This window comes from Candidatus Dormiibacterota bacterium (assembly GCA_035532035.1).
Lineage (GTDB): Bacteria > Vulcanimicrobiota > Vulcanimicrobiia > Vulcanimicrobiales > Vulcanimicrobiaceae > Tyrphobacter.
Window position 1 is genome coordinate 1 of the sequence record DATKRS010000032.1, and the last position, 46,663, is coordinate 46,663.

Annotated in this window: 49 protein-coding genes; 31 read left to right on the forward strand and 18 right to left on the reverse strand. The window is 66.0% G+C overall.

All coding sequences use genetic code 11. The features are described from left to right. From VMV82_10045 to VMV82_10055, 3 genes are all read left to right on the forward strand, one after another. Positions 1–585: an isochorismatase family protein gene (locus VMV82_10045; protein HUY41895.1), complete on the forward strand. Its 585-nt coding sequence runs from the start codon at positions 1–3 to the stop codon at positions 583–585. Beyond that, positions 582–1,961, forward strand: a complete 1,380-nt coding sequence (locus VMV82_10050) for a cytosine permease (protein ID HUY41896.1) — start codon at positions 582–584, stop codon at positions 1,959–1,961. Before VMV82_10045 ends, VMV82_10050 begins: the two co-directional genes overlap by 4 nt. 132 nt (positions 1,962–2,093) lie before the next feature. Continuing rightward, a complete protein-coding gene (locus VMV82_10055; protein ID HUY41897.1) occupies positions 2,094–3,551 on the forward strand; it encodes a BTAD domain-containing putative transcriptional regulator in 1,458 nt (485 codons plus the stop codon). A gap of 9 nt (positions 3,552–3,560) precedes the next feature. On the opposite strand, the gene VMV82_10060 is transcribed toward VMV82_10055, so the two are convergent. The 10 genes from VMV82_10060 to VMV82_10105 all read right to left on the reverse strand — a co-directional run bounded on the left by VMV82_10060 (position 3,561) and on the right by VMV82_10105 (position 10,912). Next, complete coding sequence (locus tag VMV82_10060; GenBank protein ID HUY41898.1) at positions 3,561–3,890, reverse strand: DUF192 domain-containing protein; 330 nt, start codon at positions 3,888–3,890, stop codon at positions 3,561–3,563. Positions 3,891–4,051: 161 nt separating this feature from the next. Beyond that, complete coding sequence (locus VMV82_10065) at positions 4,052–4,660, reverse strand: A24 family peptidase (GenBank protein ID HUY41899.1); 609 nt, start codon at positions 4,658–4,660, stop codon at positions 4,052–4,054. Beyond that, the gene (locus VMV82_10070) at positions 4,660–5,505 is read right to left on the reverse strand and encodes a type II secretion system F family protein (GenBank protein ID HUY41900.1); all 846 of its coding nucleotides are present in this window, start codon (positions 5,503–5,505) and stop codon (positions 4,660–4,662) included. Before VMV82_10070 ends, VMV82_10065 begins: the two co-directional genes overlap by 1 nt. Continuing rightward, positions 5,505–6,365 (reverse strand): type II secretion system F family protein, encoded by an 861-nt coding sequence (locus VMV82_10075; GenBank protein HUY41901.1) that lies wholly within the window; start codon positions 6,363–6,365, stop codon positions 5,505–5,507. The genes VMV82_10070 and VMV82_10075 overlap by 1 nt, the downstream gene beginning before the upstream one ends. A gap of 13 nt (positions 6,366–6,378) precedes the next feature. Continuing rightward, on the reverse strand, positions 6,379–7,893 hold the full coding sequence (locus VMV82_10080; GenBank protein ID HUY41902.1) for a CpaF family protein: 1,515 nt from the start codon (positions 7,891–7,893) through the stop codon (positions 6,379–6,381). 569 nt (positions 7,894–8,462) lie between these two features. Beyond that, positions 8,463–9,311 (reverse strand): Flp pilus assembly protein CpaB, encoded by an 849-nt coding sequence (cpaB, locus tag VMV82_10085; protein ID HUY41903.1) that lies wholly within the window; start codon positions 9,309–9,311, stop codon positions 8,463–8,465. After that, positions 9,308–9,859 (reverse strand): prepilin peptidase, encoded by a 552-nt coding sequence (locus VMV82_10090; GenBank protein ID HUY41904.1) that lies wholly within the window; start codon positions 9,857–9,859, stop codon positions 9,308–9,310. The genes cpaB and VMV82_10090 overlap by 4 nt, the downstream gene beginning before the upstream one ends. A 13-nt stretch (positions 9,860–9,872) precedes the next feature. Further along, a complete protein-coding gene (locus VMV82_10095; GenBank protein HUY41905.1) occupies positions 9,873–10,034 on the reverse strand; it encodes a Flp family type IVb pilin in 162 nt (53 codons plus the stop codon). A gap of 58 nt (positions 10,035–10,092) precedes the next feature. Further along, positions 10,093–10,254: a Flp family type IVb pilin gene (locus tag VMV82_10100; GenBank protein ID HUY41906.1), complete on the reverse strand. Its 162-nt coding sequence runs from the start codon at positions 10,252–10,254 to the stop codon at positions 10,093–10,095. Between the two features lie 46 nt (positions 10,255–10,300). Next, positions 10,301–10,912: a hypothetical protein gene (locus VMV82_10105; GenBank protein ID HUY41907.1), complete on the reverse strand. Its 612-nt coding sequence runs from the start codon at positions 10,910–10,912 to the stop codon at positions 10,301–10,303. Between the two features lie 164 nt (positions 10,913–11,076). On the opposite strand from VMV82_10105, the gene VMV82_10110 reads away from it, so the two are divergent. From VMV82_10110 to VMV82_10130, 5 genes are read left to right on the forward strand one after another with little or no spacing between them, the layout of a single operon-like run. Further along, a complete protein-coding gene (locus VMV82_10110) occupies positions 11,077–12,504 on the forward strand; it encodes a pilus assembly protein N-terminal domain-containing protein (protein HUY41908.1) in 1,428 nt (475 codons plus the stop codon). Beyond that, complete coding sequence (locus VMV82_10115; protein HUY41909.1) at positions 12,504–12,692, forward strand: hypothetical protein; 189 nt, start codon at positions 12,504–12,506, stop codon at positions 12,690–12,692. Before VMV82_10110 ends, VMV82_10115 begins: the two co-directional genes overlap by 1 nt. Further along, the gene (locus tag VMV82_10120) at positions 12,689–13,717 is read left to right on the forward strand and encodes a TadE family protein (protein HUY41910.1); all 1,029 of its coding nucleotides are present in this window, start codon (positions 12,689–12,691) and stop codon (positions 13,715–13,717) included. The genes VMV82_10115 and VMV82_10120 overlap by 4 nt, the downstream gene beginning before the upstream one ends. Continuing rightward, positions 13,714–14,778 carry a pilus assembly protein TadG-related protein gene (locus tag VMV82_10125; protein ID HUY41911.1) on the forward strand — a complete coding sequence of 355 codons (1,065 nt, stop codon included), beginning with the start codon at positions 13,714–13,716 and terminating at the stop codon, positions 14,776–14,778. Before VMV82_10120 ends, VMV82_10125 begins: the two co-directional genes overlap by 4 nt. Beyond that, on the forward strand, positions 14,769–15,452 hold the full coding sequence (locus VMV82_10130; protein ID HUY41912.1) for a TadE family protein: 684 nt from the start codon (positions 14,769–14,771) through the stop codon (positions 15,450–15,452). The genes VMV82_10125 and VMV82_10130 overlap by 10 nt, the downstream gene beginning before the upstream one ends. Here the strand turns inward: VMV82_10130 and VMV82_10135 are convergent. Then, positions 15,449–17,194, reverse strand: a complete 1,746-nt coding sequence (locus tag VMV82_10135) for a hypothetical protein (GenBank protein HUY41913.1) — start codon at positions 17,192–17,194, stop codon at positions 15,449–15,451. The two genes, VMV82_10130 and VMV82_10135, sit on opposite strands and share 4 nt — an antisense overlap. Before the next feature lie 179 nt (positions 17,195–17,373). On the opposite strand from VMV82_10135, the gene rsmI reads away from it, so the two are divergent. Genes rsmI through VMV82_10150 form a run of 3 tightly spaced genes read left to right on the forward strand, consistent with a single transcriptional unit; the run spans position 17,374 to position 20,512 of the window. After that, a complete protein-coding gene (gene rsmI / locus VMV82_10140) occupies positions 17,374–18,213 on the forward strand; it encodes a 16S rRNA (cytidine(1402)-2'-O)-methyltransferase (GenBank protein HUY41914.1) in 840 nt (279 codons plus the stop codon). A 20-nt stretch (positions 18,214–18,233) separates the two neighbouring features. Beyond that, on the forward strand, positions 18,234–19,751 hold the full coding sequence (gene metG / locus VMV82_10145; GenBank protein ID HUY41915.1) for a methionine--tRNA ligase: 1,518 nt from the start codon (positions 18,234–18,236) through the stop codon (positions 19,749–19,751). After that, positions 19,748–20,512 carry a TatD family hydrolase gene (locus VMV82_10150; protein HUY41916.1) on the forward strand — a complete coding sequence of 255 codons (765 nt, stop codon included), beginning with the start codon at positions 19,748–19,750 and terminating at the stop codon, positions 20,510–20,512. The genes metG and VMV82_10150 overlap by 4 nt, the downstream gene beginning before the upstream one ends. Here the strand turns inward: VMV82_10150 and VMV82_10155 are convergent. Continuing rightward, positions 20,502–21,362 carry a phospholipase D-like domain-containing protein gene (locus tag VMV82_10155; GenBank protein ID HUY41917.1) on the reverse strand — a complete coding sequence of 287 codons (861 nt, stop codon included), beginning with the start codon at positions 21,360–21,362 and terminating at the stop codon, positions 20,502–20,504. The genes VMV82_10150 and VMV82_10155 overlap by 11 nt on opposite strands. A 58-nt stretch (positions 21,363–21,420) precedes the next feature. On the opposite strand from VMV82_10155, the gene ubiE reads away from it, so the two are divergent. The 8 genes from ubiE (at position 21,421) to VMV82_10195 (ending at position 28,785) form a co-directional block, all read left to right on the forward strand. Beyond that, positions 21,421–22,146, forward strand: coding sequence for a bifunctional demethylmenaquinone methyltransferase/2-methoxy-6-polyprenyl-1,4-benzoquinol methylase UbiE (gene ubiE / locus VMV82_10160; GenBank protein HUY41918.1), 726 nt, complete (start codon positions 21,421–21,423; stop codon positions 22,144–22,146). Next, positions 22,143–23,111: a polyprenyl synthetase family protein gene (locus VMV82_10165; GenBank protein HUY41919.1), complete on the forward strand. Its 969-nt coding sequence runs from the start codon at positions 22,143–22,145 to the stop codon at positions 23,109–23,111. Before ubiE ends, VMV82_10165 begins: the two co-directional genes overlap by 4 nt. A gap of 11 nt (positions 23,112–23,122) precedes the next feature. Continuing rightward, entirely contained in the window at positions 23,123–23,422 is a 300-nt protein-coding gene (locus VMV82_10170) for a twin-arginine translocase TatA/TatE family subunit (GenBank protein ID HUY41920.1), read from the forward strand. Between the two features lie 11 nt (positions 23,423–23,433). Beyond that, positions 23,434–24,219 (forward strand): twin-arginine translocase subunit TatC, encoded by a 786-nt coding sequence (gene tatC / locus VMV82_10175; GenBank protein ID HUY41921.1) that lies wholly within the window; start codon positions 23,434–23,436, stop codon positions 24,217–24,219. Beyond that, a complete protein-coding gene (locus tag VMV82_10180; GenBank protein HUY41922.1) occupies positions 24,216–25,541 on the forward strand; it encodes a cytochrome c biogenesis protein ResB in 1,326 nt (441 codons plus the stop codon). The genes tatC and VMV82_10180 overlap by 4 nt, the downstream gene beginning before the upstream one ends. Before the next feature lie 24 nt (positions 25,542–25,565). Then, positions 25,566–26,546: a c-type cytochrome biogenesis protein CcsB gene (ccsB, locus tag VMV82_10185; GenBank protein ID HUY41923.1), complete on the forward strand. Its 981-nt coding sequence runs from the start codon at positions 25,566–25,568 to the stop codon at positions 26,544–26,546. An 85-nt stretch (positions 26,547–26,631) separates the two neighbouring features. After that, positions 26,632–27,282: a ubiquinol-cytochrome c reductase iron-sulfur subunit gene (locus VMV82_10190; GenBank protein ID HUY41924.1), complete on the forward strand. Its 651-nt coding sequence runs from the start codon at positions 26,632–26,634 to the stop codon at positions 27,280–27,282. 18 nt (positions 27,283–27,300) lie between these two features. Continuing rightward, on the forward strand, positions 27,301–28,785 hold the full coding sequence (locus VMV82_10195; GenBank protein HUY41925.1) for a cytochrome b N-terminal domain-containing protein: 1,485 nt from the start codon (positions 27,301–27,303) through the stop codon (positions 28,783–28,785). A 134-nt stretch (positions 28,786–28,919) separates the two neighbouring features. Here the strand turns inward: VMV82_10195 and VMV82_10200 are convergent, their stop codons facing one another. Continuing rightward, positions 28,920–30,569: a glycosyltransferase family 39 protein gene (locus tag VMV82_10200; GenBank protein ID HUY41926.1), complete on the reverse strand. Its 1,650-nt coding sequence runs from the start codon at positions 30,567–30,569 to the stop codon at positions 28,920–28,922. 47 nt (positions 30,570–30,616) lie between these two features. Here VMV82_10200 and hemC point away from each other — a divergent pair, with 47 nt between their 5' ends. From hemC to VMV82_10235, 7 genes are read left to right on the forward strand one after another with little or no spacing between them, the layout of a single operon-like run. Next, on the forward strand, positions 30,617–32,110 hold the full coding sequence (gene hemC / locus VMV82_10205; protein HUY41927.1) for a hydroxymethylbilane synthase: 1,494 nt from the start codon (positions 30,617–30,619) through the stop codon (positions 32,108–32,110). Between the two features lie 5 nt (positions 32,111–32,115). Then, complete coding sequence (gene hemB / locus VMV82_10210; protein HUY41928.1) at positions 32,116–33,072, forward strand: porphobilinogen synthase; 957 nt, start codon at positions 32,116–32,118, stop codon at positions 33,070–33,072. Beyond that, positions 33,069–34,370: a glutamate-1-semialdehyde 2,1-aminomutase gene (gene hemL / locus VMV82_10215; protein HUY41929.1), complete on the forward strand. Its 1,302-nt coding sequence runs from the start codon at positions 33,069–33,071 to the stop codon at positions 34,368–34,370. Before hemB ends, hemL begins: the two co-directional genes overlap by 4 nt. Then, positions 34,367–35,032, forward strand: a complete 666-nt coding sequence (locus VMV82_10220; protein ID HUY41930.1) for a redox-sensing transcriptional repressor Rex — start codon at positions 34,367–34,369, stop codon at positions 35,030–35,032. The genes hemL and VMV82_10220 overlap by 4 nt, the downstream gene beginning before the upstream one ends. Before the next feature lie 10 nt (positions 35,033–35,042). Continuing rightward, positions 35,043–36,356 carry a glutamyl-tRNA reductase gene (hemA, locus tag VMV82_10225; GenBank protein ID HUY41931.1) on the forward strand — a complete coding sequence of 438 codons (1,314 nt, stop codon included), beginning with the start codon at positions 35,043–35,045 and terminating at the stop codon, positions 36,354–36,356. Continuing rightward, a complete protein-coding gene (gene cobA / locus VMV82_10230) occupies positions 36,353–37,867 on the forward strand; it encodes a uroporphyrinogen-III C-methyltransferase (protein HUY41932.1) in 1,515 nt (504 codons plus the stop codon). Before hemA ends, cobA begins: the two co-directional genes overlap by 4 nt. Beyond that, positions 37,864–38,646 carry a DUF92 domain-containing protein gene (locus tag VMV82_10235; GenBank protein HUY41933.1) on the forward strand — a complete coding sequence of 261 codons (783 nt, stop codon included), beginning with the start codon at positions 37,864–37,866 and terminating at the stop codon, positions 38,644–38,646. Before cobA ends, VMV82_10235 begins: the two co-directional genes overlap by 4 nt. Here the strand turns inward: VMV82_10235 and VMV82_10240 are convergent. Genes VMV82_10240 through VMV82_10260 form a run of 5 tightly spaced genes read right to left on the reverse strand, consistent with a single transcriptional unit; the run spans position 38,638 to position 41,330 of the window. Further along, the gene (locus VMV82_10240; GenBank protein HUY41934.1) at positions 38,638–39,309 is read right to left on the reverse strand and encodes an MT-A70 family methyltransferase; all 672 of its coding nucleotides are present in this window, start codon (positions 39,307–39,309) and stop codon (positions 38,638–38,640) included. The genes VMV82_10235 and VMV82_10240 overlap by 9 nt on opposite strands. Before the next feature lie 20 nt (positions 39,310–39,329). Then, positions 39,330–39,770 (reverse strand): DUF4870 domain-containing protein, encoded by a 441-nt coding sequence (locus VMV82_10245; GenBank protein ID HUY41935.1) that lies wholly within the window; start codon positions 39,768–39,770, stop codon positions 39,330–39,332. Continuing rightward, complete coding sequence (locus VMV82_10250; GenBank protein ID HUY41936.1) at positions 39,767–40,015, reverse strand: glutathione S-transferase N-terminal domain-containing protein; 249 nt, start codon at positions 40,013–40,015, stop codon at positions 39,767–39,769. Before VMV82_10250 ends, VMV82_10245 begins: the two co-directional genes overlap by 4 nt. Next, positions 40,012–40,878, reverse strand: coding sequence for an arginase (gene rocF, locus VMV82_10255; GenBank protein ID HUY41937.1), 867 nt, complete (start codon positions 40,876–40,878; stop codon positions 40,012–40,014). Before rocF ends, VMV82_10250 begins: the two co-directional genes overlap by 4 nt. Next, complete coding sequence (locus VMV82_10260; protein ID HUY41938.1) at positions 40,875–41,330, reverse strand: DUF5069 domain-containing protein; 456 nt, start codon at positions 41,328–41,330, stop codon at positions 40,875–40,877. Before VMV82_10260 ends, rocF begins: the two co-directional genes overlap by 4 nt. A gap of 87 nt (positions 41,331–41,417) precedes the next feature. Here VMV82_10260 and VMV82_10265 point away from each other — a divergent pair, with 87 nt between their 5' ends. The 5 genes from VMV82_10265 to VMV82_10285 form a co-directional block, all read left to right on the forward strand. Continuing rightward, positions 41,418–42,428: a BMP family ABC transporter substrate-binding protein gene (locus VMV82_10265; protein HUY41939.1), complete on the forward strand. Its 1,011-nt coding sequence runs from the start codon at positions 41,418–41,420 to the stop codon at positions 42,426–42,428. Continuing rightward, the gene (locus VMV82_10270) at positions 42,425–43,861 is read left to right on the forward strand and encodes an ATP-binding cassette domain-containing protein (protein ID HUY41940.1); all 1,437 of its coding nucleotides are present in this window, start codon (positions 42,425–42,427) and stop codon (positions 43,859–43,861) included. Before VMV82_10265 ends, VMV82_10270 begins: the two co-directional genes overlap by 4 nt. Continuing rightward, positions 43,858–44,898 carry an ABC transporter permease gene (locus tag VMV82_10275; protein ID HUY41941.1) on the forward strand — a complete coding sequence of 347 codons (1,041 nt, stop codon included), beginning with the start codon at positions 43,858–43,860 and terminating at the stop codon, positions 44,896–44,898. Before VMV82_10270 ends, VMV82_10275 begins: the two co-directional genes overlap by 4 nt. Continuing rightward, complete coding sequence (locus VMV82_10280; GenBank protein HUY41942.1) at positions 44,895–45,785, forward strand: ABC transporter permease; 891 nt, start codon at positions 44,895–44,897, stop codon at positions 45,783–45,785. Before VMV82_10275 ends, VMV82_10280 begins: the two co-directional genes overlap by 4 nt. A gap of 72 nt (positions 45,786–45,857) precedes the next feature. After that, on the forward strand, positions 45,858–46,663 hold an 806-nt coding region (locus VMV82_10285; GenBank protein ID HUY41943.1), incomplete at its 3' end, for a serine hydrolase.

The following is a 46,663-nucleotide window of genomic DNA, read 5'->3' on the forward strand; positions in this document are numbered from 1 at the left end:
ATGTATCGCATCCAGGACAGCGACGCATTGCTGGTGGTCGATCCACAGAACGACTTCCTACCGGGCGGCAGTTTGGCCGTACCCGACGGCAATCGCATCTTCGAGCCGATCAACCGGCTGATGCCGCTCTTCAGCTACGTCGTCGCGTCGCGCGACTGGCATCCGCGCGATCACGCGTTCTTCCAGGCGTACGGCGGCCCGTGGCCCTTCCATTGCCTAGCCGGAACCTCGGGCGCCCAGTTCTCGCCGCTGCTGCACGCAGACGAGGTCGACGAAATCGTCAGCAAGGGCACCGACCCGAAGACCGACGGCTACAGCGCCTTCGCCGGAACCGCGCTGACCGATCGTCTCCACGCGCACGGGATACGGCGCCTCTTTATCGCAGGCATCGCCACCGATTACTGCGTGCGGTGTACGACCCTGGACGCGCGCGCGGCCGGCTTCGACATCGTCGTCATCAGCGACGCGATCGCCGCCATCAACGCACGCCCGGGCGATGAAGAGCGCGCAATCGCGGAGATGCGCGCGTGCGGCGCCGGTTTCACGGACTCGCATCACGTCGTCGCGGGTGACCAAGCGCGATGAGCGAGGCACGCGTATACAGGGATCAAGTCCTCGAGGTCGAGCCGACCGGCATCGAGCATGTACGCGACGATCAGCGCCACGGCAGTCCGCGCCATCTCTTCGGCGTGTGGTTTTCCGCAAACGCCGAGATCGCGACCTGGATGGTCGGCCTCATCATCGCCGCGTCGTACGGCACCGATTTGCGCAGCGCCGCAGCCGGAATTCTGATCGGGAATCTCGCCGGGTTCGCCGTCCTCGGCGCACTCGCAACGATGGGGCCGCGCTACGGCGTGCCGCAAATGGTGGCGGGGCGGCTTGCCTTCGGGCGCAGCGGAAACGTCGCGCCCGCAACGCTCAGTTTCCTCGCCGGCGTCGGATGGTTCGCAATCAACACGGTCTTCGGCGCGTACGCGTTGCAAACGATCGCGGGATGGCCGTACCCCGCGGCGCTCGGCGTCATGCTCGCATTGCAAATCCTGATCGCGGTGTACGGCTACAACTTCATTCACCTCTTCGAGCGCGCGAGCGTCGTGCTGCTCGCGTTCGGCTTCCTGATCCTCGGCGTCGTGACGTTCTCACACGTACAATGGAACGCACCGTTCAATCCGCTCGCGCCGGCCGCCGGAGGAGGCCCGCTCGCAGGGTTCGTTTTCGCAACCGCACTCGCGTTCTCGTATGCGCTCGGATGGGTACCGTGTGCTTCGGACTACTCGCGCTACCTGCCCAGCACGACGAGCGCGCGCGCGGTGTGGTGGTACTCGTTCCTCGGCTGCGTCGTCTCGTGCGTCGTGCTCGAGATCATGGGCGCGGCCACGGTCACCGCCGTGTCGCACGGCTCCGCGCTTACGAACATGCTTCCGACGCAGGCGGTCTCCGTGCTCTTGCGCTCGGGGTGGGTTGCCAAGCTCGTGCTCTTTGCCGTCGTGCTGGGGACGCTGACGGCCAACTGCATGAACCTCTACTCCGGAGCCCTCGCGGCGCTCGTGGCGTTCAACATTCGCGTGAAGCGCGCGGCAGCCGCGCTCGCTGTCGGCGTGCTCGGAGCGCTGCTCGCGACCGGCGGCGCCGTGTGGAGCGATATGGCGACGTACTATACCAACTTCTTGTTGCTGCTCTCGTACTGGGCGTCGCCCTGGGCCGCCGTCGTGCTCGTCGATCTCTGGCTGCGCGGCCGCTCACAGGCCGACCCCGAGCGCGCGCCCCGTTGGCGGACGGGCATCGTTGCGTGGATCGCAGGATTGCTCGCCTCGACGCCTTTTTGGAACCAAGCCTGGTTTGTCGGACCTGTCGCGCACGCGTATCCGCAGCTCGGGGACGTTTCCTATTACGTCGGGTTTGTCGTCGCCGGTGCGCTCACGGCGCTCCTCCGCCGAGCCGAGAGCGTCAAGTTTGCGTAAAGCACGCGTTTGGATTGCTCCTCGGCTAAAGCTCGGCTAAGCGGCAGACGATGCTGTAAGCACGGACGCCTGCGAAGCGGGCGCCAACCGGTGGAGGTCAGGATGCCGACGGGGGTCGCGATCCCAGCGCGAATGCCCAGGAAGCCGACGTACGTTCTTCGACGCGAGCGCCTTCTGGCATGGCTCGAGCGCTACGCGCAAACGCCGTTGCGGGCAATCGTTGCTCCCGCGGGCTTCGGTAAGAGCGTCTTGTTGTCCGAGTATGCTGCGGCACGGCCTGCGTGTTTTTATATTGCGATCGGACCGTTGCGCCGGCTGACCGACCGGCCCGCAATGGTGCTGTGCGAGCGCCTGGGCATGTCGCCCGAATGCGGCCTATCCGTCGAATCGGCGGTCGCGGCGTTCGAGGCGCTTCCTCCGTGCGAGATCGCGATCGACGAGATCGACGCGCTGCGCCGCGACGATCGGGAAGCGCTCGCGCAGATCGTCGCGCAGATGCCCGAGCACGTTCGCGTCATCCTTGCCGGGCGCTCGCGCGAGAGCGTCGCCGATCCCCGCCGTCTGCTCGACGGCGGTACCGCTCTCCTCGACGCATCGAGCTTGGCATTCACCGCCGGCGAAATCGGCGAGCTTGCCGCGCTCGCAGCCGTGGAAGCGCAGAGCGCGCAGGTGACGCAGCTCGCGCGCGAGAGCGAAGGCTGGCCGCTCGTCGTCGCCGGCGCGATTCGCGCAGCAGCCGACGCCGGCCGGACGCTCGCCGACGCGATGCGCCTGTGGAATGCCGAGCGGGGCGTCTCGCTGCGCGAAATGATCTTGGCGGATGCCGCGGCCTCCGATCTCGGCCCCGCGCTCGTGCGCCTCTGTTCGAGCGAAGGACTCGTCGCCGCCGACGACCTCGGCGCGCTCGAGCGTGCCGGCCTCTACGTCGTGCGCTCCGAGTACGGGTACGCGCTGCTTCGCGCGGTTGCGAGCGCCTTCAATCCGCATGGCGAAACGCTCGATCTCGCTGCGCTCCCCGACGCAAGCCCCATGTTTGTTCGCCTCCTCGGCGAGTTCGAGGTGCGCATCGGCGGGCGCCGTATCGAATGGATTCGGCGCAAGGACGCGGCGCTCTTCAAGCATCTGCTCCTCGCGCCGCTCGGTCGCGCCTCTCGCAGCGAGCTTTGCGAGCTCTTCTGGCCAACGCACGACCGCCAACAGGCCGGCCAGAACCTGCGCACGACGTGCAGCAACATCCGCGCCGCGCTTCGCCGGTGCTTGCCCGAGTCGCGCGTCGATCTCTACTTCCGCTGCGAGGGCGGCGACGTCGTCCTTCGCACCGATCTCGCTGCCACCGATCTCGCTGCTTTCACCGCGCACGTGGCGGCGGCTCGCGAGGCGATGACCGCTCAGCATCTCGATCGCGCCGCCGAAGATTATGAAGCCGCGCGCGCGCTCTACCGCGGGCCGCTGATCCTCGAGCCGCCGACGGAGGCTAATGCCGCGGTCGCCCGCGACGTCGACGAGAGCTTCAACGAGATCCAGCGCCATGTGACCGCGTTGCGCCGGCTGCGCGCCGACGTGGTTCCTCTGCGCTCGGTCGTCGCCTAAGGGAAACTCTCAGGAGGCAACGGTCGGCGTCACGAGGTCGCCGGCCCGGATCCCGCGGCGCTCGATCGAGCCCGCAGCGAGTTCCACGACGCGCGACGCCCCGACGCAGCCGACGAACGGGCGCCACGGCCGGACGTTTGCGACCGCACGCACCACCCGGTCGCCGGCATCGAGGAAGACGACGTCGATCGGTACGCGCATGAAGAACGTGTGAATCGACGAGCACCGGTCGAAGAGCATGCCTTCGTCCTCTCCTACCTGCGTGCGCCCGATCAGCCCCAACGTGCGCTGTACGAACGAGCGCGCGGGCGTAGCGCGGATACTGTGCGAGGTTGCCACTGCATTCTCGATTTTGCCAATCGGACGGATTCAGACCTTCCACGAGGCATCCGGCCCAACGGCTTCGAGCCCCTGCGGGGCGATCGCGGGGGCGCCACAGCATTCGGATCAACAAGCAATGCCGGGATTCACTCCGTCTTAGCCGGAGTGGTTACGCATGGTCAGCTATGGACGCTGAACCCGAACGCGAGGAGCATCGCCACCACGATGTACGGAGCGAACGCAATCGGCTGCGTGCCCTTGTTCCGTATTACCGAAACCACGGTTGCGGCAAAGCACGCCACCGCAAGAGCCAGCAGCGACGTCTGCAAGCCGAGCGCTGCGCCGGTCAGCATCGCGAGCTTCGCGTCGCCCCACCCCATCCCGCGGCCGCGTGAGAACGTTGCTGCGAGCGCGAAGGCGGCGAAGACGACCACCGCTGAGATCGCAATCCACCACGTGTGATGGAGCAGAACGCCGAGCGCGATGATGCCGAGCGGAGCGAGCGTGAACGCGTCCGGCACGATGCCGGTACGCGCGTCGCTATACCACGCGCCGACGAGCGGAACGCCGAGCAGAGCGATCGTGCCGAGCTGCGCGAGGTTTCCTCCGCGCGCGGCGACGACGATACCGAGGAGCGCAAAGAGCACGATCGGCACGGCAGGATGCAGCCACATGGGCGCCGGACCATCGTCGTGGCGCTGAGTGCGCGCACAGACGAAATCGGCCGCGATGATGCCGCACGTCGCCGCGCACGCATAGATGAACGCCCAGGCGAGTATGCCGACCATCAGTGGTAAATATACCTCGCGAGAACTCCGCCGAAGATCATGATGAAGAGCGACGGCAGCATGAAGAGCGCCATGGGAAAGATCAACTTATTCGAAAGCGCTGCCGCCAGCTCTTCCGCGCGCATGATGCGCCGGTCGCGCGAGTCGGCTGCAAGTTCTTCGATGACGTGCGTTATCGATGCTCCGACGCGCTCGGATTGCACGAGTGCCGTGATGACGGTCGTCAGATCCGGCTCGCGCACGCGCGATGCCATCGCGGTCAGCGCCTCGGCGCGCGAGCGCCCCAGCCGTACGTCCTGCAACGCCGTGCGCATCTCGTCACCTAGCGCTCCGTGCAAGCCCTCCGCAGCAACCGAGATGGCAGCGTTCAGCGCGACGCCCGCCTCGACCGTGCTCGACAGCAGGTCGAGAAAGTCGGGCAGCGCGCGGCGGATTTCGGTCTTCCGCCGGTTGATCGTGCCCGCGAGCTCGCCAAAGGGACGATAGAAGCCGAATCCTGCAAGCGCCGCTACGAGCAGCAGCATCGCCGTCGACGTTTGGTGCAGCAGGAGCATGGCTAGGAACCCGATGCCGGTGCCGACCGCGCAATAGACGCCGGCGCGTGCGAAGAGCTTTGCCGGCGTGACGTCGTACCAGCCCGCCTCTTGCAGGCGCACCTCGAGTCGATCGCGCCGCTGATCGTTGAGCAGGCGCTGAAAGATCGTTCCGGATTCGTCGGCGCCTCCCATTCCTGCCGAGACGTTGATCGCGGCAAGCTGCGCCTTCACATCGCTGTTCGAGCTCGTCATCGCGTACACGATGACGCCCACGGCGCCGACCACGAGAAGAATCAACAGCACGACCATCAGATGTCGAGCCTCGAGAGCTTGCCGAAGACGATCCATCCCAGGGTGATCAAACCTACGACGACGCCCAAGCAGAGCCGGCCGAGCAGCGTGTAGAGCAAGCCCGCGCGCATGTCAGGCTCGAAGGTCAGGATAAAGATGCCGACGCCGATGGGGAGCGCCGAGATGATGTACTTCGTAAAGCGAGCCTCGGAGGTCAGCGCGGCGATCTTACGATTCAGTTTGCGGCGCTGCTTGATCGTCTCCGCCAAGTTCTCCAGCACTTTGCCGAGGTTGCCGCCCGTCTGACTCTGGATCCGAATCGAGCGCGTCATCATCGCAAGCTCGCTCGAAGGCATGCGGTCGGCGAGCTGGTCGAGGGCGTCGTAGATGCTGACGCCGATTTGGGTCTGGCTCAGCACCCGCGAGAACTCGATCCGCGACGGATCCGGCATGTCGCTCACGACGGTGACGAGTGCTTGCCGCAAGCCGAGCCCAACCCGCAGAGCGCCCGTGATCAAACGCAGTACGATCTCCAGCTGATTATTGAAATGATTGAGGCGCCGTAGCACCTTGAGATTGACGTACCCCTTGACGCCCACGTATGCGATCCACGACGTGCCGGCGAGCAAGAGGAGACCGACGATTGGCGACGGCTTGAGGAGAAACGCCAGAACGCCCCACGGAATGATCGCCGCTGCGATCACCATGAGCGCAAGCTCTTCGGCCTTGATCGGAATCGCCGCGCGCTCGAGCAACCTGCGGTACGGCTCCAGCCGCAGCGCGACCCACGCGACGAGCCGGTCCCAGAACGCGACGCAGCCGATCGCGACTGCGCCCGCGACGCCGAAGAAGACGATGAACGGTGCGACCGAGGTCATTCCGGGATCTCCGCTACCACGCGGCGACGGCGAGCTGCATCTGGCTCAGCCGCTCGATCTGGAAGCTGACGCCGTACTCTTCGAGGCGGCGCAGGAAGTTCGGCTGGACGCCCGTGTAGACGAAGCTTCCGACGAGCTTGCCTTCTTTGTCGAGGCCGTGTTGGTCGAAGCGCAGGATCTCTTGCGTCGAAATGATGTCGCCCTCCATGCCGACGACTTCGGTGACGGACGTGACCTTGCGGCTTCCGTCGCGCAAGCGCGACGTCTGCACGATCACGTCGACGGCTCCCGAGACCTGCTCGCGAATCGCGCGCACCGGGATGTCGAAGCCCGCCATCAGCACCATCGTCTCGATGCGCGACAGGCAGTCACGCGGCGTGTTCGCGTGCACGGTAGTCAGCGATCCGTCGTGACCGGTGTTCATTGCCTGGAGCATGTCCAGCGCTTCACCGCCACGGCACTCGCCGACGACGATGCGGTCCGGACGCATGCGCAGCGAGTTGCGTACGAGCTCGCGAATCGGGATCGCGCCCCGCCCTTCGACGTTGGCCGGACGCGCCTCCATCCGAACCACGTGATCCTGATGGAGCTGCAGTTCCGCCGCGTCTTCGATCGTGATGATGCGCTCGTTGACGGGAATGAACCCCGAGAGGACGTTCAGCAGCGTCGTCTTGCCGGAGCCGGTGCCGCCGCTGATGACGATGTTCAAGCGTGCCTCGACGGCCGCTCGCAATAGGTCGGCCATCTCCGGCGTCAGCGAGCCTTTGGAGACGAGGTCGTCGGCCTTGAGCCGGTCCTTCGCGAAGCGCCGAATGGTGATCGTCGGATAATCGATCGAGAGGGGCTCGACCGTCGCGTTGACGCGCGAGCCGTCGGGAAGGCGTGCGTCGACCATCGGAACCGCTTCGTCGATGTGTCGCCCGATCGGCGAGATGATGCGTTCGATGACCAAGCGCACCTGGTGTTGGTCGTTGAAGCGCATGCCCGAAAGCTCGATGCGGCCGCGACGCTCTACGTAGATACGATCCGGGCCGTTGACCATGATTTCAGTGACCTCGGGGTCGCTCATGAGATCTTCGAGCGGGCCTAGGCCGAGACTCTCGTGGATGATGTCTTGCCGCAGACGGGCGATCTCCTCGGCCGATCCGAGCCCCGGATGACGCGCTACGGCCTCGGTGACGGTGCTCTCGACCTCGGCGCGAAGCTCCTCCAAGCGCAGCGGGTCTGCGTTGGAGCCGATCGCAGCGAAGTCGATGCGGCGCGAGAGCTCGCGATGAATCTCCGCCTTCAGCGCCGACCATTTGTTCTTGTGCTGGTCCGATGCGGTATCCGCGGCGCGCTTCTGGACGCCGTTGTTCGACACATCGACTTTCGTGCGATCGACCATGCGCCGCTCGCCGATCGGCGTGCTCGTCGATGGTTGCAGGACGAGCAGGTCCGCGGGCTGCGGGCCGCTCTTGAGCCGATCCACGACGGCGGCGACCGCCTTTTCGAACTTCTTGTCATCGAGCGGGGGAATCTCGCCCATTATCTTGAGCTTCAGCGCGCGCTCGATCTCCGCGGTGGGAACGCGATTGTGCGGGTCGCGCGTGACGACGACCGCGCTTAAGCGCGACTCCGGCACGCCGAACTTCATCAACTCGAGCTGCATCACCCGCGCGCCGGTAACGCCGAGCATGGACGGCTCGACGACGAGCAAGAACTGCGCTGCGCGAACCGCGAACGGGCGCACGGCTGCAGCGAACGGCTGCGCCGCGTCGACGATGGCAAACTTCGTCGCAGCGGAGATCGAGCGCAGAAGCTGCTCGACCTTGTCCGGTTTGATCGTGAACCCGTCGTGGATCGATCCTGCCAGCTCGAAGAGCGTGAGATTCGGCCCGACCTCCGCCAGCGCGAAATCGTCTTGCGCGCGCCGCGCGTCGACCTTCGCGATCGCGTTGAACAGCACGGCACCGGCGCGCCGCCCGGACAGATCGCCGTCGACGAGCAGCGTCGGTCCGCCGTCCTTCGCGAACGTCGTCGCCACGTGGGTCGCGAAGGTCGTCGCACCGACTCCGCCTTTGGAGCCGATGACGAAGAAAATCTCAGGCATCTCCTTTATCTCGTCGAGCTGCCCGAGGTGTCCGGGGCGCCGATCTGATCGCCTTCGATGATCTCGACCGATGAATACGGCAGCGCGCGGCGCGGGCCGGGAGCGGGTCCGCTCGAGGTAACCGGCGGCGGGGGAGCCGCAAAGGTCTGCGATGCGAACACGAGGTCCTGACTCGAGCCGCTGGGATCGCCCTTCGGACGCAGCGCCAATCGCAGCGTCGTGTTGAGATCGGCCATCGCGAGCAAGTCCGCCTGATTCGGCGTGACCTCGAGCGTCACCGAGCGCGGAACGTTGGGAACGGGCTGCGATCCCGGGGTGGGCGTCGAGGGCGCCGAGGGCGCGAGCTCGCCGCCGACGGCGAAGACCGTGACGTCGTGCAGAATGATCGAGGCCGTCGGCTGGGCGGCTCCGACGCGCGGGGGCACGGCGATCACGTCGACCTTGTCGCCCGGCTCTACGAGACCCGAAACGTCACGCACCTCGTCGACGGGAATCGAGATCGCTCGATAGCCGCGCATGAGGTGCAGGCCGCGTACCGGCGCCTCGTCTTTGCTCGTATTCGAGGACGTAATGGCCGCGCCGGCCGGAATCGGGCCCAGCGCGACGTCGCCGGAGATGTCGCTCGGGGACGAGAGCGCGTTGGAGTCGACGTCGCTGCTCGGACGCATGACCACGTTCACCATCGAGCTCGTGACCGGCGTGTGCGCGGGAATGTCCGCGATCGCGACGAGCACCGGTCTTGGCGGCGCCGACGCGACGTTTCTATTCGACGACGACAGATAGTTGAAGGTCAAGAGTCCGGCGCCGGCGGCGAGCACGGCCGCCACGATGAGCAGCGTATTGCGTTTGTTCATTGAACGATCCTCAGGAAGGGGAAGACGGTGAGACCTGCGACCGCGACGGCGAATCCTGCGCCGATCGCGACCGCGTACGGAATGCGCGTGCCGCGCGCCCCGATCGCTGCGGCACCGAGAGCGAGACTACGGCCGGCGAGAGTCGTCGTGATGCCGATGCGCACCCGGCTGACGACCGCGCCGACTTCGCCTCGCACCGCTGCGACGCTGACGGCGAGCACGCCGCCCCAGAGAGCGCAGTAGAGCGCGACGTCGACGCACGCGGGAAACCCCGCAAGCGCGGTGACGCCTGCGAGCAGCTTGACGTCGCCGCCTCCGAGCACGCCGGCAGCGTGCACGAACGTCCCGAGGACGAGCATGACGGCGACGATGGATGCCGCGGCGAGCGCGGCTTGCACGCCGTCGAAGGCTGCGAGCACCGGCGCGGCGGCGATGAGCGGCAGCGTGAGCGCGTTCGGAACGCGCCGTGAGGCGAGGTCCGTACACGCCGCGATCGCGCATGCAGCGCCTGCGACGGCAAAGGCAATGGTGTGCGGTGTTGAAATCATCAATGGTTCTCTTTTAGATCGCGCTCGCGTCGCTCGAGAACATGGAGCTGATGTCCGCGCCGAACACCGTCATCGCTGCAATAGCGGCGAGGGCGACGAGCGTGATCAGCAGTCCATATTCGACCAGGCTTGCGCCGTGATCGTCTCGGACGAGATTGCGAAATGCAATGATCATGAGTGAAAAAAGGCGGGCTACACGCGGACGCGCGTAGCCCGCTCTTCGATCGTTGGGTTTAGAGGTCGTTGCCTGCGTTGGTGAACAGGCTCGAGATCTTGCCGCCGAGCGTGGTCATGGCGGTGATCGCCGCGAGGGCGACGAGTGCGAGCAACAGGCCATACTCGACCAGCGTCGCACCGCTATCGTCCTTCACGAGGGTCTTGACTGCGGAAAACATATTGAAGGTTTCTCCTCACTTAGGGTGTTTGGGGTACGAGATTCGTCTACGGTCCGCGGTCGTTATCCACGTCAGTAGACGTGATCGGTGGCCCGCTCGATGGAGGGCCGACCGTGAGACTCACGGTTGCCGGATTCGTACCCGGCGCTTCCGCTTGAATCATGATTTCGGTGCCCTGGATGAAGTCGGGGGCGATCGGAAGTATTACCGAGAAGGCGCCGGACGAGTCCGCAACCGCCGTCAAGCGATTGAGGAAGACGACCGGCAAGTCGATCGAGATCTTGGCTCTAGCCGTGATCTCGACTGACGTCCCTGGCGGAGCGGTCCCGGTAACGTCGATCGCCTCCGCGCCATCGTGACGACGAGCGGAGAGTGCGATCGCTCCGGCTTGCGGCGCTTGGCTCAGAACCACCGGCGCCGAGCTGGCGGCGGGAGTCGTAGACCCCGCGCCGCCCGCGTCGAACGACGGTCGCTCCGAAGCCGAGAACCCATAGCTCGGATAGACCGATGAAACGACAGCTGCGCCGGCGTTCGCACCTACCCAGTCGTGCTGTGCCTGCGAAAGCGTCGACCCGGGGACGCCGGCCGAAGCCGAACCTCCCGAGGCCATGATGAGCGACGCAACGATCGCAGACGACGTGAACGCTTGATGCAACATGCCGTTCTCCTTTCCGTGAACGTGGGACGATCATAATCGAGGTTCGGCTTTCTGCAAACGCTGTGCGCACAAGCTTTACAGAAAGCAAACGCTGCGTTTATGCCCTTAGGGTAGGGGGTCGTGGCATAATGAGTTCCGATGCCGTGGCTCACGGAAGGAACTACATGACAATAGTACATGTGCGCGCGCTCTGCGCGGCACTCGCGATGACGCTCGTGGTTGCGATTCCGGTCGCGCCGGCGCAAGCCCATCCCGATGTGATCTCGCTCAAAGCCGGTCACTCCACGATCATTTCCGCTCCGGGACTCACGCGCGTCGCGATCGGAGACGGTCACATCGCCGGCGTCGTTCCCATTGGAACGAGCCAGCTGATCGTCAACGGTAAAGCGCCGGGAACGACGTCGCTCTTCGTATGGTCCGGGTCAGGCCGCCGTACGTATACGGTAAGCGTGACGGACGAGCTGTTCGACAACTTCGCACAGATGCTGTCGTCCGCGATCAACAACCCTGGGATTCGCGTCAGGAGCTACGGCACGAACGTCATCGTCAGCGGTACCGTTCCCGACATGGCGCAGTGGGTAAACCAGAACAACATCGTCTCGAGCTTCACGGCGATCGCGCGAGAAGACAAGTACCACATCGTCGACGTCGTCGGCGTTACGCACAACATGGACACGCTGCAGTCGGAGTTCGCGGCCTCGCCGACCGCGCACGAGCTCAGCATGGAACCCGACGGTAAAGGAAACATCATCGTCAGCGGATACGTGCGCGATCAAGTCGAGGAAGAGCAGGTGATCAACCGCGCTCGGGTCCTCGCTGGCACGTACCTCGCCGCAGACGGCAAGGTGATCGACCGTCTCTCCGTCGCGCACATCAGTCAGATAAGCATCAAGGTCTACGTCCTCGAGATCGATCGGACCGGTCTGGGCGATCTCGGGCTCCAGCTCCAGTCCGGCATTCCGAACCCGAACAATCCCAACGAAATCAATCTCGCGCCGCCGGTATTCCCAATCTTCGAGGGCGGAGCCGCCGGCCTGCTCGGCAAAGCGCTGAACCTCGCGCCGTTCTTCCGCACCGTGCGCCTCGTACCGACGCTCAACCTCGTGCTCACGAGCGGCCACGGGCGCATTCTCTCGGCGCCGAACCTCGTGACGACCCCCGGAAACCTCGCCACGTTCCTCGTCGGCGGGCAGATCCCGTACGTCTACTCGACCGGCATCGGCCAGACGTCGGTCGATTGGAAGAACTACGGCGTCCAGTTGAACGTGACGCCGACGCTGCTCCCTAACGGCAGCGTCGAGAGCAACATCACGCCCGACATCTCGAATCTCGACTATCAGAACGCCGTCCAGCTCAACGGGTTCTACATTCCCGCGCTCAAGGAGAGCAGGCTCTCGACCGACATCATCACGGCGCCCGGCCAGTCGATCATCATGGGCGGCTTGATCCAGCACGTGAGCCAGCGGACGGTCAGCAAGATTCCGATTCTTTCGGCGATCCCGATCCTCGGAAAGCTCTTCCAGTCGGTCAACTACCAGAACTCGGAGTCCGACGTGGTCTTCATCCTCACGCCGGAGATCGTCTCGCAGTAATGCGCGCTCTGCGCTCGCTGCTCGCCGACGAGGCAGGAGTCGCACTCCCGGAGTACGCGCTGGCGCTTGCGCTGATCGCACTCGGTGCGATGACGGCGCTCGCCGGCGTCGCGGTTGCGTGCTCCACGGCGTGGAGCAACTCGAGCACGGCGCTGCAGACGTATACCACAGGGACGCCACCGCCATGAGAGGAGCATCCTATCGCGTTCGGGGCGCCGCGCTGGCTGAGACGGCCATCGTCCTGAGCTTCACGCTGCTCGTCATCTTCGGCGCGATTCAGATCGCGCTGATTGGTTTCTTCCAGACGCAGCTCGACGGCGCGACCTTTATGTACTCGCATGCCGCCGCGCTCGGCTCAAGCAACTACACCGCCATCGACGCATCGCTCGGGCCGATCTTCCCGAGCGTCCCAATGACGACGTGGGGCGTCTCGAACATAACCGATGCGAATCCGCTTTCGACGAACACGACGACGATGCCGAACTGGACGCAGTGGGGAAGCCTGACCCAACGATTCGGCGGCTCGGCGATCCTTCGCTCGCAGCTCGTCCAGACGAAGGGCACGATGACCGTCAACGGGCTCTCGGTTCTCGGCAACTCGATCACGCTCTCCGCCGGCAACGTCGAGGGAATGACGATGGTCGGCAACCACGACGACGACGCGCAAGGCGCGGGATACAACTCGCCCACGGTCTACAGCTCGCTCGTGAACCCGATCACGCAAGACGACCAGAACGTTCCGCCCTACTATTTCACGTTCGCGTACATGAGCTATTGCACGCTGTCGCAGTTCAGCTCGAATGGATCGTCGTGCTCGAGCTGGTATTCGGGCGGCGGGCTGCGTTCGCTCGGGCTCGCCGAGTACCTCAAGGACGACCAGACCGGGAACGCCGGCAACTACACGACGAGCGCCGACGGCATCGGCACCAATGGAACCTTTCAGACGATGGCGTGCCATCAGCGGATCTTCGCCGATTTGGCGACGGCGTTTCCCAGCGTGATGCCGGCGCCTTCGCCGATTCCGGGCAGCAACTACGACGAGACGTCGAGCGGGCCGGCAACCGTGGCCGCATGGAACGGCGCCTCGTTCCGCATGGTCTACACGTGGGACGTGCAGGGCACGCACGGCGAGTATCCCGGAAGCAAGGCGTTTGCGAACGGCTACCCGTTGAATCCGACCTACGGATGCACCGATGGAGGCCCCGGCTCGTGAACGGCATTCGCTGGAGCTCCCATGCCCAACGCGGCCAAACGTTTCCGATCTGGGCGTTCGGGACGCTCACCGTGCTCACCATGCTCGCGCTCGCGATGAGCTACGGCCAGATGGTAGCATGGCAGATGCGCGCGATGAACGCAGCCGACGCAGCCGCCCGCGGCATGCTCTCGGTCCAAACGACGCAATGGAACGAGACCGAGGCCGCGCTGCACGCTGCGGCCGTCGAAGAGTATCGCCTGCGCGTCACGATGAATGACTTGCTCGAGGTGATCCACGGCGACGGCGGCTGCAAGGGCAGCACGCCGAGCTGCGCGACGCTCTACGCCAACCTGCGCCAGAACTACTTGGATTCGCTCAGCCGGTACACGAACGACGTCGCGATCGTCGGGCGCGTCTCGACGCCAACGTGGTCGAACCAAGTCTCGTTGATCCAGTCTGCGCTCTCGCAGTATCAGACGAACTGCGGTACCGCGAGCGGCGGTGACTGCGCCTTCAATTACACGCTCGTCGAGGCGACGCCTCGGCCCTCCACCTACACCGAAGACGTCTACGCAGACTGCTGTAACATGGTCGTCGGCGGCGGTACGAGCGGACATCCGAAGCTCGACCTGACGCCGATGCAGATCGAGATCGTAGCCTGCGCACGCGTGACGCCGTGGATGCCGACGTTCTGGAACTGGAACGGGAGCGCCGTCAACGTCGTCGGGCGCGCGGCGGCGACATCCATCCAAGACACGCAAGAGTTCATGTGGGTCGGCTCCATGGTCGATCCGGCGAGCTCGTCGAGCGCGGTGTTTCAGCCCTCCGAGTATCCGGAGAGCTCGGACGATCAAACGGCCGGATTCTCGAACAACGACCGGTACTACCGCGTCGACTACGGCGGAAACCCCAACAACACGTACAACCCCGGTGATCCGTCGACGTCCGACGGCAGCGGCGGCTTCACGTACAGCGCGAGCCATCCGGGACTCTACGTCGCGGACGGGTGGTGGAGCACCATGGCGATCAAGCCGTTCGCCGGAGCGCTCAGCGCGGGATCGAGCTTCACGTGCAAGTGAGCCTGCGCCGGCGCCGCCACGGAGAGCGCGGCCAAGCGACGATCGAGACGGCGATCTTTCTGCCGGCATTCCTGCTCGTGCTCTTCGGCGTGATCTGGACCGTGCAGTCCTCGGTGATCAGCGAGCGCGCGCAAATCGCAGTGCGCTTCAGCGGCCTCGTCTCCGACGAGGCCAACCCGTATCAGCAGTACAGCCTCGGCGCGCTCTACGACGGGCTTCCCGGCATCGCCCCCACCGAGATCTACACGTGCGCCACGCCGGGGCCGGATGCCCTGACGAACGACCCCACCAACGGCACGTTCCCGGGGCCGAGATCGCCCTCGTTCTTCCAACCGACCGGCGTCGTGAGCGGCACATGCACGCCGGGCCCGACGCATCTCTCCGGCGGCACGATGGCATCGCCGATGCTCTTCGTGCACACGCAGTCGACCGTCACGACGGCCGTATCGGTACCGTCGTACCTGCAAAGCGCGCTCGGGGCAAACCAAAACTTGAGCGCGACGCAGAACTTCTTCGACGGCCCGGACGTACAGACGATCTTGACGTGTTACGCGGAGCTGGGTACCGCGGTCGAGCAGTCTCTCCAGCACACGGCGCTCAACGTCTCGAGCCCCGCAACGCCGCTGCCGGATTCACCGAATACCGCCGCGCTGACGCTCTCGGGATCCTGCTAACGCGCGTAGACCGTCAGCGGCTCCAGGACGAGCTGATCGGCAGTGCCCCGCGTAAACGACGCCACGATGACATAGCGACGGCCGGCCGTTGCCGGCGGCGCCAGAAACTCCACTGCCGCTGCATTGAGCGGGATCGAGCGCTGCGCAAAGGACGTTCCATCTCGACCTTCTAGCGTCAGGCGCAAGTTCGCGGGATGCGCGAGCACGACCACGGAGAAGCGGTGCGCCGCAACGACGCGGCCCGGTACGCGCATCAGCTGCGCGGCATCGAACATCGGTGGAACGACAGCCGGCGTCATCGGTGCGGGAAGCGTCTGCGGAATGACGAGTACGCCGACCGACGCGCGCGCCATCGAACGGCCACGAGCGATCCGCAGCAGCACTTGATACTGCGTCGGAGCGACGACGCGTGGCGCGGTGAGCACCGCGACGCCGCTCGCGCTGTACGGTACGGCCACAACGGCGATCTGCGCGGCATCGACGAGCGCGATGCTTCCGCCCTGCGCGTGAGCAACGTAGTGGACGGTGATCGGCGCCCCTGACGCCGCAACGCCCGGATCGACCTCGAGTGCGTCGACGGAGGCGCGCGTCGCCGCCACGTGGCCGAGCGCTCTCAGCACGAGCGACGATTGCGTACTGCCGAACGGCCCGGTCGCGAGCAGGGCGACGCGATACGTTCCACGCGGGCCGCGCGTAGGAAACGTAAACGAGCCGCGCCCGATCCGCACGGTACCGCTTGCGACACGAACGCGGCCGCGCGATACGACGTAGCGCGCGGCACCGATACCCGAGAGGGCGTAGTTTGCGGTTACCGTGTCACCGGCGAGCACCTGCGCCGGCACGGCAAACGCCTGGATCGTCGGTCTGAGCACGCGGTACGCGACCGCGGCAATTGCAAGCGCGACGACGAGCGCTGCCAGCGCGACGGCAAGACGAACGGCGAGGGGAACGGGAACGTCTGCTTGCGCGGACGCGCGCAAGGACGAGTTTTCCATGAGCAGCTGCAGGTTTCGCAGACGCCACGGGAAGCGCAACGGGGCCAAGACGGCGACCGCGACCGCCGATTGCGGATGAATCCAAAAGGAACCCGGCGAGGTGGGGACGGTCGCATCGCGCGTCCGGCCCGTCACCGTACAGAGAAGCGGCTCGTGCGCCTGATTGACGACTTTTGCGACGAAATCGGTCGAGAAGAAGCGGCGCTGCGTGCACTCGAGCGTTCCCATGACGACGCGCCGCTCGTCGAGCACCGCGGCGAAGCCGTGCGTCTCGATGCCGCGCACCGGCTCGGACGCGCGCGGTGGCCGCGGGGCTACGGGCAGTATCGGCGCGGGAGCCGGCTCCGGCGCAGGAGCGGGATGCGGCGCAGGAGCGGGTGCTGCATCCACCGGCTTTGCTCGCGGTTTCGGGCGCTTTCGGCGTTCGTATACGACGACGCCGGCAAGCAACGCGACGAAGAGGGCTGCGACGGCAAGCGAGATCGCGGCCGCGCGCACGCCGTCGTCGTCGAGCGGCGCCTCGAAGGCGCAAGCAAAGGATGTTCCGCAGATGCGTACGAACGCGGCGCGCTCCGAACGGCCGAATCGCGACACTGCAAAGAGAAAGCCGAGCTCCGCATGCGGCTCGCACGTCAGATCGAGATCGGTGTGCAGCAGGGCGCTAGAGTCCAGCTTGGTGCCGGGAGTACACCGCACGGGCTCCTCGGTATCGTTGACGACATGCACGCGAAGAACGATGCGGCTCAACTCTTTTCGAAGAACCGAGATCGTGCAGCGAATTGCCGAGGCGGGTGAGGTATCGACGCACTCGCCCGAGGCTGCAGTGCGGAGAGAAGAGACGTCCAGCCTCGCGGCGGCCCTCACCGCTAGTGACGCTACGGGGCAACGCGGTGGAGGACCTGCGCGATGCGGCGAATCCGCGCACGATGCCGCTGATCGTCGTTCCCACGCCGCTCGGCAACCTCGCAGACGTCACCCTCCGTGCGATCCAGGTCCTGCGCGAGTGCGATCTGCTCGTGGCCGAGGACTCGCGCGTCGCGCGCACGCTCCTGGCCGGGCTAAAACTGCCCGGCAGAGAGATCTGGAGCTATCACGCACACAACGCGGCCGCTGCGACACCGAAGATACTCGAGCGAGCGCGCCACGAGAGCGTCGCGCTGACGACCGACGCCGGCACGCCGGGCATCTCGGATCCCGGCAACGAGCTCATCGCCGCGGCGCGCGCCGCGGGCATCGCCGTCGAGGTGCTTCCCGGGCCGAGCGCGCTCGTCGGCGCAGCGGTGCTCTCGGGCTTCTCGTTGCGGCGCTTTCTCTTCGAAGGCTTCCCCGCGCGCTCAAGCCGCGCACGACGCGAGCAGTTCGCGCGCGCGCTCGCCTCGGAAGCGACGAGCGTGTGGTTCGAGTCGCCGAAGCGCATTCGCGCCACGCTCGCCGACCTCGCCGCCATCGCTCCCGATGCACGGGTCTTCCTCCTGCGCGAGTACACGAAACTGCACGAGCAGCAACTTCTCGGCTCGGCGGCAGACGTTGCCGCACGACTCCCGGAGCCCGTGCGCGGCGAGATCGCGCTGGTCGTCGAAGGCGCCGCAACCGTGCAGGCGGCACCGGACGCGGCGACGCTGGACGCCGCGATCGACGCGTTGCTCGCGCAAGGCGCCCCGGTGTCGGCGATCGCCAAAGATCTCGCCGGACGCGGTTACGGCGTGCGGCGTCACCTCTACGCGCGCGCGACTGAGCGCAAGCGCGACCAGAAGGGCCTTTCATAAGAGGCCGTAACGAGAGAGGGGTGGAGCAGCGCGCGTACTACGTCACGACGCCGATCTACTACATCAGCGGCAATCCGCACATCGGTCACGTCTACACGACGGTCGTGGCCGACGTCCTCGCGCGCACGGCACGAACCGCCGGACCGGCGTTCTTTCTCACGGGGACCGACGAACACGGGCAGAAGGTCGCGAACGCCGCGACCGCGGCCGGCAAGACGCCGCAGCAATGGTGCGACGATCTCGTTCCGCGCTGGCAGTCGCTCTTCGCCGCGTACCACGTCGCCTACGACGATTTCATTCGCACGACGCAACCGCGGCACGAGCGGGTGGTGCAGCGCGTCTTCGAGACGCTGCGCGAGCGCGGCGACGTGTACCTCGGAAAGTACGAAGGATGGTACTGCGTCTTCGATGAGACGTTTTGGCTCGAGTCGAAGCTCGCCGACGGGAAATGCCCGACCTGCGGGCGCGAGGTACAGTGGCTCTCGGAAGACGATTGGTTCTTTCGGCTCTCAAAATACGGACCGCGTCTGCTCGAGCACTTTCGCGCGCATCCCGATTGGGTGCGTCCGAAGAGCGTCTACAACGAGATGATGGCGTTGCTCGAGGAAGGCGTCGAAGACTTCAGCATCTCTCGCAGCACCTTCGATTGGGGCATCCCGATTCCGGAGGGCGGCGGCGTCATCTACGTCTGGTTCGACGCGCTGCTCAACTACATTTCGGCCATCGGCTGGTCCGTCGACGATGCCCGCTTTCGCACGTACTGGCCTGCGGCCGTGCAGCTCGTCGGCAAAGAGATCGCGCGCTTTCATACGATAATCTGGCCTGCCGTGCTGTGGGCGATCGGCGAGTCGGCCCCGGAGCTCGTCTTCGCGCACGGTTGGATCACGGTCGAAGGGCAAAAGATGGGGAAGAGCCTCGGCAACGCGGTGGATCCCTTTGCGCTCGCCGATCGTTTCGGCGCCGACTCATTGCGCTATTTTCTTCTGCGCGAAGCGCCTTTCGGCAGCGACTTCTCCTACTCCGAAGAGAAGATCGCGCAGCGTCATAACAACGACCTCGGCAACGATCTCGGAAATCTCGCGCACCGTACGCTCTCGATGCTGCAGCGTTACCGCGAAGGGAGCGTTCCCGCTCCGGGAGCCGCCCCCGTGCTCGCGCAGTTCGCAGATCTGCAGCAGCACATGCGCACGGCAATTCTCGACCTGCGCTTTCGCGACGCGCTCGAATCGGCGTGGGAGCTCGTCACGACGCTCAATCGCGCAGTTGAAGAGCGCAAGCCGTGGGCACTCTATAAGGAAGGACGCGCGCAGGAGCTCGACGCCTTCCTCTACGAGCTCTGTGAAGGGCTGCGGCGTCTGGCAATGCTGCTCCACCCCTTCATGCCCGAGCGCATGGAGGAGTTGTGGCGCAGGCTCGGCATCGGAGAGGCCCAGATCGACGACGCTTGGGATGCTGCATTCGAACGCCGCATCGCTCCGGGGACGCGAACGATCCTCGGCGACCCGCTCTTCCCTCGACTCGACCTGCTCGAGCAGTGATCGACAGCCACGCGCACGTCCACGATCGGGCGTTCGACGCAGATCGCGGCGCCGTGATCCGCCGCGCCCGCGACGCGGGAGTTGCCGGTGTCCTGACCGTCGGGTGCGATCTCGAGGACAGCGAGCGCGCGGTGGCGACGGCGCGGGAGTTCGGTATCGTTGCCTCGATCGGTATCCATCCGCACGAGGCCAAGAGCGCACCCGACGACGTTGCCGCTGCGTTTGCCCCGTTGCTCGAGTCGCCGGACGTCGTCGCGATCGGCGAGACCGGCTTGGATTTCTACTACGACCACAGCCCCCGCGACATGCAGGAGCGCGTCCTCCGCGCCCAGATCGCCATCGCCAGGGAACGCAATCTCCCGCTCGTGTTTCACGTCCGCGACGCGCACGACCGCATGATCGAAATCTTGCGTGAAGAGCGCAGCCCTGGGATGCGCGGCGTCATCCATTGCTTCACCGGGAACGAGGAACAGGCGCGCGCGTACACCGGCGAGTTCGCCTTGCATCTCGGCATCGGCGGCGTGCTGACGTTCGCGACGGCTGCGAATCTGCGCCAGGCGGTAAGGGCCGTCGGCATCGAGCCGCTGCTCATGGAGACCGATGCTCCGTATCTGGCGCCCGTTCCGATGCGCGGCAAACGCAACGAGCCCGCCTTCGTTACCTATACCGCCGAGCAGCTTGCGCAGACGCTCGGCATCTCGCCCTCTACGGTTGCGGAGGTCACGACGCGAAACGCCGGGCACCTCGGGTTCATGCGCTGAGCGCGCGAGCGCTTTGCCACCGCGCTTCGAAATGCGCGCGCAGCTCGTCGACGATGGCAGGGTTGGGCGTGCGTACGCCCCAGTCGAGCTGACGCGGCGTAAGATACGCCGACGTAGCGTTCGCGGAGCCGACCCACGCGCGGCTCCCGGCGAGCGCGAACTTTTCGTTCGAGCTGCAGACGCGCACGCTAACGCCGCCGGCTCGCAATCGCCCGAGCAGGGAGCGCTCCTTCGCGGAGAGCGCTTCGCGCGAGACGAGCAGACGCGGTGCACATCCCGCTGCGCCGAGGCGTTCCAACGCCGAGTAGACCGCATTACCGCTGCCGATGGACTCGCTCTCCACGGCGACGGGAGCGTGCCCGCCTGCCGCACCGAGAAGGCCGGCCTCGAGCGCGAGCGCATCGTTCTTGCGCAACGCGAAGCCGTCGCGCGGCGGATCGGAGCGTCCTTCAATCGCATCGCGTAACGCGCGCGCGTCGGGTCGCGCGTCGTCGCGAACGATGGTGCCTTCCCCGCCGCGCGCAAAGTTGACGTCGTCGAGGTACAGCCGGCCGTCGACGAGCGCCGCTTTGGCGTGCACCGGAGCGCTGCCGTCGCCATCGACGAGACGGGCGTCGACGCCGTTTGCGGCCAGATCGTCGGCCACCGATCGATTCAAGCGCCGTATGCCGCCGCGTGCGTCGTAGTACGGGCGGCCCTCGAGTCGCACGACGACGCGCGCGCCACGCCGTGCCGCTGCTGCAAGCGCTGCGAACGTCGGACCGCGTGGTAGGAGGTAGGCGACGAGCGTCACGTCGTGCGCGCGCTCGATGGCCAAGACGAGCTTCGCCTGCGAGCTGAGGTAAACCATCGTTCTTCACATCCCGACGAAGGGCGGCTCCGGCAAGGGTTGGAAGGGTAGCCCGCTCATGCACTCTTCCCACGCGACGCGCTCCAGCGCCAAGTCGGTCCACGTCCGCGAGATGTTCGCGCGCATCGCCCCGCGCTACGATGTTGCGAACCGCGTCCTCACGGCCGGGCTCGACGAAGCCTGGCGCCGCCGCGCGATCGCTCTGCTCGCGCCCCCTCAGGGCGGACGCGTGCTCGATCTCTGCTGCGGCACGGGCGACGTCGTCTTCCACCTGCTGCGCACCGATCCGACGCTGCGCGTCACCGGCATCGACTTCTGCACGCCGATGCTCGACGGCGCCCGCGCGCGCGCCGCGCGTGAAGCTCGCGGTGCGCCCGATTTCGTAGAGGCCGACGTCACCGAGCTTCCCTTCGCCGACGACACGTTCGACGGCGCCACCATGGCGTTCAGCCTGCGCAACGTCGTGGACATCGACGAGGTGCTGCGCGAGGTGCTGCGCGTATTGCGGCCCGGCGCGCGCTTCGTCAATCTCGACGTCAGCAAGCCCCGCAATCGTCTTTGGCGGCGTCTCTTCGGGTTCTACTTCTACGGCGTCGTGCCGGTCCTCGGCGGCCTGGTCGGGGGATCCCGGCAAGCCTATGCGTATCTTCCAAGCTCGCTCACGCATCATCCCGACGCGCCGCATCTGCGGGAGCACTTCGAGCGCGCCGGCTTCGAGCAGGCGCGGTACGTGCCGCTCATGGGTGGCGCCATCGCGGTGCACATGGGGGCCAAGCCGGTATGATGCACGACGTGCGCGACGCACCGGACCCGATGGAAGAGTCGGCATTGCACGATCTCGTGGAGCACTACTTCCGGGCGAGCTTCACGACGGAGAACCCGATCATCACGGAGGCCGTGAAGCGTATGCTCTCGGCGGGCGGCAAACGCTTGCGCCCACGCATCACCCTGCTCGCCGTCCAAGCCTGCGGCGGCGATGCGGTGAGCGCGTTGCATCTCGCCGCGTACATGGAGCTGATTCACGTTGCGACGCTCATCCACGACGACGTCGTCGATCGCGCCGCGACCCGGCGCGGCGTGAACGCCACCGCGATCGATTTCGGTAACCGCACGAGCGTGCTCGCCGGCGATTATCTCTTCGCGTGGATCTTCAAGAACGTCACCGCAAACTACCCGCCGCCGATTCCGCAAGTGCTTTCCACCACGCTCGCGGAGATCTGCGACGGCGAGGTCCTGCAACTGCACGCGCTCGGCGATCTCACGACGACGCTCGACGACTACCTTGCGATCGCGCGAAGGAAGACCGCCTCGCTCTTTGCCGCGGCTGCCGAATGCGGCGCTCTCGTCGGCGGAGGCAGCCCGGAGCAGGTTGCGGCGTTGCGCGGCTTCGGTGAAGCATACGGCGTCGCATTCCAGATGCTCGACGACTTGCTCGATCTCACCGGGGAGAGTGCGGCGCTCGGGAAGCCGGTCGGGAACGACCTCGCCGAGAAAAAGATGACCGTTCCATTGATCTTGGCACTCGCCCGCGGTGACTCCGCCTTTCGCAGCGCGGTACGCTCGTTCTTCACCGACGCAAGCGTACCGGTCGAGCGGATCATCGAAGCGATCGAGCGACAGGGGGGCGTCGACGCAACCCGAGACGAGATCGCACGCCACCTCGCTCTGGCCAAGGTTGCATTGCAGCCGTTACCGCCGAGCACGGCGAAGCAACGGCTGAGCGGTCTCGCCGACGCGCTCCTCGAATAAAGGAAGTTGCCATGTTCATTCACCCCGCCTTTGCCCTCATCGACGCACCGATCATCATCGGCATCGTCGTCATAGCCGCGCTGCTTTTCGGCGCCGACAAGCTGCCGAAGCTCGCCCGTAGCGCCGGGCAAGCGAAGAAGGAGTTCATGATGGGCCAAGCAGAGGCCGACGAAGCCGTCCTTCGCGCACGCGAAGAGGCGCGCCGCAAGGCCGAGGCCCAGAAGGCAGACATCATGGAAGGCGTCGAGGCCGGCTCGATAAGCGGCGAAGCCGTTCCTCCCCCCTCCGACAAGGGGACGCTCAGCTCGTAAGACCGGCGATCGTGCCGCTTTCATCCATGCCGATACTCGACGAGCCCGCAAGCGATACGCAGTGGGATCAAAAAGAGATGCCCTTCACCGAGCATCTGCGGGAGCTGCGCGCGCGTCTCCTGATCTCGCTCGCGACCGTCGGCGGCATCGCCGTGCTGCTCTTCATCCCTTCGAAAGACGTGATCATATGGATGGTTCACACGTACTTCGCCGGCATCACCCTGCACGCATTCGGCCCAGCCGACGTCATCTTCACCGAGTTCAAGTTCTCCGTCATCGGCGGCATCGTCGTCGGCTTGCCCGTGTTGATCTATCAGTTGTGGATGTTTGTCGTCCCAGCCATTCATCCGCGCACGCGCCGCATGGTCTACGGCTTCATCGCGCCGTCGATGCTGCTCGCCTTCGCCGGGCTGGCATTCGCACACTTCCTCGTGATTCCGCGCGTCGTCCATGCGCTGCTCGGCATCACCGACGCGGTCGCCACGCCGACGTTCGGCGTCGCACCCACGATCAACTTCGTGCTGATCCTGCTCGGCATCTTCGCAATCATCTTTCAGATGCCGATCGTGTTGATCGGCTTGGCCCGCCTAGGCATCGTCGGCTCGACCTCGCTGCGGCACTATCGCCGGCACGCGTTCTTCGCATTCTTCGTGATAGGCGGCATCGCGGCTCCGGATGGTAATCCGATGACGATGGCGCTCATCGCGCTGCCGATGTACGCGCTCTACGAGATCTCGATCTGGCTCATTCTCGTGCTCGAGCGCTCGTGGCACCGGCGCAGCCTTCCCACCACGTGACGCGCGCGCTGACCCGGACCCTCGGCAACGTCACCGTCGGCGTCGCATTGCTCGCGCTCTGGGGAGTCCTCACGCTCGTGGGCGTCGTCGTCGAACAAGGAAAGGACGCCGCCACGTACTTCGCGTCCTATCCGGCACCGATCGCGCGCGCGATCATGCGGCTGAACTTCGACGACATCTACCATAGCGGATGGTACTTGGCGAGCGTCGGTCTCGTCCTCGCCTCGATGACGGTCGCGACCTTCACGAAGGTCATTCCACGCCGTCTTCCCCCTCGCAGGGCGGTCACGATCGACGCGATTCCGCTCCACGCGCACGTCACCGTTCCGGGCAACGAAGCGTCGGTCCGGGAACGCGTCGAGCGTTTTTTCTCGACCCGCGGCTGGAAGATCGTACGGCACGACATCGAGGGTACGCAGTGGTCGTTCGCCGACCGCCATAACTGGGCGCGCATCGGCGTGCTCGTCAACCACACCGCGATTCTCGTCATCGCCGCCGGCACAATTCTCTACTGGGCGCGCGGCTTTGCCGGCGAGACGGCGATTCTGACCGGTCAGACCGCGCAGATCCCGCAGACGCACGCGCTGATCCGGTTGGACCGCTTCGCCTACACGATCGCGCCGGTGCTGACCAAGGGTGGCATGGTCTATCAACCGATCGATTACGTCTCACACGTGACCGTCGTCGGTCGCAACGGCCTCCCTACCCCGATGGTCGTACGCGTCAATCACCCGATCGACGTCGACGGGACGCTCGTATACCAAGCCAGCTATGGTTTCGGTATGCGCGTCACCGTGACGCACGACGGGAGGCCGGTACCCGCGCTGTCGCGCCACACGCTCGTCGAGGGCGATGCGCTCTCGATTCCCGGAACGACGCGCAGCGTCGTGTACGAGCGATTCGTCCCGACGGTCGACCGCCAAACGCACATGCCGTCGTCCGATCCACGCGTCACCAACCCCGCGGTCATTCTCTCGCTTCAAGAAGACGGCACGCCGCTCGGCGCCGTGCTCGATCCCCTTCGCTCGCCGGTCGATCTCGGAAACGGATGGCGCATCGTGCCGCAGCGAGCCGTGCTGTACAGCGGCTTTCAGTACCGCTACGATCCCGGCGTTCCCCTCGTCGCGGCGGGCGCGGTACTGCTGCTGATCGGGCTCGTGATCTCGTTCTACTTCTTACCGGCTCGGCTGCACGTCCGCGTGGACCCGGCGGGCAAGGATGCGTCCACGGTGGGGCTCGCGGCCACGACCGTCAAAGGCTACGATATCTTCGAAACGCAGTTTCAAGAGCTCGTCGACGAGCTACGCAAGCACGTCGACTAATCGAATAAAAGGAAGGTTGCCCACATGCACGCGATGGCACTCGACGCCGTGCTCATGGTTCTCGCTCTGAGCTCCTACGCCGTTGGGGCGCTCGCTCTCGTCGTCTACTTCTTTTCGCGGGAAGGGTGGCTGCGCAACTTCGGTGCGACGCTTGCCGTGACCGGGTGCGCGGCGCAGTTCGCGCAGCTCGGGGCGCGCTACGCCGAGACGCACATCTGGCCGTTGCTCAACCTGTACGGATCGCTCTCGCTCTTCTCGGCGATGTCCGTCGCGATCTTCATCGCCTTCGCGTTTCGCTACCGGCTCTGGTTCGCGGGCGGCTTCGTTCTCGCGCTCGCTGCCATCTTTTTGGCGTACGGCGTCACGTGGAACGAGGGCGTGATGCCGGCCGTTCCCTCGCTGCAGTCGTACTGGGCGAAGATCCACGTGCCGCTCGTCGTCTCGTCCTATGCCGCCTTCCTCGTCTCGTTCGTCTTCTCGATCCTCTACCTCGTGAAGTACTACGCGAACCGGCACTACGCCCGGCGCAGCACCACCTTCGCGGCGGCGGCCGCTGGCGGCGGCGCGGCACTGTTGACGTCGTTCGCGGTCGATACTCCGGCAGCCACGCTCAGCCCGGCGCTGCGCGACACGCCCGCGCTCGCGGCCGCCGCCGAGCACGGGGATACCGTCGCGGAGTGGTTCAGTACGCTGCCGTCGCTCGCGCAGCTCGACGTGCTCGTCTATCGAGCGGTTGCGGTCGGCTTGCCGCTCTTGACGCTGGGCGTCATCACCGGCGCTGCCTGGGCGCACGAAGCGTGGGGCGCATACTGGCAGTGGGACCCGAAGGAGACGGCCGCGCTCGCCTCGTGGATCCTGTATGCGGCGTACATGCATCTGCACACCCGCCATGCGTGGCGAGGCCTGCGGTGCAGCTGGTGGAGCGTCATTGGCTTCGCCTCGATCATTTTCTGCTATCTCGGCGTGAACATCTGGATAAGCGGTCTGCACAGCTACAAGATGTAGCCGAGGGCGCTTCCCGGTCGCATTTGTGCAAAAGTCGCAACGCCCGGTAAAAGGGCGGACGTAAAATTACGAGTAATGGCGGGGTATGTCGACTCATAGCGCGCAGGGCGCCCAAGAGCAGCCGGAGACGCCGGACGAGATTTCGCGGCGTTCCTTCATGGTCAAAGCCGTCGTCACCATGAGCGGTGTCATCGGCGTGGGTCTCGCGATTCCCATCATCGGCGGGCTAATCCCCGAAGCAGGCTCGGGGGCCGGCAGTTGGTCGCCGCTCACGCACGCCGAGTTGTCCGAGCTCGAAGCGGCGACGCGCAAGCCGGTGAAGCTGAGCTTCACGATGACGACGAAGGATGCATATCTTCCCGAGCAGACGCTCGAGGATTACGTCTGGGGCATCAAAGTCGACCCCGCGCGATTTCGGGCGGCTCGTCCCGACATCTTCAACGGGCCAGGCGGTAAGCCCGACGTGCCGTACGACGTCGCCAACATGACCTTCGTCGTCTTCAGCCCGCTCTGCCCGCACCTGGGCTGCCGCTACGCTTGGGATGCGAGCGCGAACAAGTTTCTCTGCCCGTGCCACGGCTCGGTCTACAACTTCGACGGCGCGCATCTCGCGGGGCCCGCTCCGCGCGGGCTCGACCCGTTGCCGCTCCGCGAAAAGAGCGGCATCGCGCAAGTTATGTGGATTCGATACCAGTCGACGACGCCCGACCGCATCGTCATCTCATATCAAGCGTAGGCCGTAGGAGCAACAACGATGCTGAACTGGATCGAACAGCGCACCGGCTTCCTCTCGATGGCGAAGGACTTCCTCACCGAGGACGTCCCCGGCGGCGCGAGCTATTGGTACGTCTTCGGGAGCGCGACGCTCTTCGCGATGATCGTGCAGATAACGACGGGCATCTTCCTGACGTTTTGGTATGCGCCGTCTGCTGCAACTGCGTGGGAATCCACCCGCGCGATCTACCTGAATCCATTCGAGCATTTCGTCCTCTCAGTACACTATTGGGGCGCGACCGCGATGATCGCGCTTGTCTTCCTGCACTTGCTGCAAGTTGCCATCTTCGGCGCGTACAAAGCGCCGCGAGAGCTGCAGTGGGTCGTCGGCGTGCTTCTCCTGCTCGTGACGCTCGCGCTTGGTCTCACCGGCTATCTCTTGCCGTGGGATATGAACGCCTACTTTGCCTCGCAGGTCTCGCTGAACATCACGGGGACCGCGCCGATCGCCGGCCCCCTGATTCAGAGCATCGCACAGGGCGGCGGCGTGATGGGCACGGAGACGATCAACCGGTTCTTCGGCTTACACGTCTGGCTGATGCCCGCGCTGCTGCTGCTCCTCGTCGGCGCGCACTTAGCGATCTTCCGCCACAACGGCTCCGCGGGCCCCGTTACCGATGACCGCCGTGGCCTGAAAGTCGGGCGCTTCTGGCCCGATCAGCTGTTCATGGATACGGTCGTCTCGTTCTCCGTCTTTCTGTTGATCCTGATCCTCGCATTCGTCGCGCCGCCGTTTCTCGATCAGAAGGCCGATCCGTCGAGCGCCGCATTCCAACCGTATCCGGCGTGGTATTTTCTCGCACTCTTTGGAATGCTGAATCTCTTTCCACCGCAGCTCGACACCGTTGCGACGATCTACCTCCCGACGCTCTTCTTGCTCGTAGTTTTGCTCGTTCCGTGGATCGACCGTAGCTATACGCGCTCCTTCGGAACGCGCCGCGGTATCCTCGCGGGCGTCGTGCTCGTGGTCGCCGTCATAGTGGGCCTCTCGATACAGAGCCAGCTGCACATCATGGCACTGCAGGCTGCCGGACCGCCCTCGCTCGGCGAGGCGCAGATCCTTGCGGCACCCGTTGCGGCCGCTACGCCGGGGGTTGCGTCGGCCGCAGCCGCATCCACGGGCGCTTCCGGTGCGGCCACCTCCGCCTCCGCGGTGCACGGCGCGTCGGTCTTCTCGCAGAACTGTGCGAGCTGCCACGGAGCGCAAGGGCAGGGAATGCCCGGCGTCTTCCCCCCGCTTGCAAACAATCCGTTCGTCACCGGCGACCCGAGCAAAGTAATCGATGTCGTCGAGAACGGGCTGCACGGCGCGGTCGCCGTCGCCGGAAAGACGTACAACGGCCAAATGCCGGCGTGGAAGAGCCAGCTCTCCACGCAAGACGTTGCCGACGTGATCACCTACATTCGCACGAAGCTCGGCAATAACAATGCGTCGCCGGTCAGCGCGACGCAGGTCCCGAAATAGCGTAGCGAAGTTGACGCCGCGTTTAGCGGCGGAAGCGCAGCGCAGCGCCAAGCGGCGCGCAACGTGCGCCGCTATTAGTGGGGGCCCACGCGGCGTAGTCCGCGTGGGGGCGCGTAGCGAAGTTGACGCCGCGTTTAGCGGCGGAAGCGTAGCGCAGCGCCAAGCGGCGCGCAACGTGCGCCGCTATAGAGAAACAACGCGGTCTTCGCAGCCGCCGCGACCTCGCGGCGGCTGCGCCCGTACGTGGGGTCGAATACCGGACGCGCTCGCGGAGCGACGACCCAAACGCGCGACGCTCCGCAGATCACCCGCCGGGGTTCGCGCGCTCCCCGCAGGCGCGGAGCGCCCGGTGACGCGAGCATCACGACACCCGGCTGCGTGTAGAAGACCAGCGCGTTCGACCCGGAGACGTCTTGGATCGCCACCACGTCGCCCGGTCTGCGCTCGCGGTCGATCACCGCGGCGAGGCGCGGAACCGGTTTGAAGGCTTCCGCGTGTGGAAGCACCGCGACCGCGAGCACGTCGATTGCGGCGAGCGTGGCTGCGGCCAGCGCGTAGGGCGCCGCCGATATGGTGCTGCGCCGTACGAGGAGCACCGCCGTCACAAGCGATCCGAGAAAGATCGCCGCAGCCGCCCCGACCAGCGGCGGAACCGCAGAAGCGACCGCCGACGTCAAGCGGTTCTCGTGCGAGAAGAGGCGGATCGCAATCGCGAACAGCCCGATCGTCACCGGAACGACGGCGGCAGCGACGACCGCCCAACGCGTCGCACCTCGTCGCGCCACGGCGTCGAAGTAGAGCGCCGTCACGATAGCGAGGCCGGGCAGCTCGAGGGCGACGTAGTTCGGAAGCTTCGTCTGCGCGAAGCTAAAGAAGAGCAGTGGCACGACGATCCATACGAAGCTCAAGCGCCACAAGCGATTTCGACGAGCCTCTCCGGTTCCGTAGGCAATGGCGGGTGCTAAGAACGCAATCCACGGGAAGAATCCGAGGATGAGCACGGGGACGTAGTACCAGACCGGTCCGGACTGATTCTCGATGACGCCGGCATATCTCCCGAACGTGTAATGTCCGATCAGCACGAGCACGCTTGCGCCGCCGGCTCGGCACGCGAGCGCAACGAACCACGGAGCGACGATCGCGAGGAAGGCAGCGACGCACAGAACCCACGCGCGCGCGCGCGGAACGCGCACGTCGGCGCGGCTCCAGTACGCATACGGCAAAATGACGAGCAGCGCAACCACCGGCGCGACCGGCCCCTTTGCAAGAAAACCGAGAGCTGCAGCGACGGTACCGTAGAGATAGTAGCGGTCTTTACCGGTCTCGAGGCCACGGAACCACATGAGCAAAGCCGTCATGACTGCGAGATCGAGCACCGCATCCATGATGGCGAGCCTGCCGATGACCGCTTGCATCAGCGCCGACGACAGGATGATCCCGCCGAGGATGCCGGCGCGCTCGCCTGCCTCCCGTGCCAAGACGTAGGCAATCACGCCGGCCATCGCGACGCTCGCGAGCGCCGACGGAAGTCGCAGCGCAAAGGCCGTCGCACCAAAGACGTGCGCAAAGGCTGCGGCAATCCAAAAGTAGAGCGGGGGCTGAACGAACCACGGCTGGCCGTTCAGGTGCATGACGATCCAGTCGTGACGAAGGAGAATCTCGCGTGCTACTTCTCCATAGGCCGTCTCGCTGTTGTCCCACAGCGTCCCGGCACCGAGCCCGGGAAGCGTGGCGAGCGCGCCGACGGCCGCACCGATAAACGCCGCGCGCACGGGCTTCTCCATAGGTGCTAAACGGTGTTTGCCGGGCGTTTGGGGAACTCTTCCCTGCCGTGTCTTCGACCGTCCTTCCCATCGCGCTGCGCGCGGGCGCGCGTCAGGCGCTCGTCGTCGGCGGCGGAAACGTAGCGCTGCGCAAAGCGCGCGTTCTCGTTGCGTCGGGCTTTCGGATTCGCGTCGTTGCGCCGCGCGTCGATGAGGGCTTGCGGGAGCTCGCCGGCGTGTCGCTGCTCGAGCGCCCATACGAAGAACGCGACGTACGCGATGTCGCACTTGCCGTCGCAGCGACGGGCGACGAGGGCGTGGACGCGCGCGTCGTCATCGACGCGCGCGCGCACGGCGTGCTCGTCTGCGACGCGACGATGCCCGAGCGCGGCGACTTCACGATGCTTGCAACGTTGCGCCTCGGCGACCTCACGATTGCCGTCGAGTCGGGAGGTTCCTCGCCTTCGTTCTCGCGACGCATCCTCGACGAGATCGACGCGTGCTTCGGTAGCGCGTACGCCGATGCGGCGCGCACGCTCGCGCGCATCCGTAAAGAAATCCGGACGACGCTTCCGCGCGACGATCGGATTGCGCTGATGCGGCGCCTGAGCGCGTTGCCCGTCGAAGAGCTGGCGGCAATGCACGAGCATCCGCGCCTCGTCTGCGCGTCGCGCGCGAGCGCCCTTGCGACGGTTCAGGCGCGCAGCGTCGCGGCGCTCGTGGCCCTGCGCACGATCGCAACCGAGATCCTCGACGTGACGACCGCAGGTGACCGCGACCGCCGGCGGGCCCTGCACGATCTTGGCGACGCGAACGTCTTCGTCAAAGAGCTCGAAACGGCGCTGCGAGACGGCCGCGCCGATTACGCCGTGCACTCGTGCAAGGATCTTCCGAGCGAGCTGCCCGCCGACATGGCGATTGCAGCGATCTCAGCTCGCGAAGATCCACGCGATGCGTTTTGCAGCGAGCGCTACGCGGGCTTCGACGCCCTGCCGGCGGGTGCGGTCGTAGGAACGTCGAGCCTGCGCCGGCGATTCCAACTCGAAGCGATGCGGCCCGATCTGCGCTATGAGAATTTGCGCGGCAACGTGGACACGCGCCTGCGAAAGCTTCGCGAAGGACAGTACGACGCGATCGTTCTGGCGATGGCCGGTCTCGCACGCCTGGGAGTGCGCGCGACACACACCGTGCCGTGGGACGTCGACGTGCTCGTCCCGGCAGCCGGGCAGGGCGCGCTAGCCGTCGAGATCAGGCGAAGCAGCGAACTCCTCGCCTACGAGCTGCGCGCCGCCGTCAACGACGCCGAAGCCGAACGCTGCGTGCTCTGCGAGCGCGCGGCGCTGCGTGCGCTGCGTGCGGGCTGCAGCGCTCCGGTCGGCGTACACGCGCGTGCGCGCGGCGACGTCGTGCTCGCCGAGCTCGTCTACTCCACCCCGGTCGGCGTTCTCCGCGAACGGGGGGAACGACGCGCGCAAACCCCGGCCGAGGCCGAGGAGCTCGGCCGCATGCTCGCGGAATCGATCGCGCAGCGGCTTACCCTTCCAGCGGGAGCACGCTCGTGAGCATTATGCGCTTGCGCCGTTTGCGGCGTACGCCGGCGCTGCGAAGCCTCGTGCGCGAGCATCGCCTACATGTCGAGCAGCTCGTCCAGCCCCTCTTCGTCGTCGAGCGCGACGCCGATGCCGGACCGATCGGTGCGATGCCCGGCATCGACCGGCTGACGCTGTCCGGCGCCGTGCGGGAGGCTCGGGAGCTCGCGTCCCTCGGCGTTCCCGCCGTGCTGCTCTTCGGAATCCCGGCACACAAAGATGCGGCCGGTTCGAGCAACGCCGATCCGGACGGCATCGTGCAGCGCACGATCCGTGCCATCAAGGACGCGCTCCCGGAGACGATCGTCATCGCCGATCTCTGCAACTGCGAGTACACGGACCACGGGCACTGCGGCGTGCTCGACGATCGGGGGAACGTGGACAACGACGCGACCGTCGCGCTCTTGGCGCGAGTCGCGCTCACGTATGCCGGCAGCGGCGTCGACGTGATCGCTCCGTCCGACATGATGGACGGGCGCGTCGAAGCGATCCGCAGCACGCTCGACGCGCACGGCTTCTGCGACACCGCCATCCTCGCATACAGCGCGAAGTACGCCTCGGCGTTCTACGGACCGTTTCGCGAAGCTGCCGAATCGACACCGCAGTTCGGCGATCGCCGCAGCTACCAGATGGATCCCCCGAACGTACGCGAGGCGCTGCGCGAGATCGCTCTCGACATCGAGGAGGGCGCCGATGCGATCATGATCAAGCCCGGCCTGCCGTATCTCGACGTGCTCCGCGCCGCGCGCGACGCCTTCGACGTTCCAATCGCCGCGTACAACGTAAGCGGCGAATACGCGATGCTCGTGGCCGCCATCGCAAACGGCTGGATCGAAGAGCGCGCGATCGACGAGACGTTGACGGCCTTCGTCCGAGCGGGTGCCGACTTCGTCATCACCTATTTCGCCAAAGCGTGGGCATCGCGCAACCGATGACGATCGAGCGTTCCATCGCGTCATTCGCGCGCGCTCGCAACGTCATCGCCGGCGGGGTGAACTCGTCCGTGCGCGCGTTCAAAGCCGTCGGCGGCTCGCCGATTTTCATGAAGAGCGGGACGGGTGCGATCGTGTGCGACGTCGACGGTCACACCTACATCGACTACGTGCTTTCGTGGGGGCCCTTGCTGCTCGGGCACGCGCACCCCGCAGTGACGAAGGCAGTCACCGCCGCGGTTGCGCGCGGTAGCACCTTCGGCGCGCCGACCGAGGCAGAGACGGAGCTCGCCGAGCTGATTTGCTCGATGATGCCGGGGATCGAACGCGTGCGCCTTACGTCGAGCGGCACCGAAGCGGCGATGAGCGCGGTGCGCCTTGCGCGCGGATACACGCGGCGCGAAAAGATCATAAAGTTCGCCGGCTGCTATCACGGTGCCGCGGATGCATTTCTCATCGCGGCGGGCTCGAGCGCGTTGACGCTCGGCGTTCCGAGCTCTCCGGGCGTTCCACGCGGAACCGCGGCGGACACGATCGTCGTTCCCTACAATGACGCCGACGCCGTCGATGCGGCATTCGCAGCGAACCCGGGCGCAATCGCGGCGGTGATCGTCGAGCCGTACGCTGGGAACATGGGGCTCGTCCTTCCGAAACCCGGCTTTCTCGAACGCGTCCAGGCCGCGTGCGAGCGAACGCGCACCGTGCTGATCTTCGACGAGGTGATGACCGGTTTTCGCGTTGCGCGCGGCGGCGCGCAAGAGCGCCTCGGCGTGCGGCCCGATCTGACCGTGCTCGGAAAGGTCATCGGCGGAGGTCTTCCCGTCGGCGCGTTCGGCGGCCGGCAAGAGATCATGGCGTATTTGAGCCCCGACGGTCCCGTCTTTCACGCCGGCACCCTCTCGGGCAATCCGCTTGCAATGGCGGCCGGCATTGCAACCTTGAAGGTGGTTCGCGACGATCCGTCGCTTTTCGACAAACTCGAAGTGATGACGGGGCTTTTGACCGAAGGGCTCTCCGAGATCATGCGCAAGCACGGCGCCCCTCACCGCACGGCACATGCCGGCTCCATGTTCGGGCTCTTCTTTACGCGCGAGCCCGTGGTCGACCTCGCGTCGGCGATGACGTCCGACACGGCCCTGTACGCGAAGTATTTCCACGCCATGCTCGAGCGCGGCGTCTTGCTCGCGCCATCACAGTACGAAGCCGCATTCGTGTCGACGGCGCACACGACGCGCGACGTGGAGCGCACGCTGGCTGCGGCGGACGAAGCGCTCGGCGCGATCGCGGCGGCCGCACCGTGATCGAGCCAGGCTTCGGCGTCTCGATCCCGCGCCTGTACGCCTACCATCGCGCGTTGCGTCAGGCGGAGGCGGCCGGAAAGACGACGATCACGTCGCACGATCTGGCAGCACTTCTCGGCCACACGATCGCGTCCACGCAGATTCGCAAGGATCTCTGCGCGCTCGGCGCGCTCGGCCGCCGGGGGCACGGATACGCGATAGCGCCGCTGACGGCGCAGCTCGCCTGGGTGCTGGGGCTCGAGAACGATTGGCGCATCGCGATCGTCGGCTTCGGCTACCTCGGTCATGCGTTCGCAACCTTCATCTCCGCGCGCGAGAAGCGTTTCCACGTCGTCGCCGTCTTCGATACCTCTGCAAACGTCATCGGTCAGGTATGGCAGGGGGTGCTCGTTCACGATATCGCCGAGGCGCCGCGCGTTCTGCGCTCCTGCGGCTGCGAGATCGGCGTGATCGCCGTCCCGGCGGAGGCGGCGGAGGAAGTCGCCGAATGCCTTGCAGCGCTCGGCGTTCGCGCGATCCTCAACTTCGCTCCGACGACCCTGCACCTCCCCGCGAGCGAGCGCGCGCCCGTTATCGTCCGCAACATCGATCTTGCGGGCGAACTCTCTATTCTCACCCATCGCCTGACGATCGGAACTCTGCCGACCGTCGAAGAAGCATGATCCCTGCACGATGCCGCTGATCTGCCTTGGCCTCTCTCATCGAACGGCGCCTCTCGAGGTGCGAGAGCGCCATGCCTTCCCGCCCTCACGTATGGCGGAGACGCTCGCCGCGCTTCGCGATTACGGCACGATCCGCGAAGCGGCGATGCTGCAGACTTGCGGGCGGCTCGAGTTCTATGCCGACGTCGACGACTACGAATCGGGCGCAGCACAGCTGAAGTCGTTTCTCCAACATTTTCGGCATGCCGATCTCGAGTACGATCTCGAATCGTATCTCTACACGCTGCTCGGGGCCGAGGCGGCGGAGCATCTGCTGCGCGTCGCGACCGGCTTGGATTCGATGTTGATCGGAGAAGCGGAGATTCTCGGCCAAGTGAAGGACGCGTACGTGCAGGCGCAGCGCGCCGAGGCGATCGGCACGACGCTGCACCGGCTCTTCCGCGAAGCATTGCGCGCGGGGAAGATGGCGCGCTCCACGACGCGCATCGGCGGCGAATCACTGTCGCTGGCAACGGCTGCGATCGAGGCCGCGCGCGCGCACCGGGGAACGTTGGCGGGAGCCTCCGTCGTGATCGCCGGCGCCGGAAAGATGGGGCGTACGGCGCTGCGGCGTCTGCGCGCCGAGGGTGTTGCGCGCGTCGTCGTCGTAAATCGCACTCTGTCGCATGCTCGCGAGCTCGTGGAGGAGATTGCGTTCGGCGAAGCGCTCGAAATGCCGGAGCTCCTGAAGGCGTTGGCGCATGCCGATATCCTCTTTACCTCCACCGGTGCATCGCACTTCATACTGACGAAGGACGAGCTCGAGCGCGAAACGGTGGGAGAGCGAAGATTGCTCGTCATCGATCTTGCCGTACCGCGCGACGTGGATCCCGAGGTTGCGACGCTTGCGGGCGTCCGCCTCATCGACGTCGATGGCCTACGGCCGGTGATCGAGGAGCGGCTCGAGATTCGCAGGGATGCCATCCCCGACGTGGAGCGCCTGATCGCGCGTTACCTGGAGCGTTTTCTGCGCTGGTACCGCTCGCGCGTTGCGCTGCCGGCGATCGCTTCGCTGACGCAAAAAGCCGAGTCGATCCGCGTGGCGGAGCTCGATCGTCTGTTCCTGCGCTGCCCGGAGCTGAGCGAGCGCGAGCGCGCGCTCGTCACCGGCATGTCGATGACGATCGTTTCGAAGCTGCTCCACTCCGCCATTTCCAATATCCGCGAGAAGGCGACCGCAAATGACGCCGAGGTGCTCTCGCACGTTCGCGTCCTCGACGAGCTATTCGAGTTGAACCTGGCGGAAAGCATCGCGGAGCTCGGAGAGACGAAGCTCCCGCGGTGAGCGGACGCGTCGCGCTCGTCGGCGCGGGGCCCGGCGATCCGGAGCTATTGACGCTCGGAGCGGTGCACGCGCTGCGCGCGGCCGACGTCGTCCTCTACGACGCACTCGTCTCCGATGCGGTCCTCGCGTTTGCGCCTCCCACGTGCGAGCGCATCTACGTCGGAAAACGCGGCGGCGATCATGCGGTGAGCCAGAACGAGATCGAGACGCTCATGGCGCGCAAGGCACGCGAGGGGAAGGTCGTCGTGCGGCTCAAGGGCGGAGATCCGTTCGTCTTCGGACGCGGAGCGGAAGAGGCGGAGAGCCTGCGCGACGCCGGCATCGCGTTTGCGATCGTACCGGGGGTCACGTCGGCGATTGCCGTACCGGCGTACGCGGGAATTCCCGTGACGCGCCGCGGCCTGGCGTCGTCGTTTGTCGTCGCAACGGGGCATGAGGACCCGCAGAAGGACGAGTCCGCGATCGACTGGACGCGCCTCGCCGGCGCGAGCGACACGCTCGTCTTTCTCATGGGTCTCGATACCCTCGAGAGCATTGCCGCGCGGCTTCAGGCAGCGGGCCTCGACCCCGCGACACCCGCGGCGGTGATTGCCAACGGGACGCGCCCGACGCAGCGCAGCGTCGTCGCGACCCTGGAGATGATTGCGCAGAGGGCGCGCGACGCGGGGCTGCGCGCCCCGGCCGTCCTCGTTGTCGGCAAGGTCGTCGCTCTGCGCGAGCGGCTGCAATGGTACGATCGAGGCGCGCTCTTCGGCAAGCGCGTGCTGATCACGCGCCCCGGTCGCGAAGCCTCGCACTCTGCGCGGCTTCTTCTTTCAGCGGGAATGGAGCCGATCGTCGCACCCACGATCGAGATCGGCCCGCCCGACGACGTGCAGCCCGCGCTTCGCGCGGTCGAAGAGGCCGCGCAGTACGCGTGGATCGTCTTTCTCTCCCGCTACGGAGCGGAGGCATTCTTCGACCGGCTTCGCGAGCGCGGAAAAGACGTGCGCGCGCTGGCTCGGGCAAAAGTGGCGGCGATCGGTGCAAAGACCGCACATCGATTGCACGAGCTCGGTTTGATCGCCGATCTGACGTCCGAGCACTCGACGAGCGAGGACGTCGCGCGCGATCTCCTCGCACGAACCGCTCCCGGCGACCGCGTCCTCATCTATGCCGCGCAGGAAGGGCGTGACGTGGTGCGCAGCGTCCTCGAGGAGAACGGCCGCCTTCCCGTCGCCGTCGCTGCCTACAAGACGGCGTTCGTCAACGATCCGGAGTTTGCGTCGAAGGTCGCGCGCGCCGACGTGCTCACCTTCACGAGCCCAAGCACGGTGCGCGGATTCGCGGCTCTCCTCGGCGGTAGCGCGGCGGCCGCCGAGGCCGCACGCGACAAGATCGTAGCGTGTATCGGACCCGTTACCGCGGACGAAGCGCGCGGCATCGGCTTGCACGTCGACGCAACCCCGCACGCGTTTAGCGCCGAGGACATGCTCGCTGCGATCGCGTCTCGCCTCACGACGCCGGCATGACGCAAATCGCTCTCGCCGCGGTCGCTTCGTTCGCGATCGCCTCCCTCGCCTACGCCTTTCGCGCGCTCTCTCCGAGCGGCGCCGTCGCCGCGTTCGCGATAGGAACGATCGTCTTTGCCATCGGCGGATGGCCGGCAGCAGCAGTGCTGCTCGCGTTTTTCATCAGCGCGTCACTGCTCTCGCGCATCGGCGTGCGCCGTAAACGCGGGCTCGTCGACTGGGGCAAACAGGGGGCGCGCGACGCGCGGCAGGTCCTCGCGAACGGAGGCGTCGCCGCAGCGTGCCTGGCGCTCTCGCCGTTCCTCGCCGCGCCATTGCTTCTCGCCTTCGCCGCCGCACTTGCGGCAGCAACCGCGGATACGTGGGCGACGGAGATCGGAACGCTCGCGCGGCGAGCGCGCAGCGTGCTGACGTTTCGGCCGATCTCGAGCGGAATCTCAGGAGGCGTCTCCGTTCCGGGAACGATCGCGCAGCTCGGCGGCGCCGCCTTCGTCGCATATGTCGGATACGCGGTACACCTCACACCCTTCTGGCCGGTCGCGATCGCGGGCGTGGTGGGAAGCCTCTTCGACTCGGTCCTCGGCGGGAGCGTACAGGCGTTACGGTGGTGCCCGGCGTGCGCGCGCCCGTGCGAAACGAACCCGCACGTGTGCGGAACGCCGACGACGATGTTTCGTGGCTTGTCTTGGGTCGACAATGACGCGGTGAACTTCCTCTCGACGCTCGTCGGAGCCGGCGTCGCGGTGCTCGTCGCGCGGCATTGGCCGAGCCTATGGTAAGCCGAACTTGCCGATTTCCGGCCCCCAGCAGTCCCAACCCGGAGAGACCTCGCGCGCGAAAAGTTCTATCCGGGTGCGGTCACCACAGAGTTGCCCGATGAGGCTCCGGAAGACAGCGGGCTTCCGGCTATGCTCCGCCCGCGGTTCGAGGACGACTTGCCCCTGGCGAAGATCGAGGAGTGGAAAGGGGCGACCGGCAGGCATGGTTGTCGCAGCCAGTACGAACTCCGTCGTCGGTTTCGTAAAAGTTGGCGGAATGCCCTGACCGCGTATGATCTTCCCCTGCCGGTTTGCCTTGACCCACACGTAGGCAACGCCACGATAGTGGAGTCCCCAACGCGCGATAAGATCGACGGCAAAGTTCAATCGCGGTCCGGTCGCCCACAGAAATAGCGCGGCTCTTTTCGACATGATCGATCGAAGAGGCAGCGCGGCCAATGCCTCTTGCGTCATAAGAGGGTAGTGCTTTGCCGCGGCGGCATCTTTTATCTGGCTGCCGTAGTAAAACCACGGCGGATCCGCATAGACGATGTCATACGTGCGGTCCGGGAAGGGCGGAAGCTTGTCATGGGATTCGGCAACGTTCCGCTTCGCCAATCTCGTGAGATGCTTCCGATTCTTGTTAGGCGGCGCGCACGCAGCGCCATCCTTCTTGCGCGCCATCCTGCTACGTCCGAGGTCGCTCAGCTTACAAAACGAATCGCCGGGTAGTGGAAAGCGCGCCCGTTCGATGCGGCGATCGCTCCGAGCACGCAGGCAATAACGTTGGCGACCACAGCGACGAGCAGCACCGCGATCCATGCGAAGAGCCAGAACAAGAACGCGAAGGGAGGGCCGGCGCTTTCGATACGATTTCCTTCCGCGACGAGCGCGATGACCGCTCCGCCGCATGACGCGAAGGCCAGCACGATGCCGAGGATCATGCCCAGCGTAAACGTGATCTGAAAATTCAGCGATGCGCGGGCGTGCTGTAACGCGAACGGCCAATGCTGGTCTCTGGCTTTGAGATACACGAGCAGGGGCGCGACGATGTTAGCGAACGGGATGTGTGAAAGCAAGAAGAGGCCGGCGAGGTTCGCGAACATCGCCCAGTTCCGTTCGTCGGCCGTCAATGCATCGCTCAACGCACGTACTTCTTGTGCACGTAGCCGATGATCGCATCGTCGTCGTCGGCGATCTTCACGTCGCCGTCGACCATCGATGGAATCCCGGTCGTGCCGAAGGTCTCTTGCAGGAGCGTGCGCTCGGAGTGATCGCGCGGAACGTTCACGATCGTGTAGTCGAGCAAGAGATCGGTCATGGCCGATCGCACGCGCGCGCAGTAGGGGCACCATTCGGCTTGATAGAGCACGATATCCGTTTTCGTCATAGGATGGATTTCCCCAGTCCCGAGCAGACGAGGCCCACGGCGAGCGACGCCGTCTGGTTCGATCGGTCGAGGATGGGGTTGATCTCGACCATTTCCATGGAGCCCAGACGGCCGGTCTCTGCGAGCATCTCCATCGCCAAGTGACCTTCGCGATAACTCAGGCCGCCTTTGACGGGCGTGCCGGTTCCGGGCGCCTCGCTCGGATCGATGCCGTCCAAATCGAACGAAACGTGCATGGGACGGTCATCCGCGCCCGCGATGCGCAACGCCTCCTCCATGACGCGCGCCATTCCGAAGCGATCGACCTCGGTCATGGAGAACGCGCGAATGCCGCGCTCGCGCAGGATGCGCTTCTCCGCTTCGTCGACGTCCCGCAAGCCGATGAGCACCGTTTGCTCGGCACGCGCGTCACCGCGCTCCAGCGCGAACCAGAGCGGCATTCCGTGCACGTTTCCGGTGCGAGAGCTATCCGGGCTGTTGATGTCCGCGTGCGCGTCGATCCAGATGAGCCCGGCAGGGCGCTCGTAGGCCGCGCGCAGACCGGCAAGCGTCCCCATCGCGATCGAATGATCTCCCCCGAGCACCACCGGCAGGCCTCCGTCGCGCACGACGCGCTCGACGACCCCGGCAAGGCGCCCGCACACCTCGTCGATGACGTCGTAATACCGCACCTGCTGATCGCCGCTCTGCATCGCCTCGCGGATCGGCACGTAGAGGTTGCCGTGGTCCACGACGCGCTGTATTCCAAGCGCGGTGAGCCGGTCGTGAAGGCGCGCGTAGCGAACGGCGGACGGCCCCATATCGACGCCGCGCCTGCTCGCTCCGAGATCCATCGGCACGCCGACGACGTCGACGCGATTCACAATCCGTCGACCGCTCGCGACGGCCACAGCACTTTGATCGCCCGTGCAAAGGCGGCCGAGCCCCAGCGCAGCGGCACGCGTACGGGCATCCAGCGGCGGCCGAGATACCCGTCGTCGAGGTCGATGACGAAGAGAAAGGGCGCCTGCCGGCGCACGAGCGCGTCGCTCCAGATGCGCGCGGCGCGAACGCCTTCGGGCGAGCGCGCCTGCAGAGCCGCGAGAACGTCGCCGTCGGCCGGCGCGTTCGAGACGATTCGTGCGAACTCGCGATGCCCTATCCGGAGCTCTCGCAACAGCGCGCGATCCATCGGGCTCTGGCCGTAGAAGTAGTCGCCCAGCTTGCCGTCGATCGCCGCCCGCGCCTTGTCGATGAGCCTTGGCAGCCAGCGAATCTGACCGAGCGACTCACTCCAGCGGCGCGGCGGGCCGCGGCGCAGATCTGGCACGCTCATGCAACGCGGTTACTCTCCCCTGCCCCATTCTCCCGCAGGCGTCGGGCGCATTGCGGACGTACTTCGGCGGGAATGCCTCCGTCGCGGTTGCTGTTTGCAGCCCTCGCCGCCGCTCTCGTTCTTCCGAGTTGCGCCTGGCATCATCGCGGCCCGAGGCCCGGACAACTCACGCTCGGTATGGTCACCGACGTGGGAGGCCTCGGCGACCGATCCTTCAACGACTCCGCGTACCGCGGGTTGCTCGCGTCGCAGGCACGGCTCGGTGCGTACATCCAGGTTCTGCAGTCGCGCTCCGCCGCCGATTACCAACCGAACTTGAGCGCGCTTTCGAACCTGCATTTCGACATGATCTACGCAATCGGATTTCTCATGAGCCGCGATCTGGACGAAGTCGCGCAAGCCAATCCGTCGCAGCACTATGCGATCATCGATGCGGTGGTTCCAGATCCGAACGTCGTCTCCGTGACGTTCAAAGAGGAGGACGGATCGTTCCTCGCGGGAGCGCTCGCGGCCATGGTGTCGCGAACCCATCACATCGCGTTTCTCGGCGGCCAAGACATTCCGCTGCTGGAGAAATTCGAGGCTGGGTTCGTCGCGGGCGCGCACGAGGTCGATCCGCGCACGCGCGTCGACGTCAAGTACGTCGGCAGCTTCGACGACGTCGCAGCCGGCAAAGAGCTGACGGATCTTCTCTTCGACGACGGCGCCGACATCGTCTATGCGGCCGCCGGCAAGGCGACGCTCGGTGCCATCGATTCGGTGAAGCAGCGCACCGGCGACTACGTCATCGGCGTCGACTCGGACCAAGACGGGCTCGCACCGGGAAAAATTCTCACGTCGATGGTCAAGAAAGTGAACGTCGCGGTCTTCGACGTCGCCAAAGCCATTCAAAGCGGACATCCGTTAACCGGCCATCTCGTGCTCGGCCTCAAGCAACACGCGATCGGTCTCACGGATTTTCGATACACGAAGGCAGCCATCGGTCCTACGCGACTCGCCCGTCTCGCGCGCATCGAGCGCGCCATCGAAGACGGCAGGATATCGCCGCCGTACACGCGCGCAGGCGAAGCCACGTTCCGCCGGGTGCCGCTGCCATGACGGCGCCGGTACTGCGGCTGCGGGGCATTCGCAAAGCCTTTCCGGGCGTCGTCGCCGTCGACGGCGTCGACCTGGATCTCTTCGCGGGCGAGATACACGCGCTCGTCGGCGAGAACGGCGCGGGAAAGTCGACGCTCGCCGCCATCGCGTTCGGCGAGCTGCGGCAGGACGCCGGAACGGTCGAAGCGCACGGCAGCGTCGGGCTCGTTCACCAGCACTTCGAGCTCGTCGGCAGGCTGCGCGTCTGGCAGAACGTCTTGCTCGGTCGCGAGCCGCGCCGCGGCTGGCGCGTCGATGCTGCTGCGGCGCGCGCGCGCGTCCGCGACCTCGCCGCGGCAAACAACTTGATCGTCGACCCGGACGCGTTCGTCGACCAGCTGCCCATCGGCGTTCAGCAGCGGGTAGAGCTGCTGCGCGAGCTGGAGCGCGAACCCACGGTACTACTGCTCGACGAGCCGACGGCGGCGCTCGCTCCGGCGGAGATCGAGGGGTTCTTTGCGACCATCGTCGCGCTCGCGCGGCGCGGCACGTCGGTTTTGATCGTCACGCACAAACTCCAGGAGGTTATCTCGTACAGCGCGCGCGTCAGCGTGATGCGCCACGGGAAGATCGTCGCGGCGATGCAAACCGAAGGCACGAGCATCGACGAGATCGCGCAAGCGATGGTGGGCGGAGAACTTCCGAAGGTCGCCCAGCGAAAGCAGACGACGCTCGAACCGTGTCTCTGCGTTGAAGGGCTGCGTGCCGGTACGGCAGTCGGCGGCGCAAGCGATATCTCACTCGACGTTCGCGCGGGAGAGATCGTGGGGATCGCCGGGGTCGAGGGCAACGGGCAGACTGCGCTCGCCGACGCCATCGCCGGAATGATTCCGTATCGCGGTACCGTGCGGCTCGCATCCCGCACTCCGGCAAAGACGCGGGCAGCGATGGGGGTCATTCCGCAGGACCGGCACGTCGAAGGCCTGATCTTGAACTTCACGGTCGTCGAGAACGCGATTCTCGGACGTCAAAACCGCCCCGGCGTTCGCCACGGGGCCTTCCTCGACAAGGCGCGCGCGCGAAGCGACGCGCGCGCAATCGTCGAACGCTTCGACGTTCGCGCCGCGTCGCTCGACGTGAAAGTGCGCACTCTCTCCGGCGGAAACCAGCAGAAGCTGCTCGTCGGGCGCGCGCTCATCGACGGGCCGCCGTTCGTGCTGGCCTACAACCCGACGCGAGGCATCGACGTGGGCGCCGCCGCACTCGTTCAGTCGCGGCTCATCGAAGCGCGTAACGCCGGTACGGCGGTGCTGCTCATCTCCTTCGACCTGGACGAGATCCTCGCGCTGGCCGACCGCGTGATCGTTATGTATCGCGGAGAGATCGCCGGTGAGTTCGACCGCGCGAGCGTCGACCGCGGCGTCATCGGTCGCCTCATGGCGGGGTCTCGATGAAGCGCGCTATCGCATTCCTGTCCGGCCCGTTCGGCGCCGTCGCGCTCGTCGTCGTGCTGATGTCGATCGCAATGATGATTGCCGGCACGAGCCCGATCGACGGCTTTCGCGCGCTGATTCTCGGCTCTCTCGGCGGGCGCAGTCAGCTCGGCGAAACGCTCGTCGCCACGACCGCACTGCTCTTCCCGTCGCTCGGCGTTGCATTCGCGTTCCGCGCCGGGCTGTTCAACATCGGAGCCGAAGGACAACTGCTCGTAGGCGGGATGCTGGCCGGCGCCGCAGGCGCGGCATTCGTCATGCCGCCGTTCGCGGCCATCGTCGTCATGCTCGCGCTGGGCGCGGTCGGCGGCGGGCTCTGGGGCGCGATCGCAGGGTGGATGAAGGCGAAGCTGCATGCAAGCGAGATTATCTCGACGCTGATGCTCAACTTCGTTGCGCAGTACGTCACGCTCTATCTCGTTAGCGGTCCGCTCAAGGGGCCCGCGGCGACGGGTGCCGAGACGGCGTGGCTGCCGGCGAGCTATTGGCTGCCGACGCTGCTCCCACACACGCGCCTGTCGATCGCATTGCTTCTCGCCGCCGCGATCGCCGTCGCTCTGCAGTTCCTCTTCGCGCGCACGGTGTTCGGGTACGATTTGCGCGCCGCCGGTGAAGCGCCGGAAGCGGCGCGCCGCAACGGCGTGAACCTGCCGCGCTTGACGTGGCTCGCGCTCGCGATCTCGGGTGCGATCGCCGGCGTCGGCGGCGCGACGATCGTCACGGGCGAGCTGCACCGCTTCAACACGCAGCTCTCGCCGGGGTACGGCTTCATCGCAATCGCCGTCGCGCTCGTCGGCGATCTCGATCCGATAAAAGTGTGCTTTGCCTCGTTTCTCTTCGGCATTCTCGAAGCCGGAGGCCTCGCGATGCAGGCGAGCGCGCAGGTCCCCAAGGACGCGATCCACGTCATCGAAGGGCTGATCATCCTCGTGCTGGCGGCGCGCCGCTACGTCGCGCAACGCAGCGAGCGGGTTGCGGAGGCTGCGGCGAGCGTATGACGGAGCTGCTATTGACGCTCTTGCTGCTGACGCTGGTGAAGTCGGCGCCGATCATCTACGCCGCACTCGGCGGCGTGATTTCGGAACGCTCGGGCGTCATCAACATCGGCCTAGAGGGCATGATGGCCGCCGGCGCGTTCGCCGCAGTCGTCGCGTCGTATTTTGCAAACGACGGCGTCGTGGGACTGGTCGCCGGCGTTGCCGCAGGCGCCTTCGTCGGTCTCGTGCTGGCAATCGCGGCGACGAAATTCAAAGTCGATCAAATCGTCGCCGGCACCGGCATCAACCTCATCTGCGCGGGAGGCGCTGCGTACGGGCTCGTGCTCATCTTCAATCAGCCGGGCGCATCGAGGACGGTGCCGCCGCTCGGTGGCATCAACATTCCCCATCTGAACATGAACCTCGGCGAAGCAATCCTGATCGCCTTGGCGTTTGCGCTTGCGATCGCGCTGCATTGGGTACTCTACCGCACGCCGTGGGGCTTGCGCGTGCGCGCGACCGGCGAAAACCCGCTCGCCGTCAAATCCGCGGGACTCGATCCGTTGCGCTTTCGCCTGCTGGCCGTAACCGCGAGCGGCGCGCTCGCGGGACTCGGCGGCGCGTTCCTATCCATCGGCGAGCTTTCGATCTACTCAGACGGCATGACCGCCGGTCGCGGCTTCATAGCGCTTGCAGCGGTGATCTTCGGCCGCTGGACGCCGCTCGGGGCAATGGGCGCCGCAATCGTCTTCGGCTTCTTCGAAGCCCTTCAGGACGTACTGCAGGGCCGCTTCGCGTGGCTGCCCGCCGACGCGCTCTCCGCGCTTCCGTACGTCGCAGCGCTCGTCGCGCTCGCGGGCATCACGGGCCGCGTGCGCGCTCCCGCCTCGGACGGCGTGCCGTATTGACCCAATCCGAACGTGGGTTGGGGCGCTTGACTCTAGTCCGCCGTTGCGACGGTGTGCTACAATCCGAGCATCGTGGCGTCCGGTCGGCGTAGCAGCGCCTTTCGCTTTGCCATTGTCGCGATCTGCGCGATCGTGCTGATGCCGCTTGCAGCGAGCGCCGCACCAGAGCCCTTACGCCAGATGCGCGCCGAGATCCGGCACCTTGCTTCGCATCTTCCCGCAGAGACGGCGTTCGAGGTAATGGACCTCTCGAGCGGTTTGGTTGCCGGTTACAACGCCGGCGCCTCGATGCCGGCCGCGTCGACGATCAAAGTTGCGGTCATGGTCGAGGTGTTCAAGCAGCTCGAGCGCGGCGACTTCTCGCTCGAGCATCGCGTCGTGTTACGAGCGAGCGACAAAGATAACGGCTCCGGAGATCTCTGCGACGAGCCGGCCGGTAGCGCGTACTCCGTCGCCGCCTTGCTCTCGCGGATGATCGACGTCAGCGACAACACCGCCGCGAACATGCTCATTCGCCTCGTCGGTAGGCAGCACATCAATCGCGACATGCGCCGGCTCGGCCTGCATCATACGTATCTCACGAACTACATCCGCACGGACGGCTGGGCGATTCGCAGCCAGCTGCGCAGCTCGCCCGCAGATATGGTACATCTGCTCGCGCTGATGGCGGAGCGCAAACTCGTCGACGCCTGGTCGTCGAACGAGATGGTCTCGATTCTCGAGGACGACGAGATCAACACGCTCCTGCCGCAACCGCTGCCCGACGACGTGCTCGTCGCGCACAAGACCGGCAGTCTCTTCGACACGCTCGACGACGTCGGCATCGTGTACGCCGACGGCGCCCCGTACGTCATCGCCGTCATGACCACAGCGCTTCC

Excerpts from the sequence above, each read along its gene's own strand:
- VMV82_10045 (HUY41895.1), top strand. The coding sequence starts at position 1 with ATGTATCGCATCCAGGACAGCGACGCATTGCTGGTGGTCGATCCACAG.
- VMV82_10050 (HUY41896.1), top strand. The coding sequence starts at position 582 with ATGAGCGAGGCACGCGTATACAGGGATCAAGTCCTCGAGGTCGAGCCG.
- VMV82_10055 (HUY41897.1), top strand. The coding sequence starts at position 2,094 with ATGCCCAGGAAGCCGACGTACGTTCTTCGACGCGAGCGCCTTCTGGCA.
- VMV82_10065 (HUY41899.1), bottom strand. The coding sequence starts at position 4,660 with ATGGTCGGCATACTCGCCTGGGCGTTCATCTATGCGTGCGCGGCGACG.
- VMV82_10070 (HUY41900.1), bottom strand. The coding sequence starts at position 5,505 with ATGGTCGTGCTGTTGATTCTTCTCGTGGTCGGCGCCGTGGGCGTCATC.
- VMV82_10075 (HUY41901.1), bottom strand. The coding sequence starts at position 6,365 with ATGACCTCGGTCGCACCGTTCATCGTCTTCTTCGGCGTCGCGGGCGCA.
- VMV82_10080 (HUY41902.1), bottom strand. The coding sequence starts at position 7,893 with ATGGGCGAGATTCCCCCGCTCGATGACAAGAAGTTCGAAAAGGCGGTC.
- cpaB (HUY41903.1), bottom strand. The coding sequence starts at position 9,311 with ATGAACAAACGCAATACGCTGCTCATCGTGGCGGCCGTGCTCGCCGCC.
- VMV82_10090 (HUY41904.1), bottom strand. The coding sequence starts at position 9,859 with ATGATTTCAACACCGCACACCATTGCCTTTGCCGTCGCAGGCGCTGCA.
- VMV82_10095 (HUY41905.1), bottom strand. The coding sequence starts at position 10,034 with ATGATCATTGCATTTCGCAATCTCGTCCGAGACGATCACGGCGCAAGC.
- VMV82_10100 (HUY41906.1), bottom strand. The coding sequence starts at position 10,254 with ATGTTTTCCGCAGTCAAGACCCTCGTGAAGGACGATAGCGGTGCGACG.
- VMV82_10105 (HUY41907.1), bottom strand. The coding sequence starts at position 10,912 with ATGTTGCATCAAGCGTTCACGTCGTCTGCGATCGTTGCGTCGCTCATC.
- VMV82_10110 (HUY41908.1), top strand. The coding sequence starts at position 11,077 with ATGACAATAGTACATGTGCGCGCGCTCTGCGCGGCACTCGCGATGACG.
- VMV82_10115 (HUY41909.1), top strand. The coding sequence starts at position 12,504 with ATGCGCGCTCTGCGCTCGCTGCTCGCCGACGAGGCAGGAGTCGCACTC.
- VMV82_10120 (HUY41910.1), top strand. The coding sequence starts at position 12,689 with ATGAGAGGAGCATCCTATCGCGTTCGGGGCGCCGCGCTGGCTGAGACG.
- rsmI (HUY41914.1), top strand. The coding sequence starts at position 17,374 with ATGCCGCTGATCGTCGTTCCCACGCCGCTCGGCAACCTCGCAGACGTC.
- VMV82_10155 (HUY41917.1), bottom strand. The coding sequence starts at position 21,362 with ATGGTTTACCTCAGCTCGCAGGCGAAGCTCGTCTTGGCCATCGAGCGC.
- ubiE (HUY41918.1), top strand. The coding sequence starts at position 21,421 with ATGCACTCTTCCCACGCGACGCGCTCCAGCGCCAAGTCGGTCCACGTC.
- VMV82_10165 (HUY41919.1), top strand. The coding sequence starts at position 22,143 with ATGATGCACGACGTGCGCGACGCACCGGACCCGATGGAAGAGTCGGCA.
- VMV82_10170 (HUY41920.1), top strand. The coding sequence starts at position 23,123 with ATGTTCATTCACCCCGCCTTTGCCCTCATCGACGCACCGATCATCATC.
- ccsB (HUY41923.1), top strand. The coding sequence starts at position 25,566 with ATGCACGCGATGGCACTCGACGCCGTGCTCATGGTTCTCGCTCTGAGC.
- VMV82_10190 (HUY41924.1), top strand. The coding sequence starts at position 26,632 with ATGTCGACTCATAGCGCGCAGGGCGCCCAAGAGCAGCCGGAGACGCCG.
- VMV82_10195 (HUY41925.1), top strand. The coding sequence starts at position 27,301 with ATGCTGAACTGGATCGAACAGCGCACCGGCTTCCTCTCGATGGCGAAG.
- VMV82_10200 (HUY41926.1), bottom strand. The coding sequence starts at position 30,569 with ATGGAGAAGCCCGTGCGCGCGGCGTTTATCGGTGCGGCCGTCGGCGCG.
- hemB (HUY41928.1), top strand. The coding sequence starts at position 32,116 with ATGCGCTTGCGCCGTTTGCGGCGTACGCCGGCGCTGCGAAGCCTCGTG.
- hemL (HUY41929.1), top strand. The coding sequence starts at position 33,069 with ATGACGATCGAGCGTTCCATCGCGTCATTCGCGCGCGCTCGCAACGTC.
- hemA (HUY41931.1), top strand. The coding sequence starts at position 35,043 with ATGCCGCTGATCTGCCTTGGCCTCTCTCATCGAACGGCGCCTCTCGAG.
- VMV82_10235 (HUY41933.1), top strand. The coding sequence starts at position 37,864 with ATGACGCAAATCGCTCTCGCCGCGGTCGCTTCGTTCGCGATCGCCTCC.
- VMV82_10240 (HUY41934.1), bottom strand. The coding sequence starts at position 39,309 with ATGGCGCGCAAGAAGGATGGCGCTGCGTGCGCGCCGCCTAACAAGAAT.
- VMV82_10250 (HUY41936.1), bottom strand. The coding sequence starts at position 40,015 with ATGACGAAAACGGATATCGTGCTCTATCAAGCCGAATGGTGCCCCTAC.
- VMV82_10260 (HUY41938.1), bottom strand. The coding sequence starts at position 41,330 with ATGAGCGTGCCAGATCTGCGCCGCGGCCCGCCGCGCCGCTGGAGTGAG.
- VMV82_10270 (HUY41940.1), top strand. The coding sequence starts at position 42,425 with ATGACGGCGCCGGTACTGCGGCTGCGGGGCATTCGCAAAGCCTTTCCG.
- VMV82_10275 (HUY41941.1), top strand. The coding sequence starts at position 43,858 with ATGAAGCGCGCTATCGCATTCCTGTCCGGCCCGTTCGGCGCCGTCGCG.
- VMV82_10280 (HUY41942.1), top strand. The coding sequence starts at position 44,895 with ATGACGGAGCTGCTATTGACGCTCTTGCTGCTGACGCTGGTGAAGTCG.